General features: G+C 67.9%; 40 protein-coding genes (1 of these 40 cut by a window edge). 30 read left to right on the top strand and 10 right to left on the bottom strand.

Annotated features, from left to right (window positions below; all coding sequences use genetic code 11):
- The first annotated feature begins 57 nt into the window (after positions 1-57).
- Together AAEX57_RS06480 and AAEX57_RS06475 are read left to right on the top strand one after the other, a co-directional pair.
- Positions 58-357, top strand: a complete 300-nt coding sequence (locus AAEX57_RS06480; RefSeq protein ID WP_342097763.1) for a GNAT family N-acetyltransferase — start codon at positions 58-60, stop codon at positions 355-357.
- Between the two features lie 41 nt (positions 358-398).
- Entirely contained in the window at positions 399-1,199 is an 801-nt protein-coding gene (locus AAEX57_RS06475) for a YebC/PmpR family DNA-binding transcriptional regulator (RefSeq protein WP_342091322.1), read from the top strand.
- Between the two features lie 487 nt (positions 1,200-1,686).
- Here the strand turns inward: AAEX57_RS06475 and AAEX57_RS06470 are convergent, their stop codons facing one another.
- Positions 1,687-2,412 carry a type IV toxin-antitoxin system AbiEi family antitoxin domain-containing protein gene (locus tag AAEX57_RS06470; protein ID WP_342091323.1) on the bottom strand — a complete coding sequence of 242 codons (726 nt, stop codon included), beginning with the start codon at positions 2,410-2,412 and terminating at the stop codon, positions 1,687-1,689.
- Positions 2,413-2,507: 95 nt separating this feature from the next.
- Positions 2,508-3,146, bottom strand: coding sequence for a trimeric intracellular cation channel family protein (locus AAEX57_RS06465; protein WP_342091324.1), 639 nt, complete (start codon positions 3,144-3,146; stop codon positions 2,508-2,510).
- A 136-nt stretch (positions 3,147-3,282) separates the two neighbouring features.
- Between AAEX57_RS06465 and ruvC the strand changes: the two genes are divergently transcribed.
- From ruvC to AAEX57_RS06425, 8 genes are all read left to right on the top strand, one after another.
- Entirely contained in the window at positions 3,283-3,834 is a 552-nt protein-coding gene (gene ruvC, locus AAEX57_RS06460) for a crossover junction endodeoxyribonuclease RuvC (protein ID WP_342091342.1), read from the top strand.
- Complete coding sequence (gene ruvA, locus AAEX57_RS06455) at positions 3,831-4,436, top strand: Holliday junction branch migration protein RuvA (RefSeq protein ID WP_342091325.1); 606 nt, start codon at positions 3,831-3,833, stop codon at positions 4,434-4,436. The genes ruvC and ruvA overlap by 4 nt, the downstream gene beginning before the upstream one ends.
- A gap of 10 nt (positions 4,437-4,446) precedes the next feature.
- A complete protein-coding gene (gene ruvB / locus AAEX57_RS06450; RefSeq protein WP_342091326.1) occupies positions 4,447-5,484 on the top strand; it encodes a Holliday junction branch migration DNA helicase RuvB in 1,038 nt (345 codons plus the stop codon).
- Between the two features lie 126 nt (positions 5,485-5,610).
- Positions 5,611-6,045, top strand: coding sequence for a preprotein translocase subunit YajC (yajC, locus tag AAEX57_RS06445; RefSeq protein WP_342091327.1), 435 nt, complete (start codon positions 5,611-5,613; stop codon positions 6,043-6,045).
- A gap of 129 nt (positions 6,046-6,174) precedes the next feature.
- Complete coding sequence (secD, locus tag AAEX57_RS06440) at positions 6,175-7,821, top strand: protein translocase subunit SecD (RefSeq protein ID WP_342091343.1); 1,647 nt, start codon at positions 6,175-6,177, stop codon at positions 7,819-7,821.
- A complete protein-coding gene (secF, locus tag AAEX57_RS06435; protein ID WP_342091328.1) occupies positions 7,821-8,987 on the top strand; it encodes a protein translocase subunit SecF in 1,167 nt (388 codons plus the stop codon). The genes secD and secF overlap by 1 nt, the downstream gene beginning before the upstream one ends.
- Positions 8,988-9,005: 18 nt before the next feature.
- The gene (locus AAEX57_RS06430) at positions 9,006-9,539 is read left to right on the top strand and encodes an adenine phosphoribosyltransferase (RefSeq protein WP_342091329.1); all 534 of its coding nucleotides are present in this window, start codon (positions 9,006-9,008) and stop codon (positions 9,537-9,539) included.
- 35 nt (positions 9,540-9,574) lie between these two features.
- The gene (locus AAEX57_RS06425; RefSeq protein WP_446721096.1) at positions 9,575-11,917 is read left to right on the top strand and encodes a RelA/SpoT family protein; all 2,343 of its coding nucleotides are present in this window, start codon (positions 9,575-9,577) and stop codon (positions 11,915-11,917) included.
- Between the two features lie 139 nt (positions 11,918-12,056).
- On the opposite strand, the gene AAEX57_RS06420 is transcribed toward AAEX57_RS06425, so the two are convergent.
- A complete protein-coding gene (locus AAEX57_RS06420; protein ID WP_342091330.1) occupies positions 12,057-13,301 on the bottom strand; it encodes a DUF349 domain-containing protein in 1,245 nt (414 codons plus the stop codon).
- Positions 13,302-13,331: 30 nt separating this feature from the next.
- On the opposite strand from AAEX57_RS06420, the gene AAEX57_RS06415 reads away from it, so the two are divergent.
- The 8 genes from AAEX57_RS06415 to AAEX57_RS06380 all read left to right on the top strand — a co-directional run bounded on the left by AAEX57_RS06415 (position 13,332) and on the right by AAEX57_RS06380 (position 22,208).
- The gene (locus AAEX57_RS06415; protein ID WP_342091331.1) at positions 13,332-14,039 is read left to right on the top strand and encodes an MBL fold metallo-hydrolase; all 708 of its coding nucleotides are present in this window, start codon (positions 13,332-13,334) and stop codon (positions 14,037-14,039) included.
- Entirely contained in the window at positions 14,039-15,376 is a 1,338-nt protein-coding gene (gene hisS, locus AAEX57_RS06410; RefSeq protein WP_342091332.1) for a histidine--tRNA ligase, read from the top strand. Before AAEX57_RS06415 ends, hisS begins: the two co-directional genes overlap by 1 nt.
- A gap of 9 nt (positions 15,377-15,385) precedes the next feature.
- Positions 15,386-15,901 carry a hypothetical protein gene (locus tag AAEX57_RS06405; protein WP_342091333.1) on the top strand — a complete coding sequence of 172 codons (516 nt, stop codon included), beginning with the start codon at positions 15,386-15,388 and terminating at the stop codon, positions 15,899-15,901.
- A 110-nt stretch (positions 15,902-16,011) separates the two neighbouring features.
- Complete coding sequence (aspS, locus tag AAEX57_RS06400; protein WP_342091334.1) at positions 16,012-17,859, top strand: aspartate--tRNA ligase; 1,848 nt, start codon at positions 16,012-16,014, stop codon at positions 17,857-17,859.
- A gap of 127 nt (positions 17,860-17,986) precedes the next feature.
- Complete coding sequence (locus AAEX57_RS06395; protein WP_342091345.1) at positions 17,987-18,829, top strand: tyrosine-protein phosphatase; 843 nt, start codon at positions 17,987-17,989, stop codon at positions 18,827-18,829.
- Positions 18,826-19,626 (top strand): dienelactone hydrolase family protein, encoded by an 801-nt coding sequence (locus tag AAEX57_RS06390; protein ID WP_342091346.1) that lies wholly within the window; start codon positions 18,826-18,828, stop codon positions 19,624-19,626. Before AAEX57_RS06395 ends, AAEX57_RS06390 begins: the two co-directional genes overlap by 4 nt.
- A gap of 47 nt (positions 19,627-19,673) precedes the next feature.
- Positions 19,674-20,981, top strand: a complete 1,308-nt coding sequence (locus AAEX57_RS06385) for a replication-associated recombination protein A (RefSeq protein WP_342091561.1) — start codon at positions 19,674-19,676, stop codon at positions 20,979-20,981.
- A gap of 123 nt (positions 20,982-21,104) precedes the next feature.
- Entirely contained in the window at positions 21,105-22,208 is a 1,104-nt protein-coding gene (locus AAEX57_RS06380) for a hypothetical protein (RefSeq protein ID WP_342091347.1), read from the top strand.
- A gap of 45 nt (positions 22,209-22,253) precedes the next feature.
- Here the strand turns inward: AAEX57_RS06380 and AAEX57_RS06375 are convergent, their stop codons facing one another.
- The 6 genes from AAEX57_RS06375 to AAEX57_RS06350 all read right to left on the bottom strand — a co-directional run bounded on the left by AAEX57_RS06375 (position 22,254) and on the right by AAEX57_RS06350 (position 28,241).
- The gene (locus AAEX57_RS06375) at positions 22,254-22,580 is read right to left on the bottom strand and encodes a hypothetical protein (RefSeq protein ID WP_342091348.1); all 327 of its coding nucleotides are present in this window, start codon (positions 22,578-22,580) and stop codon (positions 22,254-22,256) included.
- 156 nt (positions 22,581-22,736) lie between these two features.
- Positions 22,737-24,215, bottom strand: coding sequence for an SDR family NAD(P)-dependent oxidoreductase (locus AAEX57_RS06370; RefSeq protein WP_342091562.1), 1,479 nt, complete (start codon positions 24,213-24,215; stop codon positions 22,737-22,739).
- 68 nt (positions 24,216-24,283) lie between these two features.
- Positions 24,284-25,081, bottom strand: a complete 798-nt coding sequence (locus AAEX57_RS06365; protein WP_342091349.1) for an amino acid ABC transporter ATP-binding protein — start codon at positions 25,079-25,081, stop codon at positions 24,284-24,286.
- Complete coding sequence (locus AAEX57_RS06360) at positions 25,081-26,013, bottom strand: amino acid ABC transporter permease (RefSeq protein ID WP_342091350.1); 933 nt, start codon at positions 26,011-26,013, stop codon at positions 25,081-25,083. The genes AAEX57_RS06365 and AAEX57_RS06360 overlap by 1 nt, the downstream gene beginning before the upstream one ends.
- Positions 26,010-26,906 carry an ABC transporter substrate-binding protein gene (locus AAEX57_RS06355; protein ID WP_342091351.1) on the bottom strand — a complete coding sequence of 299 codons (897 nt, stop codon included), beginning with the start codon at positions 26,904-26,906 and terminating at the stop codon, positions 26,010-26,012. The genes AAEX57_RS06360 and AAEX57_RS06355 overlap by 4 nt, the downstream gene beginning before the upstream one ends.
- A gap of 180 nt (positions 26,907-27,086) precedes the next feature.
- The gene (locus tag AAEX57_RS06350) at positions 27,087-28,241 is read right to left on the bottom strand and encodes a YihY/virulence factor BrkB family protein (RefSeq protein WP_342091352.1); all 1,155 of its coding nucleotides are present in this window, start codon (positions 28,239-28,241) and stop codon (positions 27,087-27,089) included.
- Between the two features lie 130 nt (positions 28,242-28,371).
- On the opposite strand from AAEX57_RS06350, the gene AAEX57_RS06345 reads away from it, so the two are divergent.
- The 8 genes from AAEX57_RS06345 to aroB all read left to right on the top strand — a co-directional run bounded on the left by AAEX57_RS06345 (position 28,372) and on the right by aroB (position 36,872).
- Positions 28,372-28,797, top strand: a complete 426-nt coding sequence (locus AAEX57_RS06345; protein WP_342091353.1) for a DUF948 domain-containing protein — start codon at positions 28,372-28,374, stop codon at positions 28,795-28,797.
- A 118-nt stretch (positions 28,798-28,915) separates the two neighbouring features.
- Entirely contained in the window at positions 28,916-31,600 is a 2,685-nt protein-coding gene (gene alaS / locus AAEX57_RS06340; RefSeq protein ID WP_342091354.1) for an alanine--tRNA ligase, read from the top strand.
- Positions 31,601-31,629: 29 nt separating this feature from the next.
- Entirely contained in the window at positions 31,630-32,076 is a 447-nt protein-coding gene (ruvX, locus tag AAEX57_RS06335) for a Holliday junction resolvase RuvX (RefSeq protein WP_446721104.1), read from the top strand.
- A 5-nt stretch (positions 32,077-32,081) separates the two neighbouring features.
- Positions 32,082-33,197 (top strand): endolytic transglycosylase MltG, encoded by a 1,116-nt coding sequence (gene mltG, locus AAEX57_RS06330; protein ID WP_342091563.1) that lies wholly within the window; start codon positions 32,082-32,084, stop codon positions 33,195-33,197.
- Complete coding sequence (locus AAEX57_RS06325; protein ID WP_342091356.1) at positions 33,197-34,021, top strand: shikimate dehydrogenase; 825 nt, start codon at positions 33,197-33,199, stop codon at positions 34,019-34,021. Before mltG ends, AAEX57_RS06325 begins: the two co-directional genes overlap by 1 nt.
- 13 nt (positions 34,022-34,034) lie before the next feature.
- Positions 34,035-35,228 carry a chorismate synthase gene (gene aroC, locus AAEX57_RS06320; protein WP_342091357.1) on the top strand — a complete coding sequence of 398 codons (1,194 nt, stop codon included), beginning with the start codon at positions 34,035-34,037 and terminating at the stop codon, positions 35,226-35,228.
- Positions 35,221-35,784 carry a shikimate kinase gene (locus tag AAEX57_RS06315; RefSeq protein WP_342091358.1) on the top strand — a complete coding sequence of 188 codons (564 nt, stop codon included), beginning with the start codon at positions 35,221-35,223 and terminating at the stop codon, positions 35,782-35,784. Before aroC ends, AAEX57_RS06315 begins: the two co-directional genes overlap by 8 nt.
- A complete protein-coding gene (aroB, locus tag AAEX57_RS06310) occupies positions 35,784-36,872 on the top strand; it encodes a 3-dehydroquinate synthase (RefSeq protein ID WP_342091359.1) in 1,089 nt (362 codons plus the stop codon). Before AAEX57_RS06315 ends, aroB begins: the two co-directional genes overlap by 1 nt.
- A gap of 16 nt (positions 36,873-36,888) precedes the next feature.
- On the opposite strand, the gene AAEX57_RS06305 is transcribed toward aroB, so the two are convergent.
- The gene (locus AAEX57_RS06305) at positions 36,889-37,092 is read right to left on the bottom strand and encodes a hypothetical protein (protein ID WP_342091360.1); all 204 of its coding nucleotides are present in this window, start codon (positions 37,090-37,092) and stop codon (positions 36,889-36,891) included.
- On the opposite strand from AAEX57_RS06305, the gene AAEX57_RS06300 reads away from it, so the two are divergent.
- From AAEX57_RS06300 to AAEX57_RS06285, 4 genes are all read left to right on the top strand, one after another.
- The gene (locus tag AAEX57_RS06300) at positions 37,091-38,221 is read left to right on the top strand and encodes a sensor histidine kinase (RefSeq protein ID WP_342091361.1); all 1,131 of its coding nucleotides are present in this window, start codon (positions 37,091-37,093) and stop codon (positions 38,219-38,221) included. The two genes, AAEX57_RS06305 and AAEX57_RS06300, sit on opposite strands and share 2 nt — an antisense overlap.
- Before the next feature lie 165 nt (positions 38,222-38,386).
- On the top strand, positions 38,387-38,905 hold the full coding sequence (locus AAEX57_RS06295) for a response regulator transcription factor (RefSeq protein WP_342091362.1): 519 nt from the start codon (positions 38,387-38,389) through the stop codon (positions 38,903-38,905).
- A 9-nt stretch (positions 38,906-38,914) separates the two neighbouring features.
- Positions 38,915-39,871: an L-lactate dehydrogenase gene (locus AAEX57_RS06290; RefSeq protein WP_342091363.1), complete on the top strand. Its 957-nt coding sequence runs from the start codon at positions 38,915-38,917 to the stop codon at positions 39,869-39,871.
- 35 nt (positions 39,872-39,906) lie between these two features.
- On the top strand, positions 39,907-40,972 hold the 5' portion of the coding sequence (locus tag AAEX57_RS06285; protein WP_342091364.1) for an NAD-dependent malic enzyme. The gene runs 641 nt beyond the window's last position; only the first 1,066 of its 1,707 coding nucleotides appear in the window; its start codon is at positions 39,907-39,909; its stop codon lies off the right edge, out of view.

Here is a 40,972-nt window from a genome sequence, read left to right as displayed (position 1 = left end):
CCTCCCCCCCCCCCCCCCCCCCCTTCCCCTCCCCCCCCCCCCCCCCCCCCCGGCGCTGTGGTGGGTTATGCGATGAACAGCGCCTACGTCCAGGACTGGGAGGCGCAGAGTTTCTCCGAGGGGTGGACCGACCGGCTGGGGGTGCGGCCGGCCTGGCGAGGGCACAATGTGGGTTCCGCGCTGTTGATCGCCTCCATGCGCACCTTCCTGGACGCTGGTCTGGACGGTGCGGGGCTGGGAGTCGACACCTCGGATCCCGACGGCGCACTGGAGTTGTTCGAGTCCGTTGGCTACGAGTCCGAGGAAATGGTGGTGCTCTACGGGCGCGAGTTAGAGGCTACGGCCACCAGCGGGTAGCATTGCCCGGCAGGATTTTCCACGAGAGGTGAGGTTGACGCATGAGCGGTCACTCCAAATGGGCCACGACGAAGCACAAGAAGGCCGTCATCGATGCCAAGCGCGGCAAGCTGTTCGCCAAGCTGATCAAGAACATCGAGGTCGCGGCACGCGTCGGCGGCGGTGATCCTGGCGGAAACCCGACCCTCTTCGATGCGATCCAGAAGGCCAAGAAGAACTCGGTTCCCAATGACAACATCGATCGCGCCGTCAAGCGTGGTTCCGGTGTCGGTGCCGACGCGGTCAACTACGAGACCATCATGTACGAGGCCTACGGCCCCGCCGGCGTTGCCATCCTGATCGAGTGCCTGACCGACAATCGCAACCGCGCGGTCTCCGAGGTGCGCGTCGCGGTCACCCGCAATGGCGGCACCATCGCCGACGGTGGTTCGGTCCAGCGCCTGTTCGAGCGCAAGGGCGTCGTCACCGTCGCCAAGACCCAGGAAGTGCCCAGTGAGGGTCGCAAGACCGAGACCCGCGAGGTCACCGAGGACGAGCTGCTCGAGGCCACCATCGAGGCCAATGTCGAGGATGTCAGCGACAATGGTGACGAGTTCGAGCTGGTCAGCGACCCCAACGACATGGTCGACGTCCGCAAGGCCGTGCAGGCCGCCGGCATCGACTACAACTCCGCCGACGTCGCCTTCGTCGCCAGCTTCGGTCAGGTGATCGACGACATGGAAACCGTGGAGAAGGTGGAGAGGATCGTCGACGCCCTGGAGGAGTCCGACGACGTGCAGAATGTCTACACCAATGTCGAGCTCAGCCCCGAGCTGCAGGCGAAGGTCGACGCCGAGGACTGATCCGGCACCAGCGCATCCCAGCCCCGGTTCCTCCTGTGGGAACCGGGGCTGCGCTGTTCCTGCGCGGCCGGCCGTGTCGTTGTCTTGGCCAACCGCGGTCCGGAGCATGTCCGGCGACCCCGCCCGGCCTCTGGTCCAGCAGTGACCCTGATTGCCGTGTGCACTTCGCGACGCTCCCGGTCACGTCGCGCGCTGGTGGTCCTTGGGGCGGCAAGGACCTGTGGCGCGAAGTCCCACGGGTGAGTGTTTGGCGCGAAGTCAGGCGGCCGGGTGGCGCTGCAGCTGGCGGGCCAGGGTGCAGGCCTGGCGGAAGTCCATGCGCAGTCGCCCCGGGTCCAGATTGGACTCGTCCAGGATGAGGGTCCACCAGCCGGATTCTGCCCAGGTCTAGATCCAGCGCTGGTGACCCACATGGTCCTTGGCCAGACCCATCCCCAGTACCTGCCCGCTGTCCGGATCAGACAACATCCCGCAAGTCCAGTTCGGGTCAGAGGAAGGGGACGGTAGCCAGTTCGTTGCTGTGCCGATCCGTCACCTCCGAGTGGACCAAGGGGCGCGGCAAGGGTGCGTCGATCATCGTGGCGCGCAGCAGGGATTCGATCAAGGAGCCGGCCCTGGCGTTTCCCGCGGCCACGGCTCGTCGAGCCGCGTTGTTGCCGGGCCGCCGGAGGCCGCGGGTCACGCTGGCTCGTACATCCCGGCGCGAAGTGCCAAGCCACAGCGCGTGATCGACCACTGCGAGCCCCTCGGCGAAGCCCGCATTCCGGGCGATGTCCACAGCCGTTCGCGCCATGGAGGTGACGGGGAGCCCGTCCACCGTCACCACCTCCTCGTGTGGGGGGGGGAGCCCGGAGGGTGTGCACCGATTGCCGGTCATGGCCACCACCGGTGCCCGGTCGGGTGAGCCAGACCCGGTCGAGGTGACGTGGCGACACCCGCAGACGGTGCAGTGCTGCCGCTGACCGTGACTCACGACAGCCTCGGCTCGGGCCTGCACCGGTAGCGAGTTGACCAGGGCGTTCACCACGTGCCGATGTGCCTCTCGAGGGTTGAACGCGGGGTCCGTGGAGTAGATGCCGCGGGCGACGCGGGTGAGGTTGCCGTGCGCGCAGAGCCGCGCGATGGCCTGCTTGCTGAGCTCTAGCGCGTGCAGTTCCGCGGTGGTGACAAGGCAGGTGGTCGGGTCGTCAGAGTGTTGGGTGGCAGGGGTCATGGCGCCATTCGACCTGCGGGTTTGCCCGGTCATGCGGGAACGTTGCTCGGCCCGGTGTGGCTCGGTCCGGTGTCCCTCGGTCCGGTGTCCCTCGGTCAGGTGTGGCTGGGGCGACGCGGGGTGGGCGACTTCCAGTTGAACTTGATCGCGGCCAGGCGAAGGCCGCAGACAAGTGCCATCAAGGCCCACTGAACCCAGTGGCCGAGGGTGGTATGCAGCAGCACGGGGGAGCCGCCCAGCTGGATTCGCGCGGCCGTGTCGGTGAGGAAGGCGCCGAGCAGGGCCGGCAGGGCGTAGAGCTCCGCGCCGAAGATTCCCGGAACCTGCCCGGCCATCACGTCGCGCAGCAACCCGCCACCGGCCGCGGTGATGACGCCCACCAGGATCGCCTCCATCCCGGGGCGGCCAGCAACGATCGCGGTCATGGTGCCGGTGATGGCGAAGGCGCCCAGACCGATGGCGTCGGCAACCAGCACCACGCGGCGCAGCTTCTCGAGCGTGCCCTCGAACCAGAAGGTCACCAGCCCGGCCAGCAGGGCGGTGACCACCAGCGGCAGGTTGGTGATGTTCGACGGGGGAGTGATGCCCAGCAGAAGGTCGCGGACGATGCCTCCGCCGAGGGCGGTGACCAGGGCCAGGGTGAGGATGCCGAAGATGTCGAAGTGCCGGCGCACCCCAACCAGGCCCCCGGACAGGGCGAAGGCGAACACACCGACGAAATCGAGCAGCAGCACCAGGGCAGCCTACTGGAGTAGGATTCCGAACGCGTGTTCGACAATGCCTCGACAGGCTCTACCCAACCCCGGCGGCCGAGCCCGTCGAGGCCCGGGATCGTGATGACGTTGATGGGGAGGTGTGGGAATGCGGGTGCTGGGAGTTGACCCAGGGCTGACCAGGTGCGGGATCGGCATCGTGGAGGGCACTGCGGGCCGGCCTCTGGGCTTGGCGGCCGTGGGGGTGGTGCGCACCCCGCATGACCTGGACCACGCCAAACGACTGCTCCGGATCCATGACGGGATCGAGGAATGGGTCACCAGCTACCGGCCCGACGCGATCGCCGTCGAACGGGTCTTCGCCCAGCACAACCTGGAATCGGTCACCGGCACCAGCCAGGCGGCCGGGATCGCGATGCTGATCGCTGCCCGGCACGGCATTCCCGTCGCGCTCCACACCCCCAGCGAGGTCAAGGCCGCCATCACCGGATCCGGGCGGGCGGACAAGGCGCAGGTGGGCACCATGGTGGCGCGCATCCTGAAACTCGGCGAACCGCCGAAACCCGCCGACGCCGCGGACGCGGTTGCCCTGGCCATCTGCCACATCTGGCGGGGCACCGCCACCAGTCGCTATGCCGAGGCGGTGGAGAAGGCCGCCAGGGCCCGGACCGTTCGGGGAGCGACCACACCAACCAGGAGAGTCCCATGATCAGCCACCTCACCGGTCAGGTCACCGCCATCGGTGCCACCTACGTCGTGCTCGATGTCAACGGCTTCGGGATGAAGACCCTGTGCACCCCGGGCACCGCAGCGTCGGTCCGGCTGGGTGCCAGCACCACCCTGCAGACCTCCATGGTGGTGCGGGAAGACTCGATGACCCTCTACGGCTTCCAGAGCGCCGACGAGCGCGACCTGTTCGAGCTGGTGCAGTCCGCCAGCGGGATCGGCCCCAAGATCGCCCAGGCCGTGGTCAGCGTGATGAGCCCCGATGACTTCCGGGCCGCCATCGCCAGCGAGAACCTGGTTGCCCTGACCAAGGTGCCGGGGATCGGCCGCAAGGGCGCGGAGAAGATCGTGATCGAGCTGCGGGACAAGGTGAATGCGCTGGGCGCGGTCAGCGTCCCCACCCCGACCGGCGTCGGCGCGGCCCAGTGGCGCGAACAGGTGGCCGACGGCCTGCAGGGCCTGGGTTGGTCCACCAAGGACGCGGAGGCCGCCTGTGACAGCGTCGCGCACCTGGTGGAGGACGATCCGACGGTGGGGATCGCGGTGCTGATGCGCACGGCGCTGGCCTCGCTGGCACGGAAGTAGGCTTGGGCAGGTGGAACACTCACCGGTTGACCCGCACGCCGAACCCGAGGAACGCGCCGTGGAGGCGGCGCTGCGCCCGTCCAGGCTGGACGAGTTCGAGGGGCAGCCACGGGTGAGCGACCAGCTGGGGCTGGTGTTGGCCGCCGCCCGGCACCGCGGCACCACCCCGGATCATGTGCTGCTCTCCGGCCCGCCCGGGCTGGGCAAGACCACGCTGGCGATGATCATCGCGGCCGAGATGAATGCTCCCCTGCGGATCTCGTCGGGGCCCGCGATCCAGCATGCCGGTGACCTGGCCGCCATCCTCTCCGGATTGAGCGAGGGCGAGGTCTTCTTCCTGGATGAGATCCACCGGATGAGCCGCCCGGCCGAGGAGATGCTCTACCTGGCGATGGAGGACTTCCGGGTGGACGTCGTGGTGGGCAAGGGCCCCGGTGCCACTGCCATCCCGATCGAGATCCCGCCCTTCACCCTGGTCGGCGCCACCACCCGGGCCGGTCTGCTGCCCGGCCCGCTGCGCGATCGCTTCGGCTTCACCGCCCAACTGGACTTCTATCGCTCCGACGCGCTGGAGCACATCGTGCACCGCTCCGCGTCGGTGCTCGACGTCGATCTGGACGCCGACTCGGCCCGGGAGATCGCGCTGCGTTCCCGCGGCACCCCGCGCATCGCCAACCGGTTGCTGCGCCGGGTGCGGGACTATTCACAGGTGCGCCATGCCGGCACGGTCACCCAGCGGATCACCGCCGAGGCATTGGAACTGTACGAGGTGGACCCACTGGGTCTGGATCGCTTGGACCGCGCCGTGCTCGACGCGATCTGCACCAAGTTCGGTGGCGGTCCGGTTGGCCTGTCGACGCTGGCGATCAGTGTGGGGGAGGAGACCGAGACCGTGGAGGAGGTGGCCGAACCCTTCCTGGTGCGGCTCGGCTTCCTGATGCGCACCCCGCGCGGCCGGGTCGCGACCCAGCGCGCCTGGCAACATCTGGGGCTGTCCGCGCCCACGACGCCGGCCCAGGGCTCCGGCCAGGAGGATCTGTTCAGCTGACCGGCTGGGCCACTCGTGGGGTCCGTGCGGCTTGTTGAATCGTCGCCCGGCCGTTGCAGTGGGTACGCTGTCCGTTGGGTCACGCGCGTGCCCCTGACCTTCGATGTCCCATGGAACGGAAACCCGATGACCCCGATGTTCGCCGGCGGTGGCACCACCATCCTTCTGGTGCTGCTCGGACTGCTCATGTTCACCTTCCTGATGCAGCGCCCGCTGAAGAAGCAGATGGCTGCCCAGAATGAACTGCGCGACTCGCTGACCGAGGGCACTCGGGTGCTGCTGACCAGCCAGATCATCGGTACCGTCACCCACGTCGGCGACGAGCAGCTGATCATCGAGATTGCTCCCGGCGTGGAGGTGACCGTGATGAAGCAGGCTGTGATCCGCACCATCGCCCCCGAGGACGAAGAGTTCGAGTTTGCCGACGAGGACGCCCCGTCGGACGAATCCCTCACGCCGATCGGCGAGCCCGAGGTCACCATGACCGGGCCGGTCGGTGCCCCGTCGACGAGTCCCGCGGCCGTCGAGCAGAACACCCCCGAAAGCCCCCGACAGAACTGACCCGCCCCCCGCGGCCTGAGCCCCGTTCAGGAAGTAAGGACAACAACTGTGTCAACCAGTACGAGCCGGTCACATCCCGGCCGCACACTGACGATCTTCGTGCTGATCGCCGCGGCGCTGTACGCGCTGATGGCGGTGGCCCACACCTGGAAGCCCCGGTTGGGTCTTGACCTGGCGGGTGGCTCCACCATCACCCTGACCGCGTCCAATACCAACGGGCAGGGCTCGATCTCCCCGGAGAACCTGGAGCAGGCGCGGATGATCATCCAGAACCGCGTCGACGGTCTGGGCGTCGGTGAGTCCTCGGTGGCCACCCAGGGTGGCAACCACATCGTGGTGAGTGTGCCGAATGTCAGCAGTGACGACCTGACCAACATGGTCGGCGCCACGGCGCAGCTGACCTTCCGCAATGTCTATGCGGTGGAGCCGGTCACCCCGGATCCGTCCGCGCAGCCGTCGGCCACCGCCTCGGGGGAGGCCACCCCGGGCGCATCGGCCACCCCCGGAGCCTCGGCCAGCCCCAGCACCGCCCCCTCCGCGCCCGGACTGCCGACCGTCGCGCCCAAACCGGTGGACCGCTCCAAGATCAAGTCGACCGGTCAGGTGCTCGACCTCAAGACGGCAATGGCCTTCGAACCGTCGGCCGATGTCCGGGCGGACTTCGCCAAGTTCACCTGCCAGGAGGAGTACCCGGACAATCCGGACCTGCCGCTGCTCACCTGCGACCGCGAGGGCACCGCCAAGTACCTGCTCGGCCCGGTCGTCGTCGAAGGCAAGAATGTGAAGAACGCCACCGCTGGCGTCCCGCAGGGACAGCTGCAGGTGGCCGTCGACCTGACGTTCAACGACAAGGGCAAGTCCGACTTCGGCACCGTCACCACCGCGCTGGTCAGCAAGCAGCAGCCGATGAACCAGAATGCGATCGTGCTGGACTCCAAGGTGGTCTCCGCGCCCGCGATCCAGTCGGCCATCCTCAACGGTCAGGCACAGATCACCGGATCCTTCACCCAGAAGTCCGGTCAGGACCTGGCCAATGTGCTGAACTACGGTGCCCTGCCGCTGAAATTCGACGTCTCCGAGGTGCAGACCGTCAGCCCCACCCTGGGCGGCGAGCAGCTGCGGGCCGGCATCATCGCCGGCGTCATCGGCCTGTTGCTGGTGGTGGGCTACTCCTTCCTGTACTACCGCGGCCTGGGCATCATCGTGGTCGGCTCGCTGGTGGTCGCGACGATCATCACCTGGGCCACCATGAGCCTGCTGGGTGAGGCGATGGGCTTCGCGCTGAACCTGCCCGGCATCGCGGGCGCGATCATGGCGATCGGCGTCACCGCCGACTCCTTCATCATCTACTTCGAACGGATCCGCGACGAGATCCGCGACGGTCGCAGCCTGCGCTCGGCCATCGAGACCGGCTGGCAGAAGGCCCGCGGCACCATCGTGATCGCCGACGGCGTGTCCCTGTTGAGCGCCGTCGTCCTCTTCGTGCTGGCCGTCGGTGCCGTGAAGGGCTTCGCCTTCACCCTGGGGTTGACCACCCTGATCGACCTGGCCATCGTCTGGTGGTTCACCAAGCCGCTGATGAGCCTGCTGGGACGCACCAAGTTCTTCGGCCAGGGGCACAAGTGGTCGGGCCTGGACGCCGAGCACATGGGTGTCAGCCGCAATTCGCTGCTGGGCATCCGATCCCGGGAACCACGGCACCGATCCACCCGCTCCACCCGCGGCGCTCGTCCCCGTCGCGGTGACGCCGCTACCACCAGTACCGAGGAGGCCTGATGAGCACCGCCCACGTCCCCAGCGACGAGCAGCTCTCCGGCGAGACCGTCGCCAACACCGACTCCCACGGCAAGAAGCTGGGCATTGCCCACCGGCTGTACACCGGCGACGTCTCCTGGGACTTCATCGGCCGACGCAAGCTCTTCTTCCTGATCTCCGGTGCGATCATCGCCATCGCCCTCGGCTCGCTGCTGCTGCAGGGGCTGAAGCTCGGCATCGAGTTCAAGGGTGGCGCGGATTTCACCGCACCGGTCGCGGTGAACGCGCAGACCGTGGACACCATGCGCGAGGCCGTCGAGAGCACCAAGCTGGACAATCTGGACTCCACCCAGGTGCTCACCGTCGGCGAGAGCCAGGTGAAGGTGCAGACCCGCACCCTGAGCACCGACGAGGTGACCAAGGTTCGTGGCGCGATCGCCAAGGCAGCTGGCACCACCAACGAGAAGGTCGCCTACTCCCTGATCGGCGCCTCCTGGGGCAAGCAGATCACCGAGAAGGGCGTGCAGGCGCTGGTGGTCTTCCTGAGCCTGGTCAGCCTGCTGATCTGGGCCTACTTCCGCGACTGGAAGATGTCGGTTGCCGCCATCGTCGCCCTCATCCATGACCTGATCGTGACCGTCGGCATCTACTCACTGGTGGGCTTCACCGTGACCCCCGCGACCCTGATCGGCGTTCTCACCATCCTGGGCTACTCGCTGTATGACACGGTGGTGGTCTTCGACAAGGTGCGGGAGAACGTCAAGGGCCTGACCAGCCAGCGTCGCAGCTACTCCGAGGCGGCCAATGCCGCGGTCAACCAGGTGCTGGTGCGGTCGCTGAACACCACGATCATCGGCGTGCTGCCGGTCGCGGCCCTGCTGTTCACCGGCATCTTCGTGCTGGGTTCCGGGCCGCTGAAGGACCTGGGCCTGGCGATGTTCGTCGGCATGATCGCCGGCGCCTACTCGTCGATCTTCATCGCCACGCCGCTGCTGGCCTGGCTGAAGGAGCGGGAGCCCAGGATGAAGGAACATCGCGCCAAGCTGGAGCGTCGTGCCCAGCGGCACGCCTCGCGTACCGAGGCCGGGGCGGCTGCCGCCGCCGCGGGTACCTCCGTCGCACCCCTGGCGGAGACCGTCCGCACCCAGCGCACCCGCACCACGCGGGCATCGCGCAAGAACAAGTGAAAGAACGAAGGTAGAACCATGACCGACGATCGCGCCCTGATCCAGTCGCTGATCACCGATGTCCCGGACTTCCCGAAGCCGGGCGTCACCTTCAAGGACATCACGCCCCTGCTGGCCTCCCCGCAGGGCTTCAAGGCGGCCATCGACCAGCTGGTGGCCTGCGCCCCCGGCGAGATCGACGTCGTGGTCGGCATGGAGGCCCGCGGCTTCATCTTCGCCGCGCCGGTCGCCGTCGCCCTGGGCGCCGGCTTCGTCCCGGTCCGCAAGCCGGGCAAGCTGCCCCGCCCGGTCTACGAGGAGGCCTTCGCCCTGGAATACGGCACCGAGACCCTCACCATGCATCGCGATGCGATCAAGCCGGGTGCCCGAGTGATGGTCGTCGACGACGTGCTGGCAACTGGCGGTACGATCGGCGCCACGGCAAAGCTGTTGAAGAAGCTCGACGTCAACCTGGTGCACGTCGCCGTGGTGATGGAACTCAGCTTCCTCAACGGCCACGCCGCGCTGGACGACAGCGGTATCGACTCGTACAGCGCCATCCTGACCGTCTGAGCCCGTCGGGTTCACTGAAGAAGCTGGAGGCCCCGGTGAGCACCAACGGCGTCTACGGACCCTACACTCAGGGGGCCTCCACCCCGTCGAGTCCACTGTCCGCGGCGCAGGACCGGTTCACGACCGGTCCGGAGGCGCCGCGGATGCGGATGCGGCAGCGGCTGGCCCGGTTGGGTGCCCCGAAGTCGCCGACCTCGGCGGTGCTCGACCCGCTGTTCAAGGTGGTGCGGGCCAACCATCCCAAGGCGGATCTGGCGCTGCTGGAGCGGGCCTACAACACCGCCGAGCACTACCACCGGGGTCAGACCCGCAAGTCGGGCGACCCCTACATCACCCACCCGCTGGCGGTCACCACGATCCTGGCCGAGCTGGGCATGACCGAACCGACGCTGGTCGCCGCGCTGCTGCATGACACCGTCGAGGACACGTCGTACACGATGGAGCAGCTCACCGCCGACTTCGGCGACGAGGTGGCGCTGCTGGTGGACGGCGTCACCAAGCTGGACAAGGTCACCTATGGTGAATCCGCCAAGGCGGAGACGCTGCGCAAGATGGTGATCGCGATGAGCCGCGACATCCGGGTGCTGGTGATCAAGCTGGCTGACCGGCTGCACAACATGCGCACCTTGAGCTTCCTGCGGCCGGACAAGCAGGCCCGGATCGCCAAGGAGACGCTGGAGATCTTCGCCCCGCTGGCCCACCGGCTGGGCATGAACTCCGTCAAGTGGGAGTTGGAGGACCTGTCCTTCGCCGCGATGCATCCCAAGATCTACGACGAGATCGTCCGGCTGGTGGCCGACGAGGCGCCGCAGCGGGAACGCCAGCTGCGCGAGGTGAAGACGCAGGTGGAGCTGGATCTGGCCGCCGCCAACATCCACGCAACGGTCTACGGCCGTCCCAAGCACTACTACTCGATCTACCAGAAGATGGAGGTGCGCGGCCGTGAGTTCAAGGACATCTATGACCTGGTGGGTCTGCGCATCCTGGTGGACACCCCGCGGGACTGCTACGCGGCGCTGGGCGTGATGCACGTGCGTTGGAACCCCCTGCCGGGGCGTTTCAAGGACTACATCGCGATGCCCAAGTTCAACATGTACCAGAGCCTGCACACGACGGTGGTGGGGCCGGGCGGCAAGCCCGTCGAGCTGCAGATCCGCACCTACGAGATGCACCGCCGCGCCGAGTACGGCGTCGCAGCCCACTGGAAGTACAAGGAGGCGCTGCGCAATCCGGTGGCCGGTACCGCCTCCGAGGCGGAGGGCACCGACCTCAGCTGGGTGCACAACCTCAACCAGTGGAGCAAGGAGACCGAGGATCCCAGCGAATTCCTGGACTCACTGCGTTTTGAGATCAACTCCACCGAGGTCTACGTGTTCACGCCCAAGGGCGACGTCCGAGCCCTGCCCGCGGGGGCGACGCCGGTGGACTTCGCCTACGCCGTGCACACCCAGGTGGGTGCCCGCTGCATCGGCGCCCGGGTCAACGGCCGACTGATCCCGCTGGAGTCCAAGCTCAACAATGGCGACATGGTGGAGATCCTCACCAGCAAGGACGAGAATGCGGGCCCCAACCGGGACTGGCTGCACTTCGTCGTCAGCCCCCGGGCCCGCAGCAAGATCAAGGCGCACTTCACCAAGGAACGCCGCGAGGAGTCGATCGAGCGTGGCAAGGACGAGCTCGGTCGGCAGATGAAGAAGTCCGGCCTGCCGCTGCAGCGGATCTTCACCGCGGAACACCTGACCGCCGTCGCCGACGCCCTGAAACTGGGTGACATCCCCAGCCTGTATGCGGCCATCGGTGAGCAGTCGGTCAGCGCGCAGGCCGTGGTGCACCGGCTGATCACCCTGGCCGGGGGCGTGGAGGCGGCCGCCGAGGAGTCGCTGGAGGAGGCGCCGATGGGGCGGCGTCGCCGCTCGCACACGGCTCGCTCCGAGAGCGGCGTGATCGTCGCGGGGGATCCCGATGTCTACGTCAAACTGGCCAAGTGTTGCACCCCGATGCCCGGCGACGAGATCCTGGGCTTCGTCACCCGCGGCGAGGGGGTCAGCGTGCACCGTCGCGATTGCACCAATGCCGGCAACCTGCTGAACAATCCCGAACGGATCGTGCAGGTGGAGTGGGACAAGTCCGGCAGCACCGGCTACCTGGTCAACATCCAGATCGAGGGGCTGGACCGGCAGGGCGCCTTTGCCGACATCAGTCGGGTGATGGCCGAGCAGCACCTGAACATCATCCAGGGCACGATGAATGCCTCCAAGGGGCAGCTGTACAAGGTGCGGCTCACCTTCGAGTCGCCCGATCCGTCGCACCTGGAACATGTGCTGGGGCACCTGCGCAAGATCCCCGGCGTGTACGACGTCTACCGGGTCCGTTCCTGACCGCCCGCCGCCGGTTCCCCCGAGGAGCCAGGGTGCCCGAGCACTCGGCCAGCCACGGTCCCCGAGCCTGTCGAGGGGAAGCGAACAGCCCCACGACCTGGCCGGTCGGGGGCTGTTCGTCCGAAGGGTGTGAGGTGGCTCAGGCCTTGAACTCGTCCAGGGCCTTCTGCGCCTGATCCAGCAGGGACTGGTTGAAGGCGATCGACTCGCGGGCCTCCTTGGCCTTCTTGTCCTTGCCCTCGGCCTCGAGCTTCTCGGCCTGCTTGGTCAGCTTCTCGATCTGGCTGGTGAACATGGCGACGGTGTCGGCGGCACGCTGGCGGGCCTCCGGATCGGTGCGCCGCCACTCCTCGGCCTCCGCGTCCTTCACCGCGGATTCCAGCTTGCGCACCCGTGCGTCCAGCGGACGGATCGCGTCGCGCGGCACCTTGCCGTACTCGTTGAACTTGGCCAGGAAGTCGCGGAACTGGGCGCGGGCGGTGGCCAGGTCGGTCACCGGAAGGATGGTCTGCTCGGCCTCGTCCAGCAGGGCCTGCTTGGCCTGCTGGTTGCCGATGAACTCCTGGTCCTGCTCGGCAAGGGCGGCGTCGCGGGCCGCGAAGAACTCGTCCTGGATGCCGCGGAAGGTGGCCCACAGCTTGTCGTCCTCGGCGCGGGGAGCGGAGCCGGCGGCCTTCCACCGGGTCATCAGGTCACGGAAGGCACCCGCGGTGGGGCCCCAGTCGGTGGAGGTGGCCAGCGGGCGGGCCTCCTCGATGATCTGCTCCTTGAGCTGCTTGGCGCCCTCCCGCTTGGCATTCTGCTCGGCGAACTGGGCCTTGCGCCGACGGGTGTAGGTGGTGCGGGCACTGGAAAAGCGGTGCCACAGGGCGTCGTCGGTGGCGCGATCGATCCGGGGGAGCGCCTTCCATTCCTCCAGCAGGGCCCGGAAACGGTTCACCCCTCCACGCCAGTCATTGCCCTGGGCCAACTTCTCGGCCTCGGCAACCATCCGCTCCTTCTCCGCCTTGGCCGCCTCCGCGGCCTTCGCCTTCTCCGCCTTCTTTGCCTCGGCCGCGGCGTCCAGGGCGGGCGCCAGGGCATCCAGTCGGGTCAGCAACGACGCCAGATCGCCGACGGCGTTCGCGTCGGTGATGGAGGTGCGATGGGCACTGATGGACTTGCGGGCCTCCTCAACACCCACGGTTCCCGACTTCACACGGGCTTCCAGCAACCCCACCTCGGTTTCGAGGGTCTGGAAGCGGCGCACATAGAAGGCGAGGGCTTCGGAGGGATCGACATCGGGGACCTGGCCAACCCGTCGCTCACCATCGGCGGTGATCACATAGACGGTGCCATCGTCTTCAACGCGACCGAACGGGTTCGGACCTGCAGTTTCGCTCATGGTTCCATCTTGCCCGATATGGTGCCAGTTGTGCTCATTGCCTCATTTCCGGCCGGCCCCTGGCAGGCCAACTGTTATCTGCTCGCTCTCCAGGAGGGCGGACCGTGCGTCGTGGTCGACCCCGGCGTCGACGCCGCCGACGGCGTCCGTCAGGGGCTGAAGCAGTACGGCCTCAGCCTGGCCGGGGTGCTGCTCACCCATGGTCACGTCGACCACGTGGCCGCCGCGGCCAGCGTCGCCGACGAGGCCGGGGTGCCGGTCTGGGTGCACGAGGCCGACGTCGACCTGCTGCAGTACCCGCTGCGCGCATTGGGCGACGAGGCCCGGCCGATCCTGGAGAGCCTGTACGGCAGCACCGAGTTCACCCCGCCCGCCGACGTGCGGCACTACGAGGGCGATGTCAGCGTGGCCGGCATCCGCTTCGCCACCCGGCACGCGCCGGGCCACACTCCCGGCTGCACTCTGCTGCTGCCGGAGCTGGACGAGCACCAGCTGGTCTTCACCGGCGACGTCGTCTTTGCCGGTTCGATCGGCCGCACCGACCTCCCGCGTGGCGACGGCTACGTGATGGCCAGTAGCCTTGCCACCCAGGTGCTTCCCCTGCCCGACGAGGCGCACCTGCTGCCCGGCCACGGCCCCACCACCACGATGGCCACCGAGCGGATGACCAACCCGTGGCTGCAGCCCGACCGTTTGGTGGCGCTGCAGAACCCGAATGCTGATGGAAGTGATCTGTGATGGCCCGTCCCAAGCCGCTGAGCGGTTTCCCCGAATTCCTGCCCGCTGGGCGGATGGTGGAACAGCGAGTGCTCGACATCCTGCGCGAGACCTTCGAGCTGCACGGCTTCGCCAACATCGAGACCCGTGCCGTGGAGACCATGGAGACGCTGACCCGCAAGGGTGAGATCACCAAGGAGGTCTACGTGGTGCGGCGCCTGCATGCCGACGAGGCCCAGCCGGAGAAGGACGACCTGGGCTTGCACTTCGACCTGACCGTGCCCTTCGCCCGTTACGTGCTGGAGAATGCCGGCCACCTGGTCTTCCCCTTCCGCCGCTACCAGATCCAGAAGGTCTGGCGCGGCGAGCGCCCGCAGGAGGGCCGCTACCGCGAATTCCTGCAGGCCGACATCGACATCGTCGCGCAGGACACGCTGGCCCCGCACTTCGACGTCGAGGCGCCGATCGTCATGCTGGCCGCCCTGGAGCGGATGCACACCGAGCTGGGGCTGCCGCAGGCCCTGATGCACGTCAACAACCGCAAGCTGGCCGAGGGCTTCTACCGCGGCCTGGGAATCGAGAACACCCTCGATGTGCTGCAGCGGGTGGACAAGTTCGACAAGATCGGCGGCGACGCCGTCGCGGAACTCCTGGTCGACGAGCTGGGGTTGAGCGCCGAGGTGGCGGCCAAGTGCGTTGCGCTGGCCGGCATCTGCACCCCGGACGACTCCTTCGTGGAGCAGGTACGCGCCCTTGGCGTCGAGCACGAGATGCTGGACGAGGGCCTGGCGGCGCTGCGGGCCGTGGTCAATGCCGCCAACAAACGGGTGCCGGGCCGGATCGTCGCGGACCTCAAGATCGCCCGCGGCCTGGACTACTACACCGGCACCGTCTACGAGACCGAGCTGGTGGGCCACGAGAAGCTTGGCTCGATCAGCTCGGGTGGCCGCTACGACTCGCTGGCCAGCGACGGCAAGGTCACCTTCCCCGGCGTCGGGATCTCGCTGGGCGTCACCCGGCTGCTCGGCCCGCTGATCACCAAGGGCCAGATCAACGCATCGCGTAGCGTGCCCAGCGCCGTGCTGGTGGCCGTCGACGACGAGGAGACCCGCCCGGTGGCCGAAGAGGTGGCGGCCGCGCTGCGTGCCCGCCGGATCCCGTGCGAGGTGGCGCCCAAGGCGGACAAGTTCGGCAAGCAGATCAAGCATGCCGACCGTCGGGGGATCCCCTTCGTCTGGTTCGGCGGCCCGCACGGCCAGGTCAAGGACATCCGCTCCGGGGAGCAGACCGACGCCGACGCCGAGTTCTGGATGCCGGCCGAGCAGGACCTGCATCCCCGGATCACGATGGGCGACTGAGGAGCCAGCATGAAGGCCATCATCGTTGCGTTGGTGGGCGTCGCCATCATGACGACGGTGCTGGTGAGCTTCTTCTGGTGGCTGCGCCGCCGAGACCTGGTGCACCACTTCATCGCCGACCACGACTTCGTGCACTGGGTTGACGTCTTCCGGCTGGAGGGGCGCAGTTTCGGTTCGCAGACTGTCGGGCACGCCCGGCGCTGCTACCGCGCGCTGGCCGACGGCCTGCCGGTGGAGCTGGTGGTGGAGGAATTGCCCGTCGGACACGCCCACCGGCAGCGCTGGCTGCTGGCCGCGCGGGTGCCGCAAGGGACTGCCTTCGCGGTGACCGCCGACGGGGTGGAGGGCACCCTGCCCGAGGTGCTGGACGCGCCGCTGCACCTGGCTCACCGCGACCAGCGGATCGACGCCGTGCTGTGCGAACACGGGTTGCTGCTGGTGCGCCTGGTCACGGTGCGGGGCCTGGAACCCGGGCTGGCGCTGCTGCGGGAATGCGTCGAGCGGTTGAGGTCTGCCGGTCGCTGAACCGTCGGCCACCCCGGCCGGAAAGTCGGTCGAGTACTGTCGGGGGCATGCCCTAGGCTGGAGGCTGCTCAGCCGCGCACCGTCTATGCGCGGCCCAGAAAGGAATACGCATGCTGCGCACCCATGAGGCCGGGATCCTGTCCAAGGCCGACGTCGGAACCACTGTCACCCTCGCCGGATGGGTCGCCAAGCGGCGTGACCACGGCGGCGTGGCCTTCATCGACCTGCGCGACGCCTCGGGCATCTGCCAGGTCGTCGTGCGCGACGAGTACCTGGCCAAGGCCGGCATCCACGACCTGCGCAACGAGTTCTGCATCAAGGTGACCGGCGTCGTCGACGCCCGGACCGAGGAGAACATCAACCCGAACATCGCCACCGGTGAGATCGAGGTCGCCATCCGCGAGCTCGAGGTGCTGAACGCTGCCGCGACGCTGCCCTTCCAGATCGACGAGCGCACCGGCGTCGGCGAGGACGCGCGCCTGAAGTACCGCTACCTGGACCTGCGTCGGCCCCGCATGCACGACGCGATGGTGCTGCGCTCCCAGGTGACCCACACCATCCGTCGCGTGCTCGACGAGGCGAAGTTCTACGACGTCGAGACCCCGACGCTGACCCGCTCCACCCCCGAGGGTGCCCGCGACTTCCTGGTGCCGGCCCGTCTGCACCCGGGCAGCTGGTACGCCCTGCCGCAGAGCCCCCAGCTCTTCAAGCAGCTCTTGATGGTGGCCGGCATGGAGCGCTACTACCAGATCGCGCGCTGCTACCGCGACGAGGACTTCCGCGCCGACCGCCAGCCCGAGTTCACCCAGCTCGACATCGAGATGAGCTTCGTCGACCAGGACGACGTGATCGCCCTGGCCGAGAAGGTGATGGCCGAGTGTTGGAAGCTGATCGGCGTCGAGATGCCCACCCCGCTGCCGCGGATGACCTGGCACGACGCCATGGACAACTACGGCTCGGACAAGCCCGACCTGCGCTTCGACAACCCGATCCGTGAGGTGACCGAGTTCTTCTCCGAGACGCCCTTCCGCGTTTTCCAGAACCCCTACGTCGGCTGCGTCGTGATGCCCGGCGGTGCCGGGCAGCCCCGTCGCCAGTTCGACGCCTGGCAGGAGTGGGCCAAGCAGCGCGGCGCCAAGGGTCTGGCCTACATCACCGTCGGCGAGGACGGCGAGCTGGGCGGCCCGGTCGCCAAGAACATCTCCGAGACGGAGAAGGCCGGCATCGCCGAGGCCGCAGGCGCCAAGCCCGGCGACTGCATCTTCTTCGCCGCCGGCGAGCGCGAGAGCTCGCAGGAACTGCTGGGCGCCGCACGCCTGGAGATCGGCAAGCGCTGCGGGCTGATCGACGAGGACGCCTGGAGCTTCCTGTGGGTGGTCGACGCCCCGATGTTCAAGTCCACCGCTGCTGCCACTGCTTCCGGCGACGTGGCGCTGGGCAACTCGAAGTGGACGGCCGTGCACCACGCCTTCACCTCGCCCAAGCCGGAGCACCTGGACAATTTCGACACCGACCCGGGCTCCGCACTGTCCTATGGCTACGACTTCGTCTGCAATGGCAACGAGGTGGGCGGCGGCTCGATCCGTATCCACCGGCCCGATGTGCAGCAGCGCGTCTTCAACGTGATGGGTATCAGCGAGGAGGAGGCCAAGGAGAAGTTCGGCTTCCTGCTGGACGCCTTCGCCTTCGGCGCCCCGCCGCACGGCGGCATCGCCTTCGGCCTGGACCGTCTGGTGATGCTGCTGGGCGGTTTCGAGACCATCCGCGACGTGATCGCCTTCCCGAAGTCCGGTGGTGGCTTCGACCCGCTGACCGCCGCCCCGGCGCCGATCACGCCGCAGCAGCGCAAGGAGGCCGGCGTGGACGCGAAGCCGGAGAAGAAGGATGGGTCCGAGAAGAAGGACGCCGAGAAAGCAGGGGCCGCGGACCAGAAGGCCAAGCCCGCCGACCAGAGCTGATCACCCCGTTGTGGCTGCGCCCCGCATGCCTTCGGCATGCGGGGCGCAGCTGCCTCGCGGGGGCGCTCCGGACTGCACGCCCAAGGGGTGAAACCGACGGTCGATCCGGCACGGTAGCGTGGGGCGCATGAACGCTGACCTACCCCCGATCACGTGGATCGACCTGCCGGGCGTGGTGAACATGCGAGACATCGGCGGGAAGCCGACATCCGACGGGGGAGTCACCCGGCATGGCGCCGTCATCCGTACCGACAACCTTCAGGACCTGCCGCCGGAATCCGTGCGCCGCCTGGTGGACGAGTTCGGGGTGACCGACGTCGTCGACCTGCGCACCGATGCGGAGCGCGCCAGCACGGGCGACGGACCGCTCAAGGCCGAGCCGCTCACCTTCCACGAACTCACCCTGTACCGCGAGGACGCCGACGAACACGGCATCCCCGACGACGACGATCCCGAGCCGAACCAACTGCCCTGGCAGGACGAGGAGACGGTGCTGGAACGGCAGAACACCAGCCATGAGGTGCACCTGGCCAACCACTACTTCGGCTACCTGAACGCCCGCCCGGATCATGTCCTGGCCGCCGTCCGGGCGATCGCGTACGCTCCCGGCGCGGTGCTGGTGCACTGTGCCGCCGGCAAGGACCGCACCGGCACCATCATCGCGATGTCCCTGACCGAGGTGGGCGTCGACCGGGAGGCGATCATCGCCGACTACGACGCCACCAACCAGCGGATCGAGCTGATCTTCAACCGGCTGGCCAGCACCGAGACCTACCGTGAGGACATGGCCGGTCAGCAGGTGGCCGACCAGACCACCCCGGCGGCCACGATGCGGATGCTGCTGCAGGCGCTCGACGAGGAGTACGGTACGCCGGAGCAGAGCGGTGTCGCGGCGTGGCTGCGGCAGCATGGCTGGACCGACGAGGACGCCGCCGCACTACGCGCCAAATTGATCGAGGAGAAGATGTGAGCATCCTGCCCAGGGCCTGGGAGGCCACGACCGGCGTCACCATGACCGAGACCAGCATCGACGTGGCCGACGGCCGGATTCCCGCCCGGATCTTCCACCCCGAGGGTGGGACGGGTGCCGGAATCGTGCTGGTGCAGGAGATCTTCGGCGTCAGCAACTACCTCCTGCAGCGCGCCGCGGATCTGGCGGACAAGGGCTGGACGGTGCTGGTGCCCAACCTGTACTGGCGGATCGGCGGCGACGTGCTGCAGGGTGACGAGCCCGACGCCATGCCGCACGCGATGGACCTGCTGGGCCGCAACCCGTGGGACGAGACGGTGGCCGACATCCGCGCCTGCGTCGCGGCTCTGCGCGATCGCCCCGAGGTGGGCGGGGGGACCGAGGCGGGTGGCCGGGTGGCGCTGCTGGGCTTCTGCTACGGCGGTGGCCTGGCCTACGCCGCCTGTTCCGACGTCGAGGGGGCCAGCCGGGCCGACGCGCTGGTCTCCTACTACGGCTCCGCGCTTCCCGATCTGGTGAACAGCATCCCCGTCGTGCAGGTGCCCAGCCTGCACCACTTCGGGGAGGCCGACGAGTACGTGCCCTTCGCCACCGTGCAACAGATCCACCAGGTGGTCACCCAGGGGGCCGACGTTGAGTTCAGCTCCTGGCCGGGGGCCGGGCACGCCTTCGACAATCCGCTGCCGATCTTCCACCATGCCCAAGCCAGCGAGGATGCCTGGCGGGAGACCTATGTCTGGCTGCTGGAGCACCACCCCGACGAGATCGACCGCGTCCCGGCCAGCCGCACACTGTGAGCGAAGACCTCTTCGGCGAGATCCACGGCCCGGCCGGCGGCCAGCCGGTGGTGGGCGGCACCCTCGGCGGTGCCACCCACGGCCAGCTGCCCCTTGCCGTGCGGCTGCGGCCGCGCACCATCGACGAGATCGTTGGCCAGCAGCACCTGTTGGGCCCCGGCTCCCCGCTGCGCCGGCTGGCCGAGGGGAACACCGCGATGAGCGTCTTCCTGTGGGGGCCGCCGGGCGTGGGCAAGACCACCATCGCGTCGGTGGTCTCGCACGCCACCAACCGTCGCTTCGTGGAGATCAGCGCCGTCACCGCCGGCGTCAAGGAGGTGCGCGCGGAGCTGGACCTGGCCCGACGCGAACTCGCGATGGGCCGGGCCACCGTGCTCTTCGTCGACGAGGTGCACCGCTTCAGCAAGGCCCAGCAGGACGTGCTGCTGCCCGCCGTCGAGAACCGGCTGGTCACCCTCATTGCCGCCACCACGGAGAACCCGAGCTTCTCGGTGATCTCGCCGCTGCTCTCCCGCTCCCTGCTGCTCACCCTCAAACCGCTCACCGACGACGACATCGGCACCCTGGTGGACCGCGGCCTGTCCGACGAGCGCGGCCTGGCCGGGCGCTACCAACTGGATGAGGAGGCGCGCTCCACCATCATCCGGCTGGCCGGGGGCGACGCCCGTCGTTCATTGACCTATCTGGAGGAGTCCGCCGCCGGGGCGGATGCCGTCGCTTCCACCGAGATCACCCCCGAGATCGTGGAGAAGTCCGTCGACCGGGCCGCGCTGCGCTATGACAAGGACGGTGATCAGCATTACGACGTGATCAGCGCCTTCATCAAGAGCGTGCGCGGCTCCGACGTCGACGCCTCCCTGCACTACCTGGCGCGGATGCTGGAGGCGGGGGAGGATCCGCGCTTCATCGCCCGCCGGCTGATCATCAGCGCCAGCGAGGACATCGGCATGGCCGCGCCGTCGGTGCTGCAGACCTGCGTCGCCGCCGCCCAGGCCGTGCAGCTGATCGGCATGCCGGAGGCACAGCTCACCCTGGCCCATGCCACGATTGCCGCCGCCACTGCCCCCAAGTCCAATGCGGTCACCACCGCGATCGGGGCGGCCCGGGCCGATGTTGCCGCCGGCCGGGTGGGTCTGGTTCCGCCCCATCTGCGCGACGCCCACTATTCCGGCGCCCAGCAACTGGGCCATGGCAAGGGCTATGTCTACGCCCACGACGCCCCGCACGCCGTCGCCAAGCAGCAGTACCTGCCCGACGAACTGGCCGACGCCGAGTACTACCAGCCCACCGATCACGGCAACGAGGCCCAGATCAAGGACCGGCTGGCGACGATCAAGAGGCTGCTGGGCCGCTGACTGGTCTGATGTTTGGACGAGGGTCCAGTGGCTGGTGCACATCCTTGTCAGATGTGCCGCTGCCGGTGTTCACTGACATCGACGCGGACCAGTGCTCCATCCCCCGTACAGAGGCAGGTACCCATGAACAAGGCATGTTCCCTGATCACAGCGGCAGTGCTGGGGCTGGCAGCCCTCGCCTCCGCCCCGCCCGCACAGGCCGCGAGCGAAACCAGCATCTCGTCCCCCACCTGCGGGATGGTGAAGATCAAGAACACCGCCACGAAAGCGGGAATCCAGGAGGTTTCGGCGGACAACGGCGCGTTCTCCGTCAAGCTGGGCAAGGGCCAGACGAGCGTCACCAAGAACCTTCCCGCCGGGACCTATGTCTGGCACGCCAGCAGTGCCAGATCGGAGGCCTATGGGCGAGTCACGGTGAAGCCATGCCGTGCCGGGTGGCCCCAGCGCCGCACGCCGGGGGACCAGAATGGCGACGGACGCTCCGACGTGCTGGGCATCCAGGCAGGCACCGGCGCGCTCTACTACTACCGCACGACCTCCACCGGGCTGGCCAGCGGGGTCAAGGCGGGCAGCGGCTGGAACAACATGGTGTGGATGCAGCAGGTGGACGATGTCAGCGTCAATGGCCGCCGAGGAAACTACCTCTTTGCACTGCATCGCAATGGGACTCTCTGGCGCTATCCCAACCGGGGACAGGGCAAGTTCGGGGCCGGTGTCCAAGTGGCGAAGGGCCTTGGTGGCCACAAGAGTTTCGCCGTGCTGCCTGCCAACAATGCGCTGTTCTTCGGCGCCCCGGTACTTCTCGTCGGAGCGCCAGACAGGTACCTCTGGGGTGTGCCGCTGTACGAGGGCAAGGTGAACGAGTGGTCGGCTTTGACGGAGTCCTGGTTCTACGAGCCGAAGGCGATTGGAGTTCGCGACTTCGATGGTGATTCCATCGCGGATGTGATCTCCATCGAGGAATCGGGTCTGATGCAGCCGTGGTTGTTCCTCACCTGGCGGCAGCTCAGGGACTACGACGACATGGGCAACCACGCAACGATCGGTAGTGGCTGGAAGGCGATGAGTTTGGTGTCGTCGCCGGGAAGCCTGGACGGTGACTGGAACTCCGACCTGATTGCTCGTCGCATCGACGGCAACCTGTACAAGTACCTCAATGCAGGTGGGCGCTGGTACGCCGGGCAACAGATCGGAACCCGCTGGAACCAGATCCGGCTGCTGGCCTGACGTGGTGAGTGGGGGGCGTGACCGCGGTGCCACGCCCCTCCTCCGTCACCCCAGCAGGTTGACCACGAGCCCGACCAGGCTGAAGGCCAGCGGGATCAGCAGGAAGGCCAGGAAGAGCTTGGCCACCAGCCGGTGACGACGCCGCTCGGAGTTCAGGGACGTCGCCATGGCAAGACCCGGGGCGGTGAGATCGGTCAGACCCAGGTTCTGCGCGTCGACGGGAATGTGCTGCACCACGGCCACCTCATGGCTCAATTGCTCGGTGCGCGGCGTGTGGCCGTGGATGTCGGGCTGGGGCGGCAGCGGCTGGTGATGGGGTAGATCCCAGACGCCGCCCAGGGCAGCGTCGGAGTGCCTGCCGTCGGTGGACATGCATCCATTCTGGCACCGCCGGGGCAGGCGCCGGCCCACACCGCGCAGCCGTTGCTGCCACCGGCAGCCGCTGGAGCGGCTGCCCCTGAAACCATCTGCTGCGGGGTGGCGCCACCCCCGCACTCTCGACGGGTGACCCAGCACCACAGGGATCGTTTACCAGGCAAACGGCTGGTAGTCCTTGAGGAAGACGCCGTACAGATCGGTGCCGCGCTCACCCATCACGACGGGGTCATAGACGCGGGCGGCGCCGTCCACAAGGTCCAGCGGGGCATGCCAGCCCTCGGCGGCGATGCTCAGTTTCTGCTCGTGCGGACGCTCGTCGGTGATCCAGCCGGTGTCGACGGCGGTCATCAGGATCTGGTCGGTCTCGAACATCTCCTGCGCGCTGGTGCGGGTCAGCATGTTCAACGCGGCCTTGGCCATGTTGGTGTGGGGATGCCCGGCGCCCTTGTAGCGACGCCCGAACTGGCCCTCCATCGCGGAGACGTTCACCACATACTTGCGACGGGCGGTGCTGGCCCGCATCGCGTCGCGCAGCCGACTGATCAGGATGAAGGGGGCGGTCGCGTTGCACAGCTGGACCTCCAACATCTCCAACGGATCCACCTCGTCGACCGTCTTGGTCCAGGAATTGCTGTGCGCCAGATCGGGCAGCAACCCGCCGGCGTCGATGGCGGTGCCGGCCAGGTGCTTCTCCAGGGACGCATTGCCGGCCTGCAGTGCCAGCGCGGTCATCTGGGCCGCCGACTGGCTGGCCAGCTCGCCGGACAGCCCGGCTCCGGCGCCCACCAGGGCGGCCGGGTGCGCCTCGCTGATCCGGTCGAAGGTGAGCATCTTGGGCAGCCGCAGGTCACTGGGCAGCGCGGCCTTCTCGCCCTCCACCAGGTGCGAATAGGCGCCGGGCGAGCGACGCACGGTCTGGGCGGCATTGTTGATCAGGATGTCCAGGGGCCCGGCGGCGGCGACCTCGTCGGCCAGACTGACCACCTGGGTGGGGTCGCGCAGGTCGATCCCGACGATGCTCAATCGATCGATCCACTCGGCGCTGTCCGGCAGAGAGCCGAAGCGTCGGGCGGCGTCGTGCGGGAAGCGGGTGGTGATGGTCAGCTCGGCCCCGTCGCGCAGCAGGCGAAGGGCGATGTACATGCCGATCTTCGCCCGGCCACCGGTCAGCAAGGCCCGCCGGCCGGACAGGTCGCAGCGCTGGTCCCGCTTGGTGTGGCTGAAGGCCGCACACTGAGGGCAGAGCCAGTGGTAGAAGGCGTCCACCTGGGTGTAGTCGGTCTTGCAGATGTAGCAGGCGCGCGGCTCCTTCAGCTCACCGGCAATGGCGCCGGGGGCGTGCGAGACCAACGGGATGCCGGCGGTTTCGTCGTCGATCCGCGCCGGGGAACCGGTGGCGGTCAACTCCAGGATCGCATTGTCATGATCCTCGATCGGCTGACGGGCGACGCGCTTGCGCCGGTGTCGGATGGTGCGGTTCATCCGGTTGACGGCCTGCTTGAAGGCGATCTGGTCCGGGTGTTCCAGCTCCAACGCCGCCAGCTCGTCGAGGACGCGCAGGGTGGTGGCCATGTCCTCCGCGCTGATCCCGGGGCCGAAGGAGTCGTCGTCCGGGCGTCCCGGCTGCATTTTCACCGGACGATTCTAGGCCGTGTGGCACCGGGCGCAGAATCGGACGACGAAACCCCCACCGACGATCAGTGCTTGACCCGCCCCAGGAAGGCCTTGGTGCGCTCCTCGCGCGGGTTGTCGATCACCTCGGCCGGGGTGCCCTGCTCCACCACCACGCCACCGTCCATGAAGACCACCCGGTCGGCCACCTCCCGGGCGAAACCGATCTCGTGGGTCACCACGATCATGGTCATGCCCTTGGCGGCAAGGTCCTTCATCACCGTCAGCACCTCGCCGACCAGCTCCGGGTCCAGCGCACTGGTGGGCTCGTCGAAGAGCATCAGGTCCGGCTCCATGGCCAGCGCACGGGCAATGGCGACGCGCTGCTGCTGGCCGCCCGACAGGTGGCTCGGGAAGGAGTCGGCACGATCCGCCAGGCCCACCTGGGCCAGCAGCTCTCGGCCGCGCGCCTCGGCGGTCGCCTTGGGGGTCTTCTTCACCACGATCGGCGCCTCGGTGATGTTCTCCAGCGCGGTCTTGTGCGGGAAGAGGTTGAAGCGCTGGAAGACCATGCCGATGCTGGAGCGCTGCCGGGCAATGTCCTTCTCCGTGCGCTGGTAGAGCTTGCCGTCGCGCTCGGTGATGCCGATCAGCTCGCCGTCCACCCAGATCCGGCCCCCGGTGAGGGTTTCCATCTGGTTGATCAGCCGCAGGAAGGTGGTCTTGCCGGAACCCGACGGCCCGAGCAGCACGACGACCTCGCCGCGCTTGACCTCCAGGTCGACGCCCTTGAGCACCTCCAGGTTGCCGAAGGACTTGTGCACGTTGACGGCGCGCACCTGCGCGTCGTCGCCCGATGTGGATGATGCAGTGGGGGTGCTCATCAGTGGTCGCCTCCGGTGTAGTTGAGCGGGGCATGCCCGCGGCCGAAGCGCTTCTCCAGCCAGCTCTGGCCAATCATCAAGATGGTGGTGGTGATCAGGTAGTACAGGCAGGCGGCCATGTACACCGGGATCATCTTGTAGTAGTTGGTGCCGATGCTGCGCAGCTGGAAGAGCATCTCACCGGCCAGCGGCAGCGCGATCAGCAGGGAGGTGTCCTTGAACATGGCGATGGTCTCATTGCCCATCGGCGGGATGATCACCCGCATGGCCTGCGGCAGGATGATCCGCCGCATCGCCTGGCCGCGGGTCATGCCCAGTGCGGTGGCGGCCTCGTGCTGGCCCTTCTCCACGCTGATGATGCCGGAACGGGCAATCTCGCTGAAGTAGGCGGCCTCGGACAGGCCCAGGCCCAGCATGGCGCCGAGGTAACCGGTGAAGAGCTGGTTGGCGTCCAGGTGGGCGATCTTGAGCGACGCGTCGATCCCGAAGAGGTTCATCAGTTCGGCGCCGTAGGGGATGCCGATGCCCACCATGTGGTTGGGGAAGAAGGCTCCGGCGCCACCCAGGATTGACAGCAGGACATAGCGCGGGATGGAACGGAAGAACCAGGCGTAGGTGAAGGCCACACCGGACAGCAGCTTGTTGGGGCTCATCCGCATCACGGCCAGCAGGATGCCGCCCAGCACACCCACCACCATGGAGCCGATGGTGACCAGGATCACGCCCAGCCAGAAGCCCTTGGCGACGGGAACCTGACGCATCGCATCCAGGGTGAAGCCCCAGTCGAAGGCCTCATTGGTGGCCAGTTGGTGCGCCAGCATGGCCAGCACGATCACCACCAGCACGGCGGCGACGGTGCGCCACGGGTGGCGGACCGGCACGGCCTCGATCACGTCGGGCGTGCGGGTGGGGGCTTCGACGGCGCTGCTCATGCGGGGTTCACCTCGAACTTGTCGATCGCACCGTCGCCCTGGTTCCACTTGGCCAGGATCGCGTCATAGTGGCCGGAGGCCTTGATCTCGTCGAAGGCCGTCTTGACGGCCTCGGCGAACTGCGCGTCCTCCTTGCGGGTGACCACGCCATAGGGCGCCGCGTCATAGGGCTCGCCCAGCTGCTCGATGCTGGTCTCATTCATCTTCACCGCGTAGAGCGCGATCGGGGAGTCGGCCGCCATCACCTGCGCACGGCCGCTGACCAGCGCCGCGGTGGCCTCACCCTGGTCTCCGAAGGACAGGATCTTGATCTTGTTGCTGCCGCACTTGGCCTGGGCATCCTTCAACTCCAGCTCCTGCACGACGCCGGTCTGCACCGCGATGGTGCGTCCGCAGGGCTTGCCGGCCTCCACCTGCTGCGGGTTGCCCTTCTGCACCGTCCACAGCGACCCGGCCGAGAGATAACTGACCATGTTGACGCTCTTGATCCGCTGCGGCGTGACGGTGAAGGCGCTGACACCCGCGTCGTACTTCTTGGCCTGGATGCCGATCAGGATCTGGTCGAACTGGCTCTGCTGCCACTCGACGTCGACACCAAGACGCTCACCAACGGCATTGAACAGGTCCACGTCCAGCCCACTGACCTGCGCGCCCTCCAGGAATTCCACCGGCTTGTAGGTGGGGGAGGTACCCACGACGATCTTCTTGCCCTGCTGCACGGTCGCCGGGAGCTTGGCGAAGAGTTGCTGGTTGGCGGTGATCGGCGGCAGGCTGGCCGACGATGAACTGGTGGGCAGGCCGGAGCCGCTCAGGTTGGTGGCGCAGCCGCTGGCCAGCAGCGCGGTGCACAGGGCGGAGGCGGCCAGCGCGGCTACCCCTGGTGAACGCTTCATCCGACAGATCCTCCCGGGAATGGACAACCGGGACATCTTCTCACCGCAAATTCTTCGGCACCAACCGGGGTCACCCCAAGCCTTCTCGCAAGATTTGTGGCCACAGGGCAGAGACACGGCGCCCATCCCCGTGGTGGGGGATGGGCGCCGTCAAATCACCGGCGATCTGCCGGTTGCGGATCAGGACTTGTCGTCGTCGACGAAGCCATCTTCGTCGTAGCCGTCCTTCTCGCGGAGCTTCTTGGCCGCCTTCTGGTCCTTGGCGTCCAGCACCTGGCCCTGCTGGGCGTGCAGACGGACGTCGCGGGCCTCCTCGCGGGCCTTGGCCTCCTTCTTCTCGGCCTTCTCGATGCCGGTGGTGTCGCGCGGCGGCAGCTGCAGGTTGTCCTCGGCGCGCAGGCCGGCCTGCAGCTGCCGGGCACGCTCCAGCTCGGAATCCACCTCGGCGCCGAAGAGCAGCGCCAGGTTGGTCAGCCACAGCCACAGCAGCATCACGATCACGCCGGCCAGTGCACCGTAGGTCTTGGAGTAGTTGCCGGCGTTGGCTACGTAGAAGGCGAAGGCCAGCGAGGCCAGGATCCAGACCAGGATGGCGATCGCCGCACCTACCGAGATCCAGCGGAACTTGGGCTGCTTCACATTGGGGGTGAAGTGGTAGAGGACGGCGACCATCAACACCACCAGCGCCAGCATCACGGGCCACTTGATGATGCCCCAGAGCATCACGGCCTGCGAGCCGAGCCCGATCACATTGCCGATCGCCTCGGCCACCGGGCCGCTGACCACCATCGCGACCAGCATCACGGCGCCCACCACGGTGCAGAAGAGCGTGACGGCCAGGTTGGTCAACCGGAGTTTGACCATGGGGCGGCCCTCGGTGGTCTCGTAGACCTTGTTCATGGTGCGGCCGAAGGCACCCACGAAGCCGGAGGCGGACCACATGGCGCTGAGCAGGCCGATCACCAGGGCGAGGCCGGTGCCCCGGGAGTTCACCATGGCAAGCAGGGGTTCCTTGATCTGGTTGTAGGCATCGCCGGGCGCCAACTGGCGCACCACGTCCAGCAGGGCCTGGGTGCCGCCCTCCGACTGGCCGAACAGGGCCAGCAGGGAGACCAGCGCCAGCAGGCCGGGGAACAGGGCCATCACCATGAAGTAGGTCAGGCCGGCCGCCAGATCCGTGCACTGGTCATTGCCGAACTCGCGCAGCGCATTCTTGGCGGTGAACTTCCAGCCCGGCTTGTTGAGCTCGGCCGGGGTGGACGGCTTGCGCGGATCGTCCGGGTGGGGGGCGTCGGACTTCTCTTTGGTGTCAGTGATGTGCTGTTGCTCAGACATGGAACCTCCAGGGGAAGGGCATTGCCGGTCAGGCAGTCGCCGCTGACTCTATCCGCGTCGGGTTGCCGGAGGGTGTCGTCGACGGCCGTGTTCGCTGAGGGGAGATTCAGCACGACTACGCTGGGGCCTCATGTCATGGGGAGAGATCGCTGGCCTGATCGCCGCCGCTGCCGCCGTGGTCTTCGTGGCCCTGTGCGCGGTGCCGTTGATCAAGCTGGGCGGGGTGATGGACGAGTTGCGCCTGGCCGTGCGCAACCTGGGGCAGAGCTCCACGCCGATCCTCGACGAGTTGAAGGGCACCGTGACCACCACCACTGCGGAGATCGCCCGGCTCAGTGAGGTCACCCAGGAGCTGGCCAAGATGAGCCACAACGCCTCCACCATGACCGAACAGGCCGCGAATGTCTCCACCGTGGTCAGCACCCCTCTGGTGAAGACGGCCGAGGTGGTGGGCAAGGGGGCCAGCGCCGCCCGCGACGTCGGCCGACGGGTGCAGGAGCACCGTCCCCGCCGTCGCCCGCGTGAGGTGGCCGGGGAAGTCGAATCGGGCGAGTGAGGTCCCGCGCCCCGCAGGGAGGTGGGCGGGGACAATCCATGCGACTGTGGTCGGCCGTACCGGATAAGGTTGGGCGCACGTCGAAATGCCATCTGGACAACAAGCAAGGACAACGTTGATGAAAGCAGCCGAGATCGGTCGTCGCTACCTGGACTTCTTCGCGTCGAAGGAGCACGCCGTGGTGCCCAGCGCCTCGCTGCTGTACAACGACCCCACGCTGCTGTTCGTCAACGCCGGCATGGTGCCCTTCAAGCCCTATTTCACCGGCGAGGAGGCGGCTCCCTGGAAGCGGGCGGTGAGCAACCAGAAGTGCGTCCGCACGTTGGACATCGAGGAGGTCGGCAAGACCACCCGACACGGCACCTTCTTCCAGATGCTGGGCAACTTCTCCTTCGGCGACTACTTCAAGAAGGAAGCGATCGAGTACGCCTGGGAGCTGGTCACCAGCGAGCAGCACAACGGTGGTTTCGGCTTCGCGCCGGAGAAGGTGTGGGTGACGGTGCTCGGCCCCGGCTTCCACCCGGACTATCCCGAGGGAGACAGGGAAGCGATCGAGTACTGGCTGCAGGCGGGCATCCCGCGGGAACACATCCAGGGCCGCAGCCTCAAGGACAACTACTGGAACATGGGCGTGCCCGGCCCCGGCGGCCCCTGCAGCGAGATCTACATCGACCGCGGGCCGCAGTATGGCGAGGACGGCGGCCCGGAGGCCGACGAGGACCGCTTCCTGGAGATCTGGAACCTCGTCTTCCAGCAGGAGGACCTCTCCGCGGTGCGGGCCAAGGACGACTTCGACATCGCCCGGCAGCTGCCCACCCAGAACATCGACACCGGCGCGGGCCTGGAGCGCATCTCCTACCTGTTGCAGGGCAAGAACAACATGTACGAGATCGACGAGGTCTTCCCCGTCATCGAGCGCGCCGCCGAGATGGCCGGCAAGGCGTACGGCAGGGATCCCGAGGATGACATCCGGCTGCGAGTGGTGGGCGACCACGTCCGCAGCTCGCTGATGCTGATGACCGACGGTGTCACGCCGGGCAATGAGGCCCGCGGCTACGTGCTGCGCCGGCTGCTGCGCCGTAGCGTGCGTTCGATGCGCCTGCTGGGCGTCACCGATCCGGTGCTGCCGGAGCTCTTGGGCGTCTCCAAGTCCCTGATGGAGGTCTCCTACCCGGATGTCGCGGATCAGTGGGACCGCGTGCTGCCCGTGGCCACAAATGAGGAGCAGGCATTCCGTCGCACCCTGACCCAGGGCACCCAGCTCTTCGACCTGGCCGTGGCCGACGTCAAGGGCTCCGGCGCCCCGAAGCTCAGCGGTGACAAGGCCTTCCAGCTGCACGACACCTACGGATTCCCGATCGACCTGACGCTGGAGATGGCGAGTGAGGCCGGTCTGGATGTCGACGTGGATGGCTTCAAGTCCCTGATGGCCGAGCAGCGCAACCGCGCCAAGGCCGACGCGAAGGCCAAGAAAGGCGGCACCGTCAGCCACGAGGCCTACCGAGAACTGCGTGAGCAGGGCGAGACGCCCTTCTTGGGCTACACCGAGCTGAGCGTGCCCACCACCCTGCGCGGGATCATCGCCGACGGCCACGTCAGCGACCGGGCGCAGGCGGGCCAGACCGTCGAGCTGGTGCTCGCCGAGACCCCCTTCTACGCCGAGTCCGGCGGCCAGGATTCCGATGCCGGCACCATCGTCGTCGACGGGGTGAGCCTGGACGTGCTGGATGTCCAGCGTCCGGTGCCCGGCCTGGTGGTGCACAAGGTGCAGGTGCCCGAGGGCGTGGACTTCGGCGCCGGTTCCGAGGCCAAGGCGATCGTGGACGCGCAGTACCGGCTGGGCGCTTGCCAGGCGCACACCGCCACCCACGTGCTGGGTGCTGCGCTACGCGAACTGGTGGGCCCGACGGCCACCCAGGCTGGCTCCTACAACAAGCCCGGCTACCTGCGCTTCGACTACTCCAGCCAGCAGTCGATGGGTGAGCAGATGCGCCTGGAGATCGAGGAGCGCTGCCAGCAGGCGCTGCGCGAGAACCTGGAGTTCCACGCCACGGAACTGCCGCTGGCCGAGGCCCGCGCCAAGGGTGCGCAGGCGATGTTCGGGGAGAAGTACCCCGAGATCGTCCGGATGGTTGAGCTGGGCGACGGTAACTGGAGTCGCGAGCTGTGCGGCGGCACCCACGTCGCCAGCACCGCCCAGATCGGCATGATCGACATCCTGTCCGAGCAGTCCATTGGCTCCGGTGCACGTCGCTTCGAGGCCCTGGTGAGCACTGATGCCTTCAAGCATCTGGCTGGCGAGCGTGCCCTGGTCAACGGCCTGACCGACATCCTCAAGACCCGTCCGGAGCAGCTCACCGAGCGCGTCGAGAAGCTCGTTGCGGACCTCAAGGCCGCGGAGAAGCAGATCGCCGACCTGAAGGCCAAGCAGCTGATGGCCGGAATCGGCGACATCCTCGCCACCGCCCACGACGTCAACGGCTACACGGTGGTCACCAAGGAGGTTCCGGGGGTGGGTGGCAATGAGCTGCGCAATCTTGCCACCGAGCTGCGCGGCCGGCTCGCGGACGTCGCCAGCGTCGTGGCCCTGGTGGGCGGCACCGACGACAAGCCCGCGCTCATTGTCGCGACCGGACAGGCGGCCCGGGACAAGGGCGCCAAGGCTGGTGCGCTGGTGCGCGTCGCTGCGGAGAAGCTCGGTGGCAAGGGCGGCGGCAAGGACGACATGGCGCAGGGCGGTGGCACCAATGGTGCCGCGGCGCCCGAGGCGCTGGCCGCCCTCGAAGCCGCGTTGCAGGGCTGAGCGTGGCGGGGTTGACCACGGCCAGCGGTGTGTTGCTGGCCCTTGACTGGGGCAAGGCCAGGATCGGCGTCGCCGCGTGCGATGCGCAACGGATCCTGGCCTACCCGGTCGACACCGTCCAGAACACCCCGAAGGACCCGGCGCAGGTGCTGCGCCGGATAGCCCAGCTGGTGGCAGAGTACGAACCGGTCGAGGTGCTGCTGGGCCTGCCGATCAGCCTCAAGGGCGACGAGGGGATCGCGGCCCAGGCGATGCGGCAGGTGGCCGTCGGGCTGGAAGCGGCCCTGGGCAAGGTTCCGCTCACCCTGGTGGATGAACGGTTGACCAGCGCCACGGCGCACAAGAGGCTGGAACAGGCAGGAAAGAACGCTCGCCAACGGCGCGGCGTGATCGACCAGATGGCCGCAGTTGCCATTCTGGAACAGGCCCTCGCCGAGGGATCTGGCACGGCAACAGCGGAGGATGTAGCACTGTGAGCGGCATGTTCATGGACAACGACGGAAACCGGGACTGGAAGAAGGTCTGGTACCACGCCCGTAGCGCCTTCGCCGTGCTGCTCAGCCTGGCGGTGCTGATCGGTGGAGGCTGGTTCGTCTACGACAAGGCAAGTACCGCCTATGTCAGCTACAAGACCTCCGACGACTATGCCGAGGGGCCGGGCGTCAAGGACGTCCAGATCACCATCCCCGAGGAGTCGCTGGGTGGGGACATCGGCAACCTGCTGGTCAAGTCCGGCGTGGTGAAGAGCCGCAAGGCCTTCCTCAAGGCCTACGCCAAGAACGAGAAGTCCAAGACCATCCAGGCCGGCACCTACAAGCTGAAGACCCAGATCTCTGCCGATCAGGCCGTCGAGATGTTGCTGAACCCCCGCAACCGGGTGCAAAACCGGGTGACGGTGCCCGAGGCGCTGCGGATGAAGGATCAGTTTGCCGTGCTGAGCAAGAAGACCGGCATCCCCGTGAAGGACTTCGAGGCCGCGGCCAAGAATCCGCAGGCGCTAGGCCTGCCGAAGTATGCCAAGACCGCCGAGGGCTTCCTGTTCCCGCAGACCTATGAGATCGGCCAGAAGCCGACCGCCGTGTCCATTCTCAAGCTGATGGCCAAGCAGTACAACGAGGTTGCGGCCAGCCAGAAGCTGGTGGCGGGCGCCGAGTCGTTGGATCGGACCCCGCTGGAGGTCATGACCGTCGCGTCCATCCTGGAGGCGGAGGCCAAGGAGAAGGACATGCCGATGGTGGCCGGCATCATCTACAACCGCCTTGAGGACGGGATGCAGCTGCAGCTGGACTCCACCAGCTACTACGCCACCAATACGCCGCTGGGCAAGCTCCTGCCCAAGGGATTCCGGGAGCAGGACAGCCCCTACAACACCTATCGGGCGCGGGGCCTGCCTCCCGGCCCGATCGGTGCGCCGGGCGAGAAGGCCATCAAGGCCGCCTTGCACCCCACCAAGAGCGAGTTCAAGTACTGGCTGACGGTCAACTACAAGACCGGCGAGACGAAGTTTGCGAAGACTTATGAGGAGCACAGGAAGAACGACGCCGAATGGAGGGCCTTCTGCAAGACGGCCAAGGACAAGTCCGGCTGTCCCGCCTGATGACTTCCGTTGGCGCCAACTGCGCAGTGATCGGCCATCCGGCCGGTCACTCGCTGTCTCCCGCCCTGCACCGGGCCGCCTATCGCGAGCTCGAGCTGGATTGGGCCTACACGGCGGTTGACCTGACGCCGGAGGAACTGGGCGGGTTCGTCACCGGGCTGGACTCATCCTGGCGCGGATTGAGCGTCACCATGCCGCACAAGGTGGCGATCCGGCAGTACGGCGAGGCCGACGAGCTGGTGGAGCTGGTGGGCGCCGCCAACACCCTGGTGTTCGGTGACGAGCCGATCGTCCGCAATACCGACGTCGGGGGCTACCAGTTGGCCTTCGCTGAGGCCGGGGTGGACTCCGCGGATTCGGCGACGGTTGTCGGCAATGGCGCCACCGCCCGCTCCGCCGTCGTTGCGCTGCGCCAGATGGGCGTCGAGCGGGTGCTGGTGCTGGCCCGTCGCCCCGAGCGCGCGCAGGAGCTGAAGGGCTTCTGCACCAAGGCCCTGGGGATGCTGTGCGCGGTGCGGGAACTGGCTCCCGGGCAGGTGATCGACTCCGACATCCTGCTGTCCACCGTCCCCGAAGGGGGAGCGGACCACCTGGCCACCGAACTCGTTGCGCACTGCGCGGTGGTCTTCGACTCGGTCTACGACCCGTGGCCCACCGCCCTGGCCACCGCCGCACAAGCAGCCGGCAGGACCACGCTGAACGGCCTTGACCTGCTGGCCGGTCAGGCCGTCGAACAGGTGCGGTTGATGACCGGGGGAGAGGTCGGCTTCGCGACGCTGAAGTCTGCTGGGCAAGAAGAGCTCAAGCGCCGCGCCCAACTCTGAGAGACTGGTGCGCATGTTGCGCTACCTCACCGCCGGTGAATCCCATGGTCAGGCCCTGATCGCCACGATGGAGGGCATTCCCGCCCACGTCGAGATCTCCTCCGACGACATCCGCCAGGCCCTGGCCCGGCGCCGGCTGGGTGCCGGCCGCGGCGCCCGGATGAAGTTCGAGGCCGACGAGGTGACCCTGCTGGCCGGTTTCCGGCACGGCGAGACGCTCGGTTCCCCGATTGCGATCATGGTGGGCAACACCGAATGGCCCAAGTGGACCGAGGTGATGAGCCCAGACGTCGTGCCGCAGGACGTGCTGGACGCGCAGGCCCGCAATGCCAAGCTGACCCGGCCGCGCCCCGGCCATGCCGATCTGGCCGGGATGCAGAAGTACGACTGGGACGAGGCGCGTCCGCTGCTGGAGCGGGCCAGTGCCCGCGAGACGGCGGCGCGCGTCGCCATCGGTCAGGTGGCCAAGAACTTCCTGTTGCAGGCCTGCGGGATCACGGTCGTCAGCCATGTGGTGGAGCTCGGCCCGGTCAGGGCCGCCCAGACCTTCCCGACCGCCGACGACCTGGAAGGGATCGACGCCGACCCGCTGCGCTGCAATGACCCCGAAGCCAGCCGGGCCATGCAGGCCGAGGTGGAGGACTGTCACAAGGCGGGCGACACCCTGGGCGGCGTCGTCGAGGTGCTGGCCTGGGGGCTGCCCCCGGGTCTGGGCTCGCACTCCCAGGGTGATCGTCGGCTGGACGCCAAGCTGGCTGGCGCGCTGATGGGCATCCAGGCGATCAAGGGCGTGGAATTGGGTGATGGCTTCGAGCTGGCCAGGGTGCGCGGCTCGCAGGCGCACGACGAGATCGCCCCCGGCCCGGACGGCATCCGTCGGCTCACCCAGCATGCCGGTGGCACCGAGGCCGGGATGAGCACCGGCGAGGTCTTGCGGGTGCGTGCCGCGATGAAACCGATCGCCACCGTCCCCAAGGCTCTGCGGACCATTGACGTGACCACCGGTGAGGAGGCGCGGGCGCACCACCAGCGCTCCGATGTGTGCGCCGTGCCCGCCGCGGGCGTCGTGGCGGAGGCTATGGTGGCGCTGGTGCTGGCCGAGGCGGTGTTGGAGAAGTTCGGCGGGGATTCGGTGGCCGAGACCCGCCGCAACCTGGAGACCTACTTGGCGCAGGTCGCCGAGCGGGGGCTCAAGATCCATGACTGAACCCGAGACGGCCGGGCTGCCTCAGACCATCGTGCTGGTCGGCGCCCCCGGCGCCGGGAAGAGCACCGTCGGGGGCAAACTGGCCAGGAAGCTGGGCGTTACCTTCACCGACGTCGACGCCTTGATCGAGGAGCGCGCCGGGATGCCGATTGGCGAGATCTTCGTCACCCGCGGCGAACCGGCCTTCCGTGAGCTGGAACGCGACGTGACCCTGGAGATGCTGGCCACCCCGGGCGTGGTCAGCCTGGGCGGCGGCGCCGTGATGAATGACCGGATCCGGGGCGCGCTGGCCGGTTCCCACGTGATCTGGCTGGACGTCAGCGCCCACCATGCCAGCCGGCGGGTCGGCATCGCCGGCGCCGGGCGGCCCCTGTTCGCCAACAATGTGCACTCCACCATGGTCAGGCTGATGAACCAGCGGCTGCCGCTCTACCGCCAGGTGGCAACCACCCGGATCGACACCAACGGCCTCAAGCCCAATGCCGTCGTCCGGCTGGTGCTGGCCGAGCTGGGGGTCAGCGACGAGAAACCCGACGATCCCGCACAGGAGCAGTGATGGCAACCCTGCAGGTTGAGGCTGAACACCCCTACCAGGTGCAGATCGGACATGGCGTCCTGGATCGGATCGACGCGCTGGCGGCCGGGGCCGCCCGCGCCGCGATCATCCACCAGCCGGTCATGAGCGACCGGGCGGAACACGTCGCCCTGCGGTTGAAGCAGGCCGGGGTGGAGCCGGTCACCGTCGAGATCCCGCCGGGCGAACCGGCCAAGACCGGCCAGGTGCTGCAACGCTGCTGGGATGACCTGGCGATGGCCGGGCTGACCCGCTCCGACGTGGTGATCGGGATCGGCGGCGGTGCCGCCACCGATCTGGCCGGGTTCGTGGCCGCCACCTGGCTGCGCGGCGTCGGCTACATCAGCATCCCCACCACCGTGCTGGCCATGGTGGATGCCGCCGTGGGCGGCAAGACCGGCATCAACATTGCGGCCGGCAAGAACCTGGTGGGTGCCTTCCACGAACCTCGTGGGGTGCTGTGCGACCTCGACCTGCTGATCGGCCTGCCAGAGGCCGAGGTGGTCTCCGGCTTGGCCGAGGTGATCAAGTGCGGCTTCATCGCCGATCCGCGGATCCTGGAGCTGGTGGAGCAGGACCCCGTCGAAGCCGTCGACGTCACCACCGTGCGCTTCGCAGAGTTGGTGCGACGGGCCATCGCCGTCAAGGCCCGGGTGGTCTCCGCGGACCTCCGGGAGGCCACCAGCACAGCGGACCGGGTGGGCCGGGAGGCGCTGAACTACGGCCACACCCTGGGCCACGCGATCGAGCAGTTCCAGCACTTCACCTGGCGCCACGGCGAGGCGGTGGCGATCGGGATGGTCTTTGCTGCGGAGGTGGCGCAGCGCACCGTCGGGCTGCCGGCCGAGGTGGCGCGCCGTCACCGGGAGGTGCTGGCCAGCGTGGGGTTGCCGACGGTCTACAACGCGGGGGAGTGGAGCACCCTGCGCGCCACCATGAGCCTGGACAAGAAGGCCCGCGGCAATGCCTTGCGCCTGGTGGGGTTGCGCGACGTCGGACAGGTGACCATCATCGAGAGCCCCGACGAGGACCTGCTGCGCGAGGCGTGGGCCACGCTGGACCCGCACTAGGTCAGCGCCCCGGTGCTCACCGCATGGGCGCGTTGATCACCGCGGGGCGCCGCGCAGACGTGGTGGCGATGACCAGTGCGAGCACCGTGCACGCGACATGGACGGCGGCACCACTTGCCAGAGCTCCGTCCCACGGGTAGGCGTAACCCTCGTCGAGGACGCTCAGCCCGAAGCGGTAGGGCCAGGCAGTGGGCAGGGCCCAGGAAAAGTCCGCGCCCATGAGGACCATCGTGACCATACCGAGCGCGACGCTGGGCCCCGGTGGCACGCTCCTGGCTGCCGCGAGCGTGCTGTTCGTGCTCCTGTGTGCCCTGGACAGTGCTGCCGGGAACCAGGTGGAAGTACCTGTGGGGTGGCTGCTGGGTGACGCGGTCCTGGGCATGTGTGCCTTCTGGCAGGCGCGACGGGGGAGGGAGGTTGCCGGCCTGGTGATGTCGGCCGTGGCGACGTCGGCCTGCGGGGCGGCCCTCGTCCACGTCACGGGCACGGCAAGCAGGAGAGGGTGGTGGCGCGGCCAGGTGGCCGGGGCGACCTACCTGGTGCTGGCACTGGTGCGCTGGCGCCTGCCCTGGACCCCGGAGGGGGCCTACCAGGACTCATGGTGGGGATTAGCCGTCGTCGCGCTGGGCGTGGAGTGCCTTGTTGCCTGGGGGAGCTTCCTCGGTGCGAACCAGGCCCTGGTGCGTTCCTTGCGGGCACAGAACGCGGCGCTGGCCCGTGAACAGCAGAGCGCAGTGACCGCTGCCCATGCCTCTGAACGCCTGGCCATCGCGCGGGAGATGCATGACGTGCTGGCCCATCGCCTGAGCCTGATCAGCATGCACTCGGCTGCCCTCGAGCACCGCAGCGTGATGAGTGATGAAGAGCGCACCCGGGCAGGCGCACTGATCAGGGCCAATGCGCGCGCCTCGCTCGGCGAGCTTCGTGGCATCCTCAGCGACCTGCGCGAGGAACAGCCCGGTGTTCCGCAACCGGACCTCGTCGACCTGCCCCGGCTTGCCGTGGAGGCCAGCACCCCATCGAACCCCGTGCAGGTGGAGATGGACCTGGATTGCGCAGATCTTGCCCCCGGTATCGGGCGACGCCTCTTCCGAATGGCCCAGGAGGCTGTCACCAATGCGCACAAGCACGGCAGTGCGGGCCCCATCCAGGTCACCGTTCGGCAGGAGTCCGATCACTGCCTGCTGGTCGTGACCAATCCCGTCGGTGCTCCGGGCACCACGCCTGCGGGCTACGGCTTGCGGGGGATCACGGAACGTGTCCAGCTGTGCGGGGGAAGCCTTTCGCATGCCATCCTCGGGGGCACCCATGTCCTCGAGGTCACCGTCCCACTGCAGGAGAAGCCGTGATCCGACTCATCGTGGTCGACGACGACGCCTTCGTCCTGACCGGAATCACGTCCATGCTCGCGGAGCAGGACGACATCGAGATCCTCGGCAGCGCCAGTGACGGGCAGGAGGCCACCGAGCGGGTCCGGCACCTGGACCCGGGACGTCGTCCTGATGGACCTGCGCATGCCCGGCATGAACGGGATCGAGGCGACGCGGGTGCTCAAGCAGCGGTCGCACCCGCCCCGCGTGCTGGTGCTGACCACCTGGGACACCGATGACATGATCCGGGATGCGCTGGACGCCGGGGCCGACGGCTTCCTCCTGAAGGACGCGAGCCCCCAGGAACTCGCCGCGGCCATCCGTCGGGTGAACTGCGGCGAACCCACACTCGCGCCTGCAATCACCCGTCGCCTCATGTCTGCCTTCACCGTGGACGGCAGTGCCCGCCAGGAGTCCCTGGACGCGCTCGCGCAACTCAGCGAGCTCGAGGCGGAGGTTGCCCTGGCCATCTCCCAAGGGCTCACGAACGCAGAGATCGCCAGTCAGCACTACATGAGCGTCGGCAATGTCAAGGCGTGCGTCTCCCGCATCCTGACAAAGCTGGGACTGTCCAACCGGGTGCAGATCGCGACCCTGATCCAGCCGGCGCAATCCGGACCCCGCGGGGACTGGCGGCACGGACCATTCCCGATGCCCCACTAGAATCGCCCCATGGCCAAGTCAACCCGTCACCCCTCCAAGCTGTCGATCGTCGGAGCCGGCGCGGTGGGCACCTCGCTCGCCTATGCGGCCCTGATCCGCGGCTCGGCCAGCGTGGTCAGCCTGTACGACATTGCCACAAAGAAGGTGGAGGCGGAGGTCAAGGACCTGGCGCACGGCACCCAGTTCACCAACTCGACGGTGATGGGCGGCGACGACATCTCGGTGGTCAAGGATTCGTCGGTGGTGGTGATCACCGCCGGTGCCAAGCAGAAGCCCGGGCAGACCCGGCTGGATCTGGCGGCCACCAATGCCAAGATCCTGGAACAGATGATGCCGCAGCTGCTGGAGCAGGCGCCCGAGGCGCTCTATGTGCTGGTCACCAATCCCTGCGACGTGCTGACCGTCGTCGCGCAGAAGATCAGCGGCCTGCCCACCGCGCAGGTCTTCTCCACCGGCACCATGCTGGACACGTCGCGGCTGCGCTACCTGATCGCGCAGAAGACCAAGGTGGCCCAGCGCAATGTGCACGCCACCATCGTCGGCGAGCACGGCGATTCGGAATTCCCGGTGTGGTCCAGCGCCAACATCTCGTCGGTGCCGATCCGGGAGTGGAGCTTTGCCGGCAAGAAGGTCTTCACCGACGATGTGCTGGAGGCACTGGCCCACGAGGCCGCCTTTGCCGCCTACGAAGTGATCGAGGGCAAGGGCGCCACCAACTACGCCATCGGGCTGGCCGGCGCCCGGCTGGTGGAGGCGCTGCTGTCGCCCACCCGCACCGCGCTGCCGCTGTCGAGCGTGCTGCAGGGTTACTACGGCATCCACGACGTCGCGCTGTCGCTGCCCACCCTGGTCAGTTCCGCTGGGATCGAGCGGGTGCTGGAGATCCCGATGGATCCTACCGAGGTCTCCGCGCTGCACCGTTCCGCGGAGCAGTTGCGCAGCAGCCTGGCCACGCTGGGTTACTGACCCGGTCCGGGGGCTCTGGGCCTAGGCTGGGGGGCATGTCGAACTTCAGCTACGTCCACGAACCCGACGGCACCTACACCCTGCGGATCGCCGCTCGTGGACGCGAGGTGTTGACCAACCCGCTGTGCAACTTCGGGACGGCCTTCACCCGCCAACAGCGGATCGACCTGAACATCAACGGCCTGCTGCCGTCGAATGTCGTCACGATTGACCAGCAGCTGAAGCGCGTCTACGCCCAGTACCAGGGCGAGTCCGACGATCTGGCAAAGTACGTCTTCCTGAACACGATGCAGGATCGCAACGAGACGCTCTTCTACCGGTTGCTCACCGAGCACCTGGCGGAGATGCTGCCGATCGTCTACACCCCGACCATCGGCAAGGCGATCGAGACCTACAGCCACTGGTACCACCGGCCGCGCGGCATCTTCCTGTCCATCGAGGATCCCGACGGGATCGAGCCCGCGCTGCGTTCCTACGGCTACCCCAGCGAGGACGTCGACCTGATCGTGGTGACCGATTCGGAGGGAATCCTGGGCATTGGTGACCAGGGCGTCGGTGGCGTGGCCATCGCGGTCGGCAAGTTGGGCGTCTACACCGCCGCCGCGGGCATCCACCCGAGTCGTGCGCTGCCCGTCGTGCTGGACGTCGGCACCGACAACATCGAACTGCTCAACGACGAGACCTACCTGGGTTATCGCCATGCCCGGGTGCGCGGTGAGCGCTACGACGCCTTCATCGACCGCTTCGTGCAGGCCGTGCAGACCATGTACCCGCACGCCATGATCCACTGGGAGGATTTCGGCGCGGGCAATGCCCATCGGATCCTGGACAAGTACCGCGGTGAGATCTGCACCTTCAACGACGACATACAGGGCACCGCGGCCGTGGTGGTGGCCGCGATCCTGGCCGCCGTGCGCCGCTCCGGTCAGCGGCTGGTCAACCAGCGGATCGTGGTGCACGGGGCCGGCACGGCCGGGATCGGCATCGTCGACCTGCTGGTGCAGCGGATGGTCAAGCGCGGCATCCCGCGCGAACAGGCGCTGGCCTGCTTCTGGGGCCTGGGCTCGCGGGGCCTGCTGCGCGAGGGGGTCAAGATGCGCG

This window comes from Luteococcus sp. H91, from assembly GCF_038433135.1.
Classification (GTDB): domain Bacteria; phylum Actinomycetota; class Actinomycetes; order Propionibacteriales; family Propionibacteriaceae; genus Luteococcus.
Note: the sequence above shows the minus strand (reverse complement) of the source record. Positions and strands in the feature narration are given on the sequence as shown.

What these genes read in the sequence shown, in the direction of transcription:
- AAEX57_RS06420 (WP_342091330.1), bottom strand. Translation starts at nt 13,301, where the DNA reads ATGAGCGAAACTGCAGGTCCGAACCCGTTCGGTCGCGTTGAAGACGAT.
- secF (WP_342091328.1), top strand. Translation starts at nt 7,821, where the DNA reads ATGAGCACCGCCCACGTCCCCAGCGACGAGCAGCTCTCCGGCGAGACC.
- AAEX57_RS06290 (WP_342091363.1), top strand. Translation starts at nt 38,915, where the DNA reads ATGGCCAAGTCAACCCGTCACCCCTCCAAGCTGTCGATCGTCGGAGCC.
- AAEX57_RS06360 (WP_342091350.1), bottom strand. Translation starts at nt 26,013, where the DNA reads ATGAGCAGCGCCGTCGAAGCCCCCACCCGCACGCCCGACGTGATCGAG.
- aroB (WP_342091359.1), top strand. Translation starts at nt 35,784, where the DNA reads ATGGCAACCCTGCAGGTTGAGGCTGAACACCCCTACCAGGTGCAGATC.
- alaS (WP_342091354.1), top strand. Translation starts at nt 28,916, where the DNA reads ATGAAAGCAGCCGAGATCGGTCGTCGCTACCTGGACTTCTTCGCGTCG.
- AAEX57_RS06475 (WP_342091322.1), top strand. Translation starts at nt 399, where the DNA reads ATGAGCGGTCACTCCAAATGGGCCACGACGAAGCACAAGAAGGCCGTC.
- AAEX57_RS06395 (WP_342091345.1), top strand. Translation starts at nt 17,987, where the DNA reads ATGAACGCTGACCTACCCCCGATCACGTGGATCGACCTGCCGGGCGTG.
- AAEX57_RS06315 (WP_342091358.1), top strand. Translation starts at nt 35,221, where the DNA reads ATGACTGAACCCGAGACGGCCGGGCTGCCTCAGACCATCGTGCTGGTC.
- AAEX57_RS06370 (WP_342091562.1), bottom strand. Translation starts at nt 24,215, where the DNA reads ATGCAGCCGGGACGCCCGGACGACGACTCCTTCGGCCCCGGGATCAGC.
- AAEX57_RS06305 (WP_342091360.1), bottom strand. Translation starts at nt 37,092, where the DNA reads ATGGGCGCGGACTTTTCCTGGGCCCTGCCCACTGCCTGGCCCTACCGC.
- AAEX57_RS06365 (WP_342091349.1), bottom strand. Translation starts at nt 25,081, where the DNA reads ATGAGCACCCCCACTGCATCATCCACATCGGGCGACGACGCGCAGGTG.
- secD (WP_342091343.1), top strand. Translation starts at nt 6,175, where the DNA reads ATGGCGGTGGCCCACACCTGGAAGCCCCGGTTGGGTCTTGACCTGGCG.
- AAEX57_RS06350 (WP_342091352.1), bottom strand. Translation starts at nt 28,241, where the DNA reads ATGTCTGAGCAACAGCACATCACTGACACCAAAGAGAAGTCCGACGCC.
- AAEX57_RS06430 (WP_342091329.1), top strand. Translation starts at nt 9,006, where the DNA reads ATGACCGACGATCGCGCCCTGATCCAGTCGCTGATCACCGATGTCCCG.
- AAEX57_RS06355 (WP_342091351.1), bottom strand. Translation starts at nt 26,906, where the DNA reads ATGAAGCGTTCACCAGGGGTAGCCGCGCTGGCCGCCTCCGCCCTGTGC.
- AAEX57_RS06345 (WP_342091353.1), top strand. Translation starts at nt 28,372, where the DNA reads ATGTCATGGGGAGAGATCGCTGGCCTGATCGCCGCCGCTGCCGCCGTG.
- mltG (WP_342091563.1), top strand. Translation starts at nt 32,082, where the DNA reads ATGTTCATGGACAACGACGGAAACCGGGACTGGAAGAAGGTCTGGTAC.
- AAEX57_RS06295 (WP_342091362.1), top strand. Translation starts at nt 38,387, where the DNA reads ATGCCCGGCATGAACGGGATCGAGGCGACGCGGGTGCTCAAGCAGCGG.
- AAEX57_RS06470 (WP_342091323.1), bottom strand. Translation starts at nt 2,412, where the DNA reads ATGACCCCTGCCACCCAACACTCTGACGACCCGACCACCTGCCTTGTC.
- ruvA (WP_342091325.1), top strand. Translation starts at nt 3,831, where the DNA reads ATGATCAGCCACCTCACCGGTCAGGTCACCGCCATCGGTGCCACCTAC.
- aspS (WP_342091334.1), top strand. Translation starts at nt 16,012, where the DNA reads ATGCTGCGCACCCATGAGGCCGGGATCCTGTCCAAGGCCGACGTCGGA.
- yajC (WP_342091327.1), top strand. Translation starts at nt 5,611, where the DNA reads ATGACCCCGATGTTCGCCGGCGGTGGCACCACCATCCTTCTGGTGCTG.
- AAEX57_RS06380 (WP_342091347.1), top strand. Translation starts at nt 21,105, where the DNA reads ATGAACAAGGCATGTTCCCTGATCACAGCGGCAGTGCTGGGGCTGGCA.
- aroC (WP_342091357.1), top strand. Translation starts at nt 34,035, where the DNA reads ATGTTGCGCTACCTCACCGCCGGTGAATCCCATGGTCAGGCCCTGATC.
- hisS (WP_342091332.1), top strand. Translation starts at nt 14,039, where the DNA reads ATGGCCCGTCCCAAGCCGCTGAGCGGTTTCCCCGAATTCCTGCCCGCT.
- AAEX57_RS06405 (WP_342091333.1), top strand. Translation starts at nt 15,386, where the DNA reads ATGAAGGCCATCATCGTTGCGTTGGTGGGCGTCGCCATCATGACGACG.
- AAEX57_RS06375 (WP_342091348.1), bottom strand. Translation starts at nt 22,580, where the DNA reads ATGTCCACCGACGGCAGGCACTCCGACGCTGCCCTGGGCGGCGTCTGG.
- AAEX57_RS06300 (WP_342091361.1), top strand. Translation starts at nt 37,091, where the DNA reads ATGAGGACCATCGTGACCATACCGAGCGCGACGCTGGGCCCCGGTGGC.
- AAEX57_RS06325 (WP_342091356.1), top strand. Translation starts at nt 33,197, where the DNA reads ATGACTTCCGTTGGCGCCAACTGCGCAGTGATCGGCCATCCGGCCGGT.